The sequence below is a fragment of the Sessilibacter sp. MAH1 genome, assembly GCF_054658315.1.
In genome coordinates, this window is record NZ_BAAGIC010000010.1 from 57,672 (window position 1) to 115,342 (window position 57,671).

General features: G+C 42.4%; 48 protein-coding genes and 1 tRNA gene (1 of these 49 only partly in view). 26 read left to right on the forward strand and 23 right to left on the reverse strand.

What is annotated here, in order from left to right; all coding sequences use genetic code 11:
* Both ACYQ28_RS11330 and ACYQ28_RS11335 read left to right on the forward strand, forming a co-directional pair.
* Positions 1-331, forward strand: partial view of an MFS transporter gene (locus ACYQ28_RS11330; protein WP_460051865.1) — the end only. The gene continues 902 nt to the left of window position 1, outside the view; 331 of the gene's 1,233 nt are visible here — the last part of the coding sequence; its start codon lies beyond the left edge, outside the window; it ends in the stop codon at positions 329-331.
* Between the two features lie 151 nt (positions 332-482).
* Positions 483-2,960, forward strand: coding sequence for a TonB-dependent receptor (locus tag ACYQ28_RS11335; RefSeq protein ID WP_460051863.1), 2,478 nt, complete (start codon positions 483-485; stop codon positions 2,958-2,960).
* Between the two features lie 354 nt (positions 2,961-3,314).
* On the opposite strand, the gene ACYQ28_RS11340 is transcribed toward ACYQ28_RS11335, so the two are convergent.
* Complete coding sequence (locus ACYQ28_RS11340) at positions 3,315-3,974, reverse strand: FMN-binding negative transcriptional regulator (RefSeq protein WP_460051861.1); 660 nt, start codon at positions 3,972-3,974, stop codon at positions 3,315-3,317.
* Positions 3,975-4,023: 49 nt separating this feature from the next.
* Positions 4,024-4,386 (reverse strand): hypothetical protein, encoded by a 363-nt coding sequence (locus tag ACYQ28_RS11345; RefSeq protein ID WP_460051859.1) that lies wholly within the window; start codon positions 4,384-4,386, stop codon positions 4,024-4,026.
* Between the two features lie 353 nt (positions 4,387-4,739).
* On the opposite strand from ACYQ28_RS11345, the gene ACYQ28_RS11350 reads away from it, so the two are divergent.
* Entirely contained in the window at positions 4,740-6,713 is a 1,974-nt protein-coding gene (locus ACYQ28_RS11350; RefSeq protein WP_460051858.1) for a methyl-accepting chemotaxis protein, read from the forward strand.
* Between the two features lie 84 nt (positions 6,714-6,797).
* Here ACYQ28_RS11350 and ACYQ28_RS11355 read toward each other — a convergent pair whose 3' ends face one another.
* From ACYQ28_RS11355 to ACYQ28_RS11385, 7 genes are all read right to left on the reverse strand, one after another.
* Positions 6,798-7,886, reverse strand: coding sequence for a tryptophan 7-halogenase (locus ACYQ28_RS11355; protein WP_460051856.1), 1,089 nt, complete (start codon positions 7,884-7,886; stop codon positions 6,798-6,800).
* Positions 7,879-9,693 carry a LodA/GoxA family CTQ-dependent oxidase gene (locus tag ACYQ28_RS11360; protein ID WP_460051855.1) on the reverse strand — a complete coding sequence of 605 codons (1,815 nt, stop codon included), beginning with the start codon at positions 9,691-9,693 and terminating at the stop codon, positions 7,879-7,881. The genes ACYQ28_RS11355 and ACYQ28_RS11360 overlap by 8 nt, the downstream gene beginning before the upstream one ends.
* Before the next feature lie 25 nt (positions 9,694-9,718).
* On the reverse strand, positions 9,719-10,924 hold the full coding sequence (locus ACYQ28_RS11365) for a ferritin-like domain-containing protein (protein WP_460051854.1): 1,206 nt from the start codon (positions 10,922-10,924) through the stop codon (positions 9,719-9,721).
* A gap of 1,070 nt (positions 10,925-11,994) precedes the next feature.
* Positions 11,995-14,349, reverse strand: a complete 2,355-nt coding sequence (locus ACYQ28_RS11370) for an efflux RND transporter permease subunit (RefSeq protein WP_460051852.1) — start codon at positions 14,347-14,349, stop codon at positions 11,995-11,997.
* Complete coding sequence (locus tag ACYQ28_RS11375) at positions 14,349-15,434, reverse strand: WD40/YVTN/BNR-like repeat-containing protein (RefSeq protein ID WP_460051851.1); 1,086 nt, start codon at positions 15,432-15,434, stop codon at positions 14,349-14,351. The genes ACYQ28_RS11370 and ACYQ28_RS11375 overlap by 1 nt, the downstream gene beginning before the upstream one ends.
* Before the next feature lie 372 nt (positions 15,435-15,806).
* Positions 15,807-16,262, reverse strand: a complete 456-nt coding sequence (locus ACYQ28_RS11380; RefSeq protein WP_460051849.1) for a GNAT family N-acetyltransferase — start codon at positions 16,260-16,262, stop codon at positions 15,807-15,809.
* 233 nt (positions 16,263-16,495) lie between these two features.
* Positions 16,496-18,517, reverse strand: a complete 2,022-nt coding sequence (locus ACYQ28_RS11385; protein WP_460051848.1) for an oxidoreductase — start codon at positions 18,515-18,517, stop codon at positions 16,496-16,498.
* A gap of 143 nt (positions 18,518-18,660) precedes the next feature.
* On the opposite strand from ACYQ28_RS11385, the gene ACYQ28_RS11390 reads away from it, so the two are divergent.
* The 4 genes from ACYQ28_RS11390 (at position 18,661) to ACYQ28_RS11405 (ending at position 22,102) form a co-directional block, all read left to right on the forward strand.
* Positions 18,661-19,263: a TetR/AcrR family transcriptional regulator gene (locus tag ACYQ28_RS11390; RefSeq protein WP_460051846.1), complete on the forward strand. Its 603-nt coding sequence runs from the start codon at positions 18,661-18,663 to the stop codon at positions 19,261-19,263.
* A 616-nt stretch (positions 19,264-19,879) separates the two neighbouring features.
* Complete coding sequence (locus tag ACYQ28_RS11395) at positions 19,880-20,368, forward strand: hypothetical protein (protein WP_460051845.1); 489 nt, start codon at positions 19,880-19,882, stop codon at positions 20,366-20,368.
* A 619-nt stretch (positions 20,369-20,987) separates the two neighbouring features.
* On the forward strand, positions 20,988-21,725 hold the full coding sequence (locus ACYQ28_RS11400; RefSeq protein WP_460051844.1) for a hypothetical protein: 738 nt from the start codon (positions 20,988-20,990) through the stop codon (positions 21,723-21,725).
* Positions 21,726-21,793: 68 nt separating this feature from the next.
* Positions 21,794-22,102, forward strand: coding sequence for a hypothetical protein (locus ACYQ28_RS11405; RefSeq protein WP_460051842.1), 309 nt, complete (start codon positions 21,794-21,796; stop codon positions 22,100-22,102).
* A 246-nt stretch (positions 22,103-22,348) separates the two neighbouring features.
* Here the strand turns inward: ACYQ28_RS11405 and ACYQ28_RS11410 are convergent, their stop codons facing one another.
* Positions 22,349-23,692, reverse strand: coding sequence for a DUF1329 domain-containing protein (locus ACYQ28_RS11410; RefSeq protein WP_460051841.1), 1,344 nt, complete (start codon positions 23,690-23,692; stop codon positions 22,349-22,351).
* Between the two features lie 56 nt (positions 23,693-23,748).
* Positions 23,749-25,656, reverse strand: coding sequence for a DUF1302 domain-containing protein (locus tag ACYQ28_RS11415; protein ID WP_460051840.1), 1,908 nt, complete (start codon positions 25,654-25,656; stop codon positions 23,749-23,751).
* Between the two features lie 330 nt (positions 25,657-25,986).
* On the opposite strand from ACYQ28_RS11415, the gene ACYQ28_RS11420 reads away from it, so the two are divergent.
* The 5 genes from ACYQ28_RS11420 to ACYQ28_RS11440 all read left to right on the forward strand — a co-directional run bounded on the left by ACYQ28_RS11420 (position 25,987) and on the right by ACYQ28_RS11440 (position 32,014).
* Positions 25,987-27,051 carry an AraC family transcriptional regulator gene (locus tag ACYQ28_RS11420; protein WP_460051838.1) on the forward strand — a complete coding sequence of 355 codons (1,065 nt, stop codon included), beginning with the start codon at positions 25,987-25,989 and terminating at the stop codon, positions 27,049-27,051.
* Positions 27,052-27,222: 171 nt separating this feature from the next.
* Positions 27,223-29,001, forward strand: coding sequence for an acyl-CoA dehydrogenase (locus tag ACYQ28_RS11425; RefSeq protein ID WP_460051837.1), 1,779 nt, complete (start codon positions 27,223-27,225; stop codon positions 28,999-29,001).
* A gap of 18 nt (positions 29,002-29,019) precedes the next feature.
* A complete protein-coding gene (locus ACYQ28_RS11430; RefSeq protein WP_460051935.1) occupies positions 29,020-30,672 on the forward strand; it encodes an electron transfer flavoprotein-ubiquinone oxidoreductase in 1,653 nt (550 codons plus the stop codon).
* 88 nt (positions 30,673-30,760) lie between these two features.
* Positions 30,761-31,438, forward strand: coding sequence for an AHH domain-containing protein (locus ACYQ28_RS11435; RefSeq protein ID WP_460051835.1), 678 nt, complete (start codon positions 30,761-30,763; stop codon positions 31,436-31,438).
* Positions 31,439-31,447: 9 nt separating this feature from the next.
* A complete protein-coding gene (locus tag ACYQ28_RS11440) occupies positions 31,448-32,014 on the forward strand; it encodes a hypothetical protein (protein WP_460051834.1) in 567 nt (188 codons plus the stop codon).
* Between the two features lies 1 nt (position 32,015).
* Here ACYQ28_RS11440 and ACYQ28_RS11445 read toward each other — a convergent pair whose 3' ends face one another.
* Both ACYQ28_RS11445 and ACYQ28_RS11450 read right to left on the reverse strand, forming a co-directional pair.
* Complete coding sequence (locus ACYQ28_RS11445; protein WP_460051832.1) at positions 32,016-32,405, reverse strand: hypothetical protein; 390 nt, start codon at positions 32,403-32,405, stop codon at positions 32,016-32,018.
* A 26-nt stretch (positions 32,406-32,431) separates the two neighbouring features.
* Positions 32,432-32,947: a Panacea domain-containing protein gene (locus ACYQ28_RS11450; protein ID WP_460051831.1), complete on the reverse strand. Its 516-nt coding sequence runs from the start codon at positions 32,945-32,947 to the stop codon at positions 32,432-32,434.
* 754 nt (positions 32,948-33,701) lie between these two features.
* Here ACYQ28_RS11450 and ACYQ28_RS11455 point away from each other — a divergent pair.
* Positions 33,702-34,388: a prolyl oligopeptidase family serine peptidase gene (locus ACYQ28_RS11455; RefSeq protein WP_460051829.1), complete on the forward strand. Its 687-nt coding sequence runs from the start codon at positions 33,702-33,704 to the stop codon at positions 34,386-34,388.
* A gap of 70 nt (positions 34,389-34,458) precedes the next feature.
* Here ACYQ28_RS11455 and ACYQ28_RS11460 read toward each other — a convergent pair whose 3' ends face one another.
* Positions 34,459-34,827, reverse strand: a complete 369-nt coding sequence (locus tag ACYQ28_RS11460) for a 2Fe-2S iron-sulfur cluster binding domain-containing protein (RefSeq protein ID WP_460051828.1) — start codon at positions 34,825-34,827, stop codon at positions 34,459-34,461.
* A 417-nt stretch (positions 34,828-35,244) separates the two neighbouring features.
* Between ACYQ28_RS11460 and ACYQ28_RS11465 the strand changes: the two genes are divergently transcribed.
* Entirely contained in the window at positions 35,245-36,393 is a 1,149-nt protein-coding gene (locus ACYQ28_RS11465; RefSeq protein WP_460051826.1) for an FAD-dependent oxidoreductase, read from the forward strand.
* Positions 36,394-36,641: 248 nt separating this feature from the next.
* On the opposite strand, the gene ACYQ28_RS11470 is transcribed toward ACYQ28_RS11465, so the two are convergent.
* Entirely contained in the window at positions 36,642-37,373 is a 732-nt protein-coding gene (locus ACYQ28_RS11470; RefSeq protein ID WP_460051825.1) for an NUDIX hydrolase, read from the reverse strand.
* 398 nt (positions 37,374-37,771) lie between these two features.
* On the opposite strand from ACYQ28_RS11470, the gene ACYQ28_RS11475 reads away from it, so the two are divergent.
* The 5 genes from ACYQ28_RS11475 (at position 37,772) to ACYQ28_RS11495 (ending at position 41,569) form a co-directional block, all read left to right on the forward strand.
* A complete protein-coding gene (locus ACYQ28_RS11475) occupies positions 37,772-38,824 on the forward strand; it encodes a bifunctional nicotinamide-nucleotide adenylyltransferase/Nudix hydroxylase (RefSeq protein ID WP_460052336.1) in 1,053 nt (350 codons plus the stop codon).
* A 75-nt stretch (positions 38,825-38,899) separates the two neighbouring features.
* Positions 38,900-40,285 carry a nicotinate phosphoribosyltransferase gene (locus ACYQ28_RS11480; RefSeq protein WP_460052334.1) on the forward strand — a complete coding sequence of 462 codons (1,386 nt, stop codon included), beginning with the start codon at positions 38,900-38,902 and terminating at the stop codon, positions 40,283-40,285.
* Between the two features lie 385 nt (positions 40,286-40,670).
* Positions 40,671-40,880, forward strand: a complete 210-nt coding sequence (locus ACYQ28_RS11485) for a hypothetical protein (RefSeq protein ID WP_460052333.1) — start codon at positions 40,671-40,673, stop codon at positions 40,878-40,880.
* Complete coding sequence (locus ACYQ28_RS11490; RefSeq protein WP_460052331.1) at positions 40,864-41,019, forward strand: hypothetical protein; 156 nt, start codon at positions 40,864-40,866, stop codon at positions 41,017-41,019. Before ACYQ28_RS11485 ends, ACYQ28_RS11490 begins: the two co-directional genes overlap by 17 nt.
* A gap of 418 nt (positions 41,020-41,437) precedes the next feature.
* On the forward strand, positions 41,438-41,569 hold the full coding sequence (locus ACYQ28_RS11495) for a thermonuclease family protein (protein WP_460164712.1): 132 nt from the start codon (positions 41,438-41,440) through the stop codon (positions 41,567-41,569).
* 91 nt (positions 41,570-41,660) lie between these two features.
* Here ACYQ28_RS11495 and ACYQ28_RS11500 read toward each other — a convergent pair whose 3' ends face one another.
* From ACYQ28_RS11500 to ACYQ28_RS11525, 6 genes are all read right to left on the reverse strand, one after another.
* Positions 41,661-43,658 carry an AAA family ATPase gene (locus ACYQ28_RS11500; RefSeq protein WP_460052328.1) on the reverse strand — a complete coding sequence of 666 codons (1,998 nt, stop codon included), beginning with the start codon at positions 43,656-43,658 and terminating at the stop codon, positions 41,661-41,663.
* On the reverse strand, positions 43,649-44,170 hold the full coding sequence (locus ACYQ28_RS11505) for a hypothetical protein (protein WP_460052327.1): 522 nt from the start codon (positions 44,168-44,170) through the stop codon (positions 43,649-43,651). Before ACYQ28_RS11505 ends, ACYQ28_RS11500 begins: the two co-directional genes overlap by 10 nt.
* Positions 44,163-45,398, reverse strand: a complete 1,236-nt coding sequence (locus ACYQ28_RS11510; RefSeq protein WP_460052325.1) for a hypothetical protein — start codon at positions 45,396-45,398, stop codon at positions 44,163-44,165. Before ACYQ28_RS11510 ends, ACYQ28_RS11505 begins: the two co-directional genes overlap by 8 nt.
* Positions 45,399-45,674: 276 nt before the next feature.
* Positions 45,675-45,866 (reverse strand): hypothetical protein, encoded by a 192-nt coding sequence (locus ACYQ28_RS11515; RefSeq protein ID WP_460052324.1) that lies wholly within the window; start codon positions 45,864-45,866, stop codon positions 45,675-45,677.
* A gap of 514 nt (positions 45,867-46,380) precedes the next feature.
* Positions 46,381-46,456: transfer RNA gene (locus ACYQ28_RS11520), tRNA-Phe, on the reverse strand.
* Between the two features lie 122 nt (positions 46,457-46,578).
* Positions 46,579-46,866: an oxidative damage protection protein gene (locus ACYQ28_RS11525; protein ID WP_460052323.1), complete on the reverse strand. Its 288-nt coding sequence runs from the start codon at positions 46,864-46,866 to the stop codon at positions 46,579-46,581.
* 235 nt (positions 46,867-47,101) lie between these two features.
* Between ACYQ28_RS11525 and ACYQ28_RS11530 the strand changes: the two genes are divergently transcribed.
* The 3 genes from ACYQ28_RS11530 (at position 47,102) to ACYQ28_RS11540 (ending at position 48,289) form a co-directional block, all read left to right on the forward strand.
* Positions 47,102-47,539 carry a hypothetical protein gene (locus tag ACYQ28_RS11530; RefSeq protein WP_460052322.1) on the forward strand — a complete coding sequence of 146 codons (438 nt, stop codon included), beginning with the start codon at positions 47,102-47,104 and terminating at the stop codon, positions 47,537-47,539.
* A gap of 206 nt (positions 47,540-47,745) precedes the next feature.
* Positions 47,746-47,928, forward strand: coding sequence for a hypothetical protein (locus ACYQ28_RS11535; protein WP_460052320.1), 183 nt, complete (start codon positions 47,746-47,748; stop codon positions 47,926-47,928).
* Between the two features lie 100 nt (positions 47,929-48,028).
* Positions 48,029-48,289, forward strand: coding sequence for a hypothetical protein (locus ACYQ28_RS11540; RefSeq protein WP_460052319.1), 261 nt, complete (start codon positions 48,029-48,031; stop codon positions 48,287-48,289).
* A gap of 62 nt (positions 48,290-48,351) precedes the next feature.
* Here the strand turns inward: ACYQ28_RS11540 and mutY are convergent, their stop codons facing one another.
* Both mutY and ACYQ28_RS11550 read right to left on the reverse strand, forming a co-directional pair.
* Positions 48,352-49,608, reverse strand: a complete 1,257-nt coding sequence (gene mutY, locus ACYQ28_RS11545; RefSeq protein ID WP_460052318.1) for an A/G-specific adenine glycosylase — start codon at positions 49,606-49,608, stop codon at positions 48,352-48,354.
* Between the two features lie 68 nt (positions 49,609-49,676).
* The gene (locus ACYQ28_RS11550; protein ID WP_460052316.1) at positions 49,677-52,352 is read right to left on the reverse strand and encodes an AsmA family protein; all 2,676 of its coding nucleotides are present in this window, start codon (positions 52,350-52,352) and stop codon (positions 49,677-49,679) included.
* 259 nt (positions 52,353-52,611) lie between these two features.
* On the opposite strand from ACYQ28_RS11550, the gene ACYQ28_RS11555 reads away from it, so the two are divergent.
* The 4 genes from ACYQ28_RS11555 (at position 52,612) to ACYQ28_RS11570 (ending at position 57,273) form a co-directional block, all read left to right on the forward strand.
* Positions 52,612-53,661: an extracellular solute-binding protein gene (locus ACYQ28_RS11555; protein WP_460052315.1), complete on the forward strand. Its 1,050-nt coding sequence runs from the start codon at positions 52,612-52,614 to the stop codon at positions 53,659-53,661.
* A gap of 54 nt (positions 53,662-53,715) precedes the next feature.
* Entirely contained in the window at positions 53,716-55,365 is a 1,650-nt protein-coding gene (locus ACYQ28_RS11560) for an ABC transporter permease (RefSeq protein ID WP_460052314.1), read from the forward strand.
* 218 nt (positions 55,366-55,583) lie between these two features.
* Entirely contained in the window at positions 55,584-55,976 is a 393-nt protein-coding gene (gcvH, locus tag ACYQ28_RS11565; protein WP_460052338.1) for a glycine cleavage system protein GcvH, read from the forward strand.
* A gap of 106 nt (positions 55,977-56,082) precedes the next feature.
* The gene (locus ACYQ28_RS11570; RefSeq protein ID WP_460052312.1) at positions 56,083-57,273 is read left to right on the forward strand and encodes a class I SAM-dependent rRNA methyltransferase; all 1,191 of its coding nucleotides are present in this window, start codon (positions 56,083-56,085) and stop codon (positions 57,271-57,273) included.
* The last annotated feature ends 398 nt before the right edge of the window (positions 57,274-57,671 follow it).

Here is a 57,671-nt window from a genome sequence, read left to right on the forward strand (position 1 = left end):
GGGTGTTGATTTTGCAATTTTCCTATTACCGTTATCCGGCGTATTTATGTCGATGATGTATCCAACGTTAAATTCCAAAGGCATCAGTTGTTTTCCAAAATCACAACACGGAACGGTTGCCGGTGTGATTTTATTTTTTACCGCATTATCTGCCGCTGTTTCGCCGTTATTAATGGGCGCAGTAAGTGACTGGTTTGGGCATGTTCGCTACGGTTTTTATTTTGCAGCGTTCATGGCTGGTCTATTATTTCTTGGTATGGTTTTAAATTTAATTCGCAACCCTGCTGCGAAACAATTAAACGCTCAAACGCTACAACAATTCAGCAGTTAAATTCGGTCTAAGAATAATAAAAGAAATCTACTCCAAAATTGCAATCGATTGTAATCCTCATTTCGATGCAAAAGTGAATCAACTGTGCCGGTGGTTGTTCGCTATCAAATAACTCAGGTCATTCAATAAACCGGTATGAGAGGAACTAATAATGATAAATAAAATTAACCGATTGAATACCCGAAAAACTCTATTGGCGTGTGCGGTTGCCTCGTTCTCAAGCGGTGCGTTTGCACAAGTTCTTGAAGAGGTTGTGGTTACCGCAGCACCAAAGGGAAAAAGTCAAATTGAGGCCAGTGTTTCGGTAAGTGCTTTAGGCACCGAAGAAATTGGAAAATTTGCGCCGCGTTCTACCGCAGAAATTTTTCGAGCGCTGCCGGGTATTCGTGCGGAATCCTCTGGGGGCGGTGGTAACGCCAATATCACCGTTCGCGGTTTACCCTTAGCAACCGGCGGTTCCAAATTCTTGCAAATTCACGAAGACGGATTACCGGTATTAGAATTTGGTGATATTAATTTTGGTAATGCCGATAATTTCTTGCGCTTTGATCAATCGGTTGCGCGTATTGAATCCGTTCGCGGCGGTTCAGCATCTACCTTCGCCAGTAATTCTCCCGGTGGCGTCATTAACTTAATCAGTAAAACCGGCGACGAAGAAGGCGGCTCTTTTGGTGTTACCTCCGGGCTTGATTACGATGAGTTCCGAACCGATTTTTCCTACGGATCTCCCATCAACGATACTACCTATTTTCATGTTGCCGGATTTTTTCATGATGGCGAAGGTGTGCGTGATACCGGATTCAACGGCGAAAACGGCGGACAAATTAAAATTAACATCACTAAAGAATTAGAGAATGGTTTTTTACGGGTTCATTTCAAAAACCTAGATGACAAGGTAACGACCTATTTACCGGCGCCGGTGCGCGTTAATGGTGGTGGTAGTTATGGCAGTGTTGCTAATTTTGATGCTCGTTCAGAAACCTTGCACTCACCCAGTACCACCAATATTTCTACTTTTGATTCGTTTGGTAATCCGCAAAATCGAGATTTAACCGACGGTATTGAATCGAAGGTAACGTCAATTGGTTTTGAATTCGAACAAGAAATTGATGAAGGCTTAGTCTTAAACAATAAATTCAGAACCTCTGATATTAGTGGTGGATTTATTTCGCCGTTTACCGACACACTCGGAAATCTAGGTCCGCAAGCCGCATCGGGAATAGCGACCAATTTATGTAATTCGGCGTTAGACGGTGACGGTAATCCGTTTGACTGCTCCTCAACATCGGTCACTATCGCCGAAACCGGTGAGAGTTACGATGGTCTAGCATTTACTAATTTATTGTTTGATGCGCGCATTCACGATTTAGGCAATACCATTAATGATCTTAATCTAACAAAAAGCTTCGATAACGGTGTAACCCTAACGTTTGGTTACTATTATTCTAAACAAAATATCGAAACCAGTTGGGCCAGCTGGCAAGCATTTATTCAAACCGTCGATGGCAGTAATTCCCAATATTTAAATATTGAAGACGCCGCCGGTAATGCACTGGTTGATAATGGTTTATTATCGCCAAGCTTTTTATCGTTTGAATGGGATTTACAATACACCACTACCGCACCTTATATTAACGTCGGCTTTGAAGTTGGCGAAAAATGGTTGTTCGATATAAGTGCGCGTTACAATCAAGTACAAGCCAACGGCGAATTAATTTCCAGCTGCTGCGGTGGCAATACCGATTTCGATCTTAACGGTGACGGTATCATCAGTGGCAATACCGAAGATGCTTCTTCAACCAATGCATTTGGCTTTGGTGGCGGTGTTATTAATTTAAATCGTGCGGGAGCAAATATTCAGCGCGTTAATTACGATACCGACGAAGTATCTTTCTCATTGGGTGGTACTTACCTGTTAACGAACTACTCCACCGTTTTTGCGCGTTACAGTGAAGGTGTTCGTGCGGTAGCCGATCGCTTATTGCAAATTCCGGGTGCTTTAAATACCAATGGATCATTGGCAAGCACTACCGATGGATTTGATACCGTTAAGCAATTAGAAATCGGATACAAATATTTGGGTGAATGGTACGACTTAAATGCAACTTTCTTCGATTCAAATACCGAAGATACACAAGCAGAAGTTACCAGCGGCGCGACCTTTATTCGTGAATACGATGCCACCGGTATTGAACTGGAAGGTAATTTAAACTTTGAAGGTGGCTTTAAACTGTCGGGTAACCTAACGTGGACCGATGCCGAAATTGTCTCTGATCGACTCAATCCAGAAATTGAAGGCAACACGCCACGACGACAAGCCGATTTTATTTGGACAATAACGCCTGAATATTCCACCGACTCCTTCGGCGTTGGCGCGACACTTCAAGGTTCAACCGACTATTACGTGCAAGACAACAATGATCTTGAACAAGAAGCCTATACCATTGTTAATTTATTCGCTAATTGGCACATCAACGATTCGTTTACCGCAACCGTGACCATGAACAATGCCTTCAATGAATTCGTAATTACCGAATCCGAAGAAGGCAGCGCAGAAGTTGGCGATATTATCAGAGCACGTGCACTTAACGGCCGCTCCACCGTATTAGCAATTAATTACCGTTTCTAGTCTCTAACTTCACGGTTTTCCAACAGCTCTCAGTGTTATTAGTCTTCACTTGGGGGTTGTTGGCTTTTTTTAGCATCTCTTCTTGATTCTTTTGTTGTTATCTCGTCATTATTGAATTTAAAAATAGGCTTTATTGGAAACTCAACTAGCGTATTTTTGATTTAATCAGTAGAACGTATTGGAATGTTGATTAGGTCATTTTCTCGGTAAAGTTTTTAGGAAACTCTGATTAACCTAGAGTTTCTCGCGACACAAGGATGTGTCGCCAATTTCAAGAACGGTAAGTGATTGAAGTTGTGAAGAAATTGGAAATCACATTTTCAATTTCTGCTCTCTGATTAAATCAAGGATGAGTTAATCAGAGGTTCCTTTAGTTTCTGTCATTGACTGTTGAAGTAACCGGTCGTTGTCGCTCGGTGAATTTCGCAATCCTTCTATAACACCAGCGTAGTCGGTATCCGATTTATTTTGGCTGTGTTTAAAATTTCCAACCATTTCTGAAGCGGTGATTTCAATTCCAACCACGGCTTGCAGCATTTTTTTAATATAATCTTTAGGTGCATCATTGACGGACCAAGGTTGTGTCTGTGAATGTGCCTCGTGAAAATCAGACAGCTGCTGAATATGGTTTAACAGCCATTGTTGATCATGAATAAATCGTATGGTGCCTTTAACGTGTACCGCAGAGTAGTTCCAAGTAGGTACCGCTTTTCCTGTTGCTAATTTTGACGGATAAAAATTCGGGCTGATATAACCATTAGGGCCGTGAAATACCACTAATACAGATTGATTATCTTGGCTGTTGCCGACCAAGCTGTTGTTGTGCGCAACGTGACCTTCGAGTTTTATCGTTAGATTACCGTTTTGATCTTTAATAGTTTGAACCAAAAACGGAATGTGGTTGGCATCTAACCCTGAATCATTATTAACAATGAGTGTTCCCAACGAATATTGTCGAATAAATTCAATTAATAATTGGCTGTCGGTTATTTTAAATTTAGATGGAATGTTCATGTCTTTTAAAATTTATGTGCCTTCAAATCCCGTTGTTTAAAATAAGTAATTAACCGGCAAGGGCAATGCTGGCTAATTTAAAAGTCATTAAGAGGGTCATAATTGACAGAAAAATAAATAAAATACCGTTAATCATAAAAACAGCGCGAATACATTTTATTTTAATTTTCTGCCACAGTGAGTTTTTTACCTCAATTTCTGGCGGCAAGTTTTTAAACTGACCTATTAGCGTCAGTACCAAACAACTCCACAATAATCCCAACAGTGAAAAAGTTAATACCTGGTCATCGGCCAGATTACTTATACCTAATATGCTGGCAATCAATAACACAAAAAAGCCAATGCCCGATATTACAAAGACGGGCTGAAGCTTATTAAGAACTTGCGCAAGTTTAACGAGTTTCTCAATCATTACTGGAGTTGGCCGTTAACAGTGAATGTTTAATAGTTTTTAAAATAGCAGCTTCTTAACTAGAAAAAAATATACAAGTGTTAGCTAACTTATAATTACTAATGATTCTTCTAGACTTAAAGAACTTCTGATTAACTCATCCTTGATTTAATCAGAGCACAGAAATTGAAAACGCGATTTCCAATTTCTGCACAATTTCAATCACTTACAGTTTTTGAAGTTGACGACACATCCTTGTGCCGCTGGAAAATCTGAGTTAATCAGAGTTTCCCTAAGACGAGTTGTAGGCTTGTTCGGGAACTAAGCCGGTTACCACAAGCAGTATTCGAGTTGTCTCAGATGAGAATTTAAGAATGAGTATTCGTAATCAAATATGGTCGATTGGCGCGGTGATGTTGCTGAGTGCGGCTTTTGTTATTTATGGCTTGGCGGTATTTTTGGTCAAACCACAGTTGTATGAAGAAGAGGCGCAGGCGGCTCAGGTTCGAGTTGAGTTGATCGCCACTGACATCAACATTGCGCTCAAAGAAACGGCAACATTAACCAACAGTCTCGCCACTATTACCGAGTCGAACGCAACGAACAGAACATTATTAATTGATCTGCTTAAGGGCGTGATCGACAACTACGGCGCACTTGAAATCGCCGGTGGTGGCGTTTGGCCTGAACCGGGCAAGCTTATTCCGTCTACTCAGCGAGCGTCTCTATTTTGGGCCAGAAATCAAAATGGCAAACTCGATTTATTAAACGACTATAACGATCCAAGTGGTAGTGGTTATCATCAAGAGTCATGGTACACGGTTGGTAAAAGCCTAAAGAGTGGGCAGTGCGCTTGGTCAGAGGCTTATTCAGATCCCGTATCAGGCACGCCCATGGTGACCTGCACGGTTGCGATTAAGCCCAATGGCGAGTTTTGGGGTGTTGCTACCATCGATTTGATGCTCAATGGTTTGCGTGAATTGCTCACTCGTCAGCAAGAGGCTTCTCGTGGTTATCCCTACGTTATCGATCAAAAAGGGTTAATTGTTGCCGCGCCGAAGTTACGCGAGCAAAGTTTAGCGATGCAATCGTTAGAAGAAGTCGCACGAGCAGATGCAAGCTTATTACCTTTGGCAAAAGCTGTGCGTGATGGTCAATCAAAATTAGATTTGCCCAGTAACGTGTTAAAAGAAGGTAAATCGTTATTGGTGCAAACGGATTTATTTAACGGTAAGTGGAAAGTTGGTTTATTAACGCCGCATTCGGTTGCTCTAGCTACATCCAATAAAATTATTACCAATTTATATTTAACGCTAATTCCGTTAATTGCCATTTTTGTGGCGGTACTTATTTTCTCTGGTAAAGGTATTCTTGAGCGATTAGAAGAAACGACTACGCAAATTCGTACGCTTATTAACGGACAAATTAATCGCCGTTTACCGGTAAATTCCGATAACGAAATCGGTCAATTACGAAAAACCGTTAACGATTACGCGGATTATTTTGGCAGTATTTTAAACAGTATCGCTAACGAAGCTGAAGGTGTGCACCGCGGCTCGAATACACTCAATGAATTGAGTGTTGCTTTGAATACACGCGCTACTGCACAACTTAAAGAAAATAATGTCTTGTCCGAATTTATTGATGACATGGCAACGAGTTCACGTAATGTTGCCAGTGATACCACACAAGCCGCAACCACCGCAGAAGAATCCGCAGAAATTGTTCGCCAGGGCCAACAAGTTGTAGCGTCAAGTAACGAGGCGATCAATCGTTTGGCCGACGCCTTGGGCAATACTGCCAAGGTCATTGAGCGCCTTGCTGCAGATTCTCATCAAGTGGGCGAAGTACTGGCGGTCATTAAAGCCATTTCAGAGCAAACCAATCTATTAGCACTTAACGCTGCCATTGAAGCCGCAAGAGCCGGTGAACAGGGCAGGGGATTTGCCGTTGTCGCTGATGAGGTAAGAACGCTGGCGGGGCGAACTCAAACCTCGGCACAAGAAATTGAAAAAATGATTTCACAGCTGCAAGAAGCGGCGCAATCGGGTGTTGCAGTGATTCAAAGCAGTGGTGATTTATCGGCAAAAGCGCTGGAAAGTGCTGAAGAAACCCGAAAAAACTTCGAAAATATCGTGTCGGCTTTCGATAACATTCGCGCTCGTGCTAACAGTATCGCCGATGCCGTTGAAGAGCAAAGTCAGGTAACCGAAGCTATCAATAAAAAAATGGAATTGATTCGATCAATCTCTAACGAAAATGCTCAAGCCGCCAACGATTTAACCGACATGAGTCGAAATTACACCGAGGTTGCCGATCGGTTACGAAATATCAGTCGCCAAACCTAATCTCTATTCGTACTTGAGCTTAATTTATCAAGCGCCTAAAAAGCTTCAATTAGGCGCTTTTTTATTTATCTAACCACAAAGTATTTATTGCGATTGCCTGCGCTGCCAAAATTCATTGTCTTGCCAGCGCTTTTCTAAACCGTAGTACCACCGCGATTCTTGCAAGTACCGCTGTATTCCCGAATCTGCTCTAACAGCGTATTTTTCTGCCGGAGCTAAGTCTTGATTGTTTAACCAGCCGATAATAGCGGGTACCGCTGCAAGAGCATCACCCAGTGCGTTTGAAATACCAGACGATGTTAAAGGATCAAATGACGCCAGCGCATCGCCTATGGCAATCCAACCGGGACCGGCCGCTTGGGTTAAAAACCCTGCCTGCGCTGCGTAGGTTTGCGTGCTTACATTGTTTACTGTATCGACAGAAAAATACTCTTTTATTAACTCGGTTTTTTGTAACTCTTTAAGTAATCGAGCAGGGTCTTGCCATTGATGCTTACGAATTTGATCGGCATCGGTCATTAACGTAATTAATCCCTCGCCGGTGGGCAGTTGACTGGCATACCACCACCCGTCTGAAAAAGATTCCACGAGGGTTCGCCCTTTTAACGACTGCACGTTTTGGGTTTTAAACGCGATAGCCGTAAGGGTATCCAATTGCTTGCGCTGGGCATTTAATTTACGCGCTATAAGTGACCGTCTGCCACTGGCGTCAACCAGGTATTTACCTTTTAGCGTGTATTGATGATCGTTTTGAGTTAGGTTTAAACACCATAAGTTGCCGTCGTGAATAAACCTATTTAATGTTGTTTCTAACAATAAATGTGCGCCGAGCTTTTGAGCGTGATCAGCTAGGTCTTGATCAAAACAGTCGCGATTTAAATGCCAGGCTTGCCCACGCCCGTGCAATAAAAAATCGGTATGATTTTTTTGCTCGGCCCAATAGGAAATATTGCCGTGGTAGGGTGCATGTCCGCGATTTTTTAAATTAATTTCAAAACCCAAGCGTCTTAATTTTGCGGTCACATCGGGCGCGGCCGATTCGCCTATTTTAAAACGTTGTGGCTTGGGTTTATCGATAATCGCAACACGTTCGACCCCCTGGTTAAGCAACGCCAAGGCTGTGGCGCAACCCGCAGGGCCTGCGCCACAAATAATTACGTCGAACTCAGTCATTGGGTGAAAACGGTCTTGGTAGGGTGCGCGCAACTTCTACAAAACGCTGCTCTTGCTCAATTTCTTTTTCCATAATAAATCCCAATTGCGACCAGTATTGAACCATGTAAATGTCGTCAGAAAAGGCGATAAAATCATTGCGCTTTTGATCAAAGTCGGTGCCTACCCAAGCCACCTGATGTTTGGTATCAAGCGAGGGCGTGGGTACGCTGGTTAAGGCAGTATTTTCAAGACTTCGTGAATTCATTAACTGCGCCTGTGCTGGATCTAAATAAATAAATTCCGGTCTTTGCGCGGGCCACCACCACAGTACGCGCTCGCCAACGGGTTGTGATGAGCATTCATTAAAATCGGCTTGCCAAGGAATAGCCATATAGCGAGTTAAATCGCCGGGCTCCATTGCCGAAGGGTTAAAGTTGAGTTGCAGTGGTCCCTGGGTCGCCGGTGCTGCATTAATTCGAAATGGATCATCGGGCCAATAAATTGATCGGTTGCGAGAAATCCAAGTTAATTCAATGCCCGGAGAAAACGCACCGCCTACGCAGTTTTCTAACACGTTACGCGTTAAATCGAGTGGACCTTGATCGGTTACGGGTTCATTCACAAAATAACCCGCGGCCCATTGTTCTAAAAAGAAAAATTGCGTATCGGTTAAGCGTAAATAAGTTGAGGTCAACGTGCCTTCAATTAAGCAATTATCACCGGCTAAATACGGCATCATGGTCGCACCGCGTGGCGAAATTAGGGTGTTTTCCTCGGCTGGTGGTCTTAATATGTCAAAGATCCAATTACGCAAACCGTAAAAAGTATCGTCTTCGGCAGACGCGGGTACCTGACCGAGCTTGGCCATATCAAAGGTATGAGGTTTGGGTGGAATTGCAGCAACCCACGTGTAGGTGGTGCCGCGTTCTAATAGCGGTAGAATTTCTCTTTGGAAACTTGGCAGATAGCCGTTGGGCCCTTTTTGCCACAGACCCTGGTTGTTAATTTCTGGAAATTCACCGGCGCGCACGGCGCTATCGAAAATGGTATCCCATAAGGTTACGAGATTCGCGATTTCTGGCGCATAGGATGGCGGTGCAACCGACACCCAAGCCGAATCAACGGTGGTATCGTTATCGTAGCCATCTTGCCACTCAATCACCGCCGTTACCGGGCCATCGCCGGTATCGTCCCACCAACCGTCGTTGTTCGCGTATTGTTTGATAACAGGATTAGGGTCTTCGCTGCCAGCAATTCCAAGCCCGCCGAGAACCAGTAGCCGACCGTCTGCATCGGTGCGTAATTCGCCCAAGGTATCGATCATTTCTTCGGTAGGATACAACAAACCGTCTGGGAAATTCGCACCTTGATAACCGCTCGGTACAGAATTTCTATCCATCGCGACAGGCCCAATATTACTGCCCGAAATTTGCCGTGGGCCGGGATCGATAATTAATTTAAGACGATCGTCGCCGGTAATGTGCGCATTTCTTAGAGGATGATTGCTGGCGTAACCGTGTTCGCCTTCGTTGGTTGCAAACTCGTACCAGCTGGATTTTTTATTGGCCATGTGTACCGTCCAGGTAATGGATTTTACACCGGGCGTACTTAAGGTAATTTCTTGGCCGTCGTTGGCAAAAATTTTAAAGCGAGCGGCTTGGCGACACATACGACCTTGATCATCGCGAAAGTCATTTTCAGTAAAGGTGCTGCCATCTGGATTTATGGGTAACCCGCGGTAGGTTTCTGGGCCGATATAAAATTTTTCTGTTGCATTTCCAACGCGAGCAATACCGATTGGCGGATAAATTTTGTAGTCAGACATTATAAATTCCTTCTCGCTAAAGCGCTTATAGGTCTAGCTTTTCGGTAATGGATAAGATTTCTTGGCAACCGGCCAAGGCTGATTTAAGGTGCAAACGAATTTGATCTTCTTGTTGACCGTTGGCTAATTGATCCATGGTTTCTTGAAGATTGAGAGCAACTTGTTTTTGTTTAATCGATTCGTCGTTCACATAAATCCAAGCCGGAGCTGCGGTTGGTCCAACGGATGAATTACCGCCATTAAAGGCTGGTGTTTGCATCAATGAGCGCGCTAAATCGGGAAGTACACGATGCATAATGGATAGCACTACACCAAAGTAAGGATCGGCCTCGCTAGCGTTAAAGGATTTTTCGAAAGCTCGCAGCATGATGCTGTATTGTTGATCGAATGTAGTGGCTAGCTGAATTGCGGTTGGGTTGGTGTAATCGCTGGTTACTGGGTTAGAAATAACGGGGTAAGTATCGGGAAATGCCGTCGGTTCTAAAGACACTTTGCGGAATTTAGCAAAATGACTGAGCTCGTAGGGCGTTCCTAAAATTGGGCCATAGGTTCCATCGGTTCGGTGCCCATAATGATTGTAAGTACCTGTAGCTTCAAAGGGCACTAAAGGTGCTTCGGCAGGAACGGTGCCTTCGCCTTGTTTAACAATTTCATTAACCGCCGTCATAAAAGATTCTTTGTCGATAACCGGTTGCACGTCACCGCCAAATTTACCGATGTAAATATCGGTACGTTGTCGCCCAGGACCGGTATTCGTAAAAGGATTTTCAGGATAAGCCGTTACCGCATCCACAAACGCTGCATACAACTGCGCAATACTGTCGTAATTATTACCTTGAGGCGGAGCGCCAAATTCGGCAGGACTTTCTATTCCTGCAAATACATCGCCAAATACAGACGGCGACGCTCTAAATAAACCAATATGTGGTGTGGAATTTGGATTGGCTTGCGGCAGATAACCCGGATAAACAGGCACCGCGGAATCGGTAAATTTAGGCAGTGCGCCCAAAGCAACAATAATATTTGCTGCTTGATTAACATGAAACATTTCCTCAATGGCAACGCTTCGCAACGCTTGATACGCGTAGCTGTCGGTATTTGCGATGGAGTACAGCGCCGATAAATAAACAGGAATCGTAGAAAATTCGACCTGTAAAGCCAGTTGCGCCGTTTGTTGTAAATCCGTAATTGTTGGAGCGTTGGATAATCTTGAAAAGAGTCCTTCAGTCATTTCGTCGCCTCTTGATTCGACATGGATAACCCTCTTTTTTATTGCAATTAAAATCGAGCAATTAACGAAGGAAGAAAATATGCGTATTTAAATAAATGAATTACTAATAAACGTAGAATTTATGGTGATAAAATTAAAATCCCTGAATCAGTTTTTCTTTTGATTAAATTCGGGCGAATTAAGCAAAAGTTTTTAAAATTTAATTGTAGCCAGTAAAGTGGTGTATAAATTACGTGTGTCGATAAATTTTAAAATTTATATTTCTGACCAATAATCTGCTAATAACAAAAAGGCTTTGCAAATAAGTAATGAAAACTCCGGTTAACTCAGAGTTTCTGCGACACAATAATATGTCGCTAATTTCTGTCCTCAGATTAATTATTGGTTTAAATGAATATGTTAACTGAACAGTACATTGGTACGGTTGTGATACAAGGTTAATTTTGTTGATAGTTTAGCCATATTAAACCCCGAAAAATTCTGAGTTAAGCAGAGGTTTCTATCAACAAAAACTCAAATGAATCAAACGTAATCGTGAAAAACTAATGTAATTATTGTTATCAATTTTTAATTGGTTTTATGGCTAGGCTTTTTTAAGCTGCTGTTTCGGGAAACTCTAATGGCTAAGAATTTTATTAAATAGTGTCGAAATTAACAGGTTGCTGAAAAAGGCTTTGTTTGACTTTTAGTAGATATTTCTTTCTGTTTTCAAAAGATTTTCCGATAGAAAAAAAAGAAATTTTATGAAGGGAATAAAAAAGAAAAGATTAATCGGTAAATTGTCGCTACAGAAGCTCTAAAAATCTTGTTAATCTCGTCATGCCTCGCGGTAAATGTCGTTAATCATGGGCATCAAGAAGATTTAATTTATGTGGTTGTGACCTTAAAAATAATTTCTAAGATTATTGTAGGAGTCTCTGACTAACTCATTGCTGAGCTAATCAGAGAACGGAAATCGACAATACGATTACCAATTTTTTGCCAATTTCAATTACTTACCGTTCTTGAAATTGTTGATACATCCCTGTGTCGCGGAAAACTCTAGGTTAACCGGAGTTTCGCATATGTTGTTATGCGTTATTGGTAATTTTTTCTGGGTGTAATAATCGAGCAATTGCCGGTAATAAAATAAGCGCACCAAGCATGTTCCAGATAAACATAAAGGTTAACAAAATGCCCATGTCGGCTTGGAATTTAATGGGCGAGAATACCCACAAGACCACGCCAATTGCCAATGTTAAACCTGTAAAGGCAACGGATTTACCCGTGCTTTGTAGGGTTTCTAAATACGCGTGCGCCAATGAGTGACCTTGTTTTAAATAAGTCTGCATTTTTGAATAGATGTAAATACCGTAATCGACACCAATACCCACACCCAAAGCAATAACTGGCAAGGTCGCAACCTTAACACCAATACCCAGTTGAGCCATTAATGCTTGGCAGAGAATAGAGGTAATTGCCAACGGTGCGATAATACAAATAACCGTGCGAATGGAGCGGAAGGTTAATAAGCATAAAATACTTACTACCGAATATACCCAAATCAGCATTTCGTATTGGGCTTTTTCGATAACCTCATTGGTTGCCGCTTCAAAACCGGCTTTACCGGCGGCCATTAAAATATCAATACCGTCGGTTTTATTGTTGTCGATAAATCCTTCAATGGCAGCGGTAATATCTTTTAGGGTTTCGGCCTTGTGATCATCCAAGAAGATAATCACCGGTAATAACGAGCAGCTGCTGTTCATTAATCCAGACGGCACGTAAGCCAGCGAGGCATTAATAACAAATTGGTTTCGGCTCACCGATTGCCACTTTAAATTTCGCTCATTAAGACCGCTGGTAACCCGCTCAGATACATCGGCTAGCGAAATACTCGATTGCACACCGGGTATGCCTTCTAAATAAAATTGAAAGCGATCCACCAGCGACAGCGTATTAAAGCTTGAGCATTGATCGCTTTGTGTAGCCACCATAACCACAAATACATCGCTTGAGGTCGAATAGTTATCGCCAATAAATGCGTTGTCTTGGTTGTAGCGCGAATGTATTCGCAATTCGGGTGCGCCCTCATCAAGGTCACCAATTTTTATATCTTTGCCTAAATACAAGCCGCCCACTAAAAATACCAACGCGGTAATAACGGCAATGCCAGCACCTTTGGGCGTGGCAAAAACAGACAATAGCTGCCAGCGAGTTTTTTGTTTGGCGATGGCTTTTTGCGCGCGTTTAATAGCAGTATTACCCACACCAAAAAAGCTCAGTAGCAACGGCAACAGCATTAAATTGGTTAAGACAATAACGGCAACACCAATAGATGCCGTTACTGCAAGATCTTTAATGACCTGAATTTCAATCACCATTAGGGTGATAAAACCAATACCGTCGGAAATAAGCGCGGTTAAGCCGGGAATATAAATGGTTTTGAAGGCATGTTTTGCCGCTTCAATTTTGTCGTCGCCATTGGCCGAAGCAAGCGTCACGGTATTTACAATTTGCACACCGTGACTTACGGCAATAGCAAACACCAAAAACGGCACCAGCATAGAGTAGGGATCAAGCCCGTAACCCAAAATGTTCAAAATACCTAACTGCCAAATTACGGCAATCAGCGAGCAAATCAGCGGAAAAATAGTGCCGGCAATACTGCGCGAATAAATAAACAGCAACACCAAGGTGATGACAATGGCGATGGCAAAAAATATCGCAACCTCTACGGCGCCAGCAATTAAATCACCAATGATTTTTGCAAAACCGGTGATGTGAATATCAATAGCATTAGAGCTGTATTTATCGCGCACCAAGGTTTCTAATTGTTCAGAAAATACTTGGTAATCGAGTTTTTCGCCGGTATCAGGATTTTTATCAAACAGGGGTACCTGAATCATGGCCGAGCGAAAATTATTCGCCACCAAAATACCAACCTGACCAGAGCGTAAAATATTGGTGCGGATGTCTTCTAAACTTTGTTCAGAACCGTCGTAGCTGTCGGGAATAACTGGCCCGCCCACAAAGCCCTCTTCGGTAACTTCTGTCCAGCGTACGTTAGGTGTCCAAATGGATTTTAATGACGAGCGATCAACACCGGGAATAAAAAATAATTCATCGGTCACTTGCTTTAAAATTTCTTGGAATTCGGCGGTAAAAATATCGCCATCTTTTGCGGCAACAACAACATTGATGCTGTTGCCCAATCCCGATAAATCATCGCGATAACGTAAATAATTCTCAACATAGGGATGCGACGACGGAATCATTTTTACAAAACTGGCATCTGGGCGAATTTGTGTTGCCTGCCAGCCAAGTACGAGAGTAATAATTGCAAATAAGGCTAAAACAAATTTGCGATAATTAAATAAAAGATATTCTGCGAGCTTTTCGCTGGCTTGAAACGGCCACAACAGCGCTGCCGACAAAGACTTCATTATAATTCCCCAGCAGCAATTTGATTTTTAGTGAGAGCAATACGTTCAACACCGGCCTCGCCGGTGACAATCAAATAATCACCGGCAAGTGATACCGATGAAAACGAGCGCAATTCACGGTTACCCACTTGGTGAAAATCGTCACCGTCTTGTTTTAAAACCACACCGCCTTGGCCGACCAGAATTAATTCATTATTGGCTACCGTCGCATCACTGATGGTTGCTTCTGTGGGTAGGTCGATGGTTTGCCACTCTTGGTTGTTTTCATCAAAACGAAAGGCGTTACCGCGTAAACCAAAAATATACAGAGAATCGGTTTCTGCGGCGGCAAAGAATGAGCCTTGGTAGGGCGAGTCTAGCTCGTACCAGTTTGCTCCGTCGTCGTCGCTTGCCAATAACAAACCGGCTTCACCAAGAAGTACTAAACGCCCGGAAGTTTGTTGATAAATACGATTCAGATGCAAGCCGTCTGGGTTTGGCAGGCTAAAGCCGCGATGTTGCCAGTTTTCACCACCGTTTTGGGTCTCAAGCATCATGCCGTAGGCGCCAATTAAGAAGCCGTGCTGGGGGGTAATGAACAATAAATCCAGCACCGGTGAGCTTGGCCCTTCTTCAAGCGCAAGCTCTGCATCTTCAAGCTTATAACCCAACTCTTCGCGCACAAAGTCGTCGGTTTCGGCTGTGATGGCGTGTTCTAAGGATTCGATATTCAACGCAAGAATGTCTGCTCCCGTGAGCACGGTACGCCAAGAAGTACCGCCATCGACGGATTTTAAGACTACGCCGTCATGCCCGGCTGCCCATGCCGTGCTGTCGTCGGAGAATTTCACCGTGGTGAGTAACACGCTTGAAGGCACAGGTGCTTGTTGCCAGCTGTCTCCAGCGTTGTTTGAGGTAAGAATGACTCCCTGTTCACCCACGGCGATACGCCGCTCATTTTGTGCCGCCTGAGCCAGTAACAGCGCCTGTTCAACCTTGGCGTGTTCTATTGCAGGTTGCTGAATGCGGTCGGCGAGTAATTGTGGTGATTGGATGAGAATAACTGTCGTACAAAAAAGCTGTACGAGTTTGGATTTCGGTAACATTGAATAACCTTTAATTATTGTTATTGGCATCGATTTACCGGTGCTTAAATTGGATCGTAAATTCAAGATAAACCAGAAAAAACATCAATTTAGACAACGGTTTTATGACTCAAAGCTTGCGATATTAGATGTCGTTACGCCAATAACAAAACATACCAGTTTTGCTGACAAAATATTTCAGTCGGTTGAAAAGCCCAACAGTGTAAGGGAAAACAGTTTTGGAGAATTCCTGTAAATTTCCTTCATATCGATGCAAATCAAAAAAACGATTTGGCAATATCGACGAAACAACCTTAAAAACACGTAACCGCGTACTACAGGTTTGAGATTGGTATGTTGGAAATCCGCCGAGTACGGAGTTTTAAAGAATCGCTAGTGATGTGCGGTGCTGTAGGTATAAAAATGCCAAACACGCTGCTGGGCATCAAGGGAGTTATAGAGCGCTTGAGCTAGGCTATTATCCGGCGCCGTTACCCACTGTAATCGTGTCGCGCCGTGTTTGGCCGCGTATTGTCGAGCGTGTTCGATTAGGGCTCGGCCAACGCCCTTGCTGCGAGATTCTGCAAGCGTGTACAAATCATTAAGCACGCCAACCTTTGCCGCAATGGTGGAAGAAAAGGTCAGATAAACCGTGGCAAAACCTAAAACCCGATTGGTTTCGTTATCGCGGTATAAAAACTGGCAGCCCGCCGGATTAGCCTCACCAAACTGAGCAAAAAACTCGGCGTTTTTCGCGTCAGAAATATCCGCAATTTTATAAAACTCTTGGTATTGGCGAATTAAGGGTAAGACTTCGGGTAGGGTTTGGGCAGATACGGCTTCGATCATAACAATAATTTCCATTCAGACTTAAAACGTTGTTAAGAGCAAAGAGTTACGAACAAACTGTTGAGAACAAATTGCCGCCAACAACAATACTGATAGAACCCAATATACCGTTATGAGCCGTATTTTTCGATGCAAAATCAAGACATTACGACAAAGCTCCGGTTTATTCACATCTCGATGGAATGAACCGGAGCATTTAGTGGCTAGATATCTGCGCAAAGGCGGGTGTGAGTTTATAGCTGGCTCGCCAAAACGGTTCCTTGATGAATAGCGCGCTTGGCATCGAGCTCAGAGGCAACATCAGCGCCGCCAATGAGGTGAACATTGGTACCGTTGAGCTGTTCGACCAAATCTCGATTCGGCTCTTGTCCAGCGCATATCACCACGTTATCCACAGGTAATAACTGCGCTTCGCCATTCACAGTAATGTGTAAACCCTGATCATCGATTTTTAAATAATCGCAATTGCTCAGCATGACCACACCTTTTTGTGCGAGATCGGCGCGATGCACCCAGCCGGTGGTTTTGCCAAGATTTGCGCCCACCTTGCTGCGTTTGCGTTGCAGCAAATAAACCTGCCGAGCAGCGGCGCTGGCTTCGGGTTGCATGCCTTCAATACCGCCGCGCGCGGTTAATGACATATCCACACCCCAGCGCTTCATAAACACGTTTACGTCGGTACTGGGTGATTTGCCGGAGTGAATCAGGTATTCGCTGATATCAAAACCAATACCGCCAGCGCCAATAACCGCAACGGTTTTGCCCACCTCGGCGCCGTTCATAACGTCTAAATAACTCAGCACTTTTACGTTATTGATGCCTTCGATGTCGGGCATTCTTGGGTGAATTCCTGTGGCTAACACAATCTCATCAAAGTCTTGGTGTTGCAAAAATTCGGCATCCACCCGAGTGTTTAGCTGCACATTAACGCCGGTCAGCTCTAGCTGCTTATTAAAATAGCGCAGGGTTTCGTAGAACTCCTCTTTACCGGGAATACGCTTGGCAATATTAAACTGGCCGCCGATTTCGCTGCCTGCATCAAATAAGGTGACCTTGTGACCGCGTTTGGCGGCGGTGGTCGAAAACGCCAAACCCGCGGGGCCTGCGCCAACAACCGCAATATTCTTGATGGCTGTGGCGGGTGTGATCAGAAGTTCGGTTTCGTGACCGGCTCTTGGGTTAACCAAACAGCTGGTGAGCTTGCCCGCGAAAATATGATCCAAACAAGCTTGGTTACAGCCAATGCAGGTATTGATTTCGTCGCGACGATTTTGCTGAGCCTTAATCACAAACTCTGGGTCTGCCAAGAAGGGTCGCGCCATTGACACCATATCGGCATCGCCGCGCGCCAAAATGTCTTCGGCTACTTCCGGCATATTAATGCGATTACAGGTAATCACCGGCACCGATAAATGCTCGCGAACCTTAGCCGTAACCCACGTAAATGCCGCGCGTGGTACCTTTGTTGAAATGGTTGGAATCCGCGCCTCGTGCCAGCCGATTCCGGTATTGATAAGCGTTGCTCCGGCGGCCTCAATGGCTTTGGCAAGGGCGATAATTTCGTCGAGATTGCTGCCGCCATCGACCAAATCGAGCATAGACAGGCGGTAAATAATAATAAATTGCTCGCCGACCTGTTCGCGAACCCGTCGCACAGACTCAACGGCAAAACGAATGCGATTTTCAAAGCTGCCGCCCCATTGGTCATCGCGTTGGTTGGTGCGTGCAGCAATAAACTGGTTGATCAAATAACCTTCCGAGCCCATCACCTCTACGCCGTCGTAACCCGCCTCTTTGGCCAAAGCTGCACAGCGAACAAAGTCACTCAGTTGCTGCTCAATCTCATCGTGAGTTAAGGCTTTAGGCGTGAATGGGTTGATTGGCGCTTGCAGAGCAGAAGGTGCAACCTGTTTAGGGTTATAGGCGTAGCGACCGGTGTGCAGAATCTGCATACAGATTTTGCCGCCTTCGCCGTGAACGGCTTGGGTAATAATCTTGTGGTTAGCAACGTCTTGATCACTTGCCATCAGTGCCGCGTGAGCATGCACGGCGCCCTCGGCATTGGGACCAATGCCACCGGTAACAATCAGTGCAACACCGCCTTGAGCGCGTAAACGATAAAACTCCGCCAGCCGCTGAAAGCCGTCTTTAGCTTCTTCTAAGCCCAAGTGCATCGAGCCCATCAGCACGCGATTTTTTAATGTGGTGAAGCCTAAATCTAAGGGCTCAAATAAATGCGGATATCGCTCAGACATGGTGGCAGGTTCCTCTTTGCAGGGCAGAACGGTGAATAAATTGTTTTATTGTTATGTGTGCGAGTCGAAGATGAATCTATCTAGACGGTGTCAAGATAGATTTCAATTTTGACGCTGTCAAGATGTGCTGATAAATTCCCGCCATGACCACTAAACCCTACCATCACGGCGATCTACGCCAAACGCTGCTACTCACCGCTACGGACATCATTGCCGAAGGCGGCATAGAGAGCCTATCGATTCGTAAACTGGCCGAACGCGCCGAGGTTTCACGAACCGCACCCTATCATCACTTTAAAGACAAAAATGCACTTTTGTGCGCGATTGCCGAGCAAGGATTTTTAAATCAAAACCAATTGGTAGAACAAGCCGTTCTAGAAACCCAAGCACTATCGCCGCAACAAGCGTTTGAGCATTACGTGCTGGTGTACATCAACTTCGCCGAACAGAACCAGCAAACCTACGATTTAATGTACGGCCGCGACATATGGAAAACCGGCAACGCCAGCGAATCGCTACAAAAAATTGCCTACAACAGTTTTCAAGTATGGTTAAAGTGGATTGAACAACTGCAAAACCAAAAACTGTTCGACCAAAAACTACCAACCCTAAGAATCGCCCAAGCCACCTGGGCATCACTACACGGCTTATGCCGATTATTTATCGACGGCATATACGTTAACCGTGAAGACTTCGAAGCCATCGCCAAAACCACCGTGCAACTATTAATAAATCAACATCGTTAAAAACTATTTTCAATTGTTATAAATTTAAAAGCTTCAGATTAACTCTTAAGTGATTTAATTTGAGGAATAAATTGAAAATACAACGCCTCATAATTTTCATAAAAATCTGATTTGAAATTAACAGAAAATTTCTTGTATCGCTAAAGGTTTAGAGTTAACAAAAATTGTTTTTGAGTTTTTCTGATAAAATTTTTACAACCATAAATTATTAAAAATAAAAGCTTTTTATAAAAGCAAAAAATGTTTGAAAAGTCGGATGTTTTATAAAAATAAAAACGTTAAATAACTAACTACTCGTTTAGTGCAAAACGACACAAAAATCTATAAAAATGAATAATGCGCCAAGTTGCAGCAAACATTGACCTTGTAGGATTTTCGGGATAGCGTTCAGAAAAATTATCTGAGATAGATATCGCCATGACGGAAAATTCAGGAAAAACGTCGTTAAGATATCTATTAGGTTGTTACATTTTCCCTAAGTCCCGCAGTGGGCCAGCAATGCATTCTGAATTAATAAATTCGGGTAGCATGCTTTTTTTGAATTTATGGGTATATTAGAATTAAGACTTGGAAAGACTTTGAATATGAGGGCGAAACATACAAGCTCGATCATCTTGTGTCATTTGAGCATATATTTGTTCAGCCTGCGAGAAATAGCACCGAATCTGAGATTGAGTATAAATTCATAGTCGAATTCAGTTTGCATTGTTTCACTAGAGGGCTTGATAAGCGTCATGGGGAAACTTTGGCTGGTGTGGATGTATCATTACACTACTCTGATTCAAGAGAGACAAGGATATTTGACTTTCAGAGGCATGAACTGTCTGAAAAGCTGCCTGATATAGCGAAATCAATTAACAAGCAGGCCTGTTTTCATACTGGAAAGGGGAATTTCTTCACCTTTGAGCTTTTAGATGCTGATGACAAAGTTCAGCATTATGAGGTGTATTTTAGAGTCTCACGAGCAAGAAAGAAGGGATGGTTGCGGCTATTCGTTGAAAGCGCTTACATTCAAGATAAGCCCAAAAAGAAGCCTCAAAGGATTCACTTCTTTGTAATTGCAAACAATACTCTTAAAAATAAGCCTATTAAGACTCTAAAATGAAAAACCCGGCCAAGGGCCGGGCTTTCTTAACTGGGCTCGCTTTATAACCGCTCTTTGGCTGGTACCAACGGTGTTGGTGGAGGGGCGCATGGTCGAAACCATCCCGTTCATACGCTCATTTATCGTTAGAGTTTACCAAGTCCCAGCTCATGCCGCAAGCCCCCTGTTGCGTATATAACTTGTTATGGTGAGTGATATCGCTATAAGTTGATTCTATAAGATAAGTATAATGTTAGAAGTTTATGACTAATGCATCTGTAGTTTAATCAAATAGTAGATGTTAACTATCTGGTTTCCAGTTTTTTAAAATTCTCATCACTAACCGCTATTGAAATTGAAGTTGGCGGCACAAATTTGTGGTGCTAAAAATTTAGAATTAATTTGTGTCGGTTGTAGAGTTTTTCTAAATAAATTGATTTGAAAAATTTAAAAAATACCTGAAAATTTCGAGTAAAAACTAGCGATTTATTTGTGTGTTTCAAGGAGAAATAAATCATGTGTCAAATTTTCGTAGATATTAATGTTGTGAAGCTTTAGGGATGATTTCCTGAAGTGTTTTATCAAGATATATGTCTTGGAGAGTTGATTAAAATCTCTTAATTTTCCACTGAGCAGAGTTATGAAAAATATAATAGAAAAAATTATTGACGATTTGGTCCCGAAAAATATTAATCGAACTTGGTTTGTTGAGTACTTATTTAAATACAAATTTGGCAATAAACTGCCGAGAGGAAAGAGTTTTAGTAAGTTAAGAGCAGTTGAGAGTCTTCATGAGTGGGGAATTTTTTTAGAGCAAGTAAATTGGGATGTTGAAACGCTTAACTTCAAACACAGAATATCCCCATTTCTTCTGAATCAAAAAGCACTGTTAACTCTTGCCAACATAAATAACCAATGTACATTTAGTGTTGGATCAATATTGGACGTAATAAAAATGCTAGAAGGAGGTAATCGTAATAGTTCTGTTGGCCTAGTTAAGCATAATATTAATTTCTCGAATAAAGGTTTGTTTAAAGGCTACAAACATCATCACATACCCTTATTACCGAATGCCTATTTTTCAATGCTTGCAAAACGAGATAGTAATGGAAAAATGATTAATCTAGAAAGTGTAATTTCCAATTTCGACCGGACTATGGGGGCTTTAGATATTTCCTTAGTGAATGCAGAAATTAAATCCCGTGGTGCAAGTAAAGGTGGTCGTATGACAGGGCATTGGTTGATTACTAAAACATTTGATGGTGAGAAATGCTATTTAGGAGTATTTCCACATAGTAATGGCACAAGTGATGATAAGTGGATAAAAAGTCAACTTGCTGAGTCTGAACGGGTATTTTTACTAATGAAAAAACCATGAATATCAAAAAAATTAAATTGATCGATTTTGTTGTAAATCAGGCTAAGCTAACGCTAGTTATTTAACTTATGAAGCAGTTGTTCTTCTTTATTGGCAAAGTATTATTAGGTCTCTTTTTAGTTGTGGTTATAACTGCGGGCATCGGTTTGTGGCATGTATATCCTATTCGGTCGTTTTGTAATAATCTAAGTTCGGGTACTGAACTAACTCAAGCATACAAAACTGCCTTTAATAAAAAGTTCTTTTTTACACGAAACGAAGAAAATACCGGCAGTGTATTCATCGTCAATCATGCCTCACCATTTTTTAGAGTTGGTTGTGAAATTGAATTTAAAGATGGCGTTATAGAGCGTAGGCAATTTTTGGCTTATGACTGATTTTAGAGAAAATACTTTAAATAAATAGTGCTAGTACAGATCTGCAATTTAATTATTTTTGAAAATAGTTCTTTTGGTCGGAATTAATTCTGGTCGATTTTTTAATTTAGTGAAATGAGTTTGATGGGCAGCGAGTATTAGCGCCAATATTTTACTAGTGCGCTTACTCAAGAGCGATCTTCCTAAATAAAAAAGCCATTCTATTAAGAATGGCTTTTTTTGTTACTGAATTTAGATAAGTTTAGCTTATCGACCCTGACGGCGAATGGCTTGTGGGGTGAAGTCGCTAAATTTGAAGGTTTGGGTAAAGTCGTAGCCGGGGCCTTCTTCGTTGGTTAGGCTGCCCGCTAGGTATCGGCCAGATTGAAGGTCGTAAAGCATTTCGCCGGTGAGTAACGGCACATCGACATCGCGGAATTGGAAGTGATGGGCTTCACCCACACGCCATAGTTCGCCGCGGCCATCGTAGTGATCGACAATGGCAACCTGCCAGCTGTCTTCATCAATAAAGAATACGCGTTTGGCGTAAATGTGGCGCTCGCCTTCTTTTAGGGTTGCTTCAACTTTCCACACGCGGTGTAACTCGTAGCGTGTGTGGTCTGGGTTGATATGGCCCGGCTTTAATACGTCGTCGTACTTAAGCTCGCGGCTGGCAAGTTTGTAGCTGTTGTAGGGAATGTACAGCTCTTGTTTACCGACCAGTTTCCAGTCGTAGCGATCGGGTGCGCCGTTGTAAAGGTCGGAGTTATCCGAGGTACGCTGGCCGTCACTGGCGGTTCCCGGTGCGTCGTAGGCAACTTGCGGTGCGCGACGAACACGGCGTTGGCCAGAGTTGTAGGTCCAAGCTTGGCGCGGTTGAATGATCTGATTTAGGGTCTCGTGTACTAACAAGATGTTACCGGTTAGGCGGGCCGGAGCGGTTACTTCCTGAACAAAATACAGCAAGATATTATCTTTATCTTCGGCACCTTCGGTGTCATTAAGGTACTGCGGGCGACTCAGTTTTTCGGTGATTTTTACCGCCGTGTAAGCGCCGTTCGATTTAACCGGTACCTGTGCAAACGAACGTTCTAGCGCGCCGCCACGGTAGCGAGTTAAGTGGTTCCAAATAACTTCTAGGCCGTTTTCTGGAATGGGAAATGGTACCGCTTCTACGTAATTAACAACGCCGTTACCGTCTTCGCTGAGCGTTGTGTTGGTCGCGTTAGCTTTGGCGGCGTCATAGACTTTTTGCGGCAGTTTTGAGGTGCGATGACTTGGGTATACCGGCAGCTTGTAGGTGTCGGGATATTTTTTAAACATCGCTAATTGGCCGGGCGATAAATTATCTTTGTATTGCTCGGCATTATTCGCGTCAATGATAAACAGTGGTTTCTCACTGGCAAATGGATCGGTATAGCGATCGGCAGAGGTCTCTAAACCACCGGTCCACGCGGGAATGGTTCCGGCGGCGTTACCGGCTTTCTCGGCGCCCACGGGTGTTAATGTGGTGCCAAGTTTTGCGGCGTTTTCTGCGGTTGTTGCGGCTTGCACAAGCGTGGATGCTAAAAATAAAGCAGCACCCAAGGCTATTTTTTTCGTTGTTATCATAAATTTTTCTCCATCTCTAAATGCTCGATTTTGAAATTTCTTAAACCAAAAATGGTTTAGAAAGAAACCGACGCACTCAGAGAAATAAAGTCGCGATCTTCCAGTGCGTTGAAATCGCCGCCGGAATAATTGGTGTACGACATTTGAACCAAATATTTATTCAAATATTCTGCGCTTAAACTCAAGCCCAGTACTTTTTCGTCTTCATTAAACGAAGCACCCGGTTGAACCCCGTAACCTTCAAGACCATGACTGAAACTGATTTGCGGTGTTAGCGTTGCACCAAACAAGGCATTTGGATATTCCAAGTTAGCGCGTACTACATAGCCGTAAGTATCTTCGGTGACAAAACCATCGGTTTCGCCAGCGGCGTAACCAAACACACCGTTGCGACCGTATTTAAGTGCATCGGCGCTTTCATCTAGATCGTTGATGTGTGTCCACGCAACTTCACCCACCAAGGTTAAACGGCTGGCGCCGAGTACCTGATCAAAGAATTTTACGAAGCTGGTTTGTACCTGAGTGACATCGAACAAGTTATAACCTTGTACAACATTGCCAGCGCCACTTTGCGCAACTAGGCTATCGGCTGCAGCATTACCCGAACCGCCAGCGTATTGTTGCAAAATGGCCGCAACCAAAAGCGGGCCGTTGATTTGCAGTGGTACGTCGCGCTTGTAACTGATCTCACCCGACCAAGCCAAATCACCCACGTTGGTGTTAAAGCTCAAACCGTACAGTTCGATGTCTTCGGTGTAACTGGTGAAGTAGGTGGTATCAACCAGAGTACCAATAGAGTTGATGGTTGCGGCGCGAGCTTGTTCTGGTGTTGGTGCAAATGGGTTGCCACCCAAAGCGATAATGGTACCGGCGAACGTATTCAAAAACGTAGCCGCATCGGTATTGGTATTCACCGCACTAATTACCGGTACGCGAGAATGATAGTTGGCGTAATAGAAACCGAATTCGGTGTCGTTTAAATTCTCGGCAAAATACCGGAACGAAACACCAAATTGACCACTGTCGCCGGGTTCACGACGGCCATTGCCGGTGCTGCGTCGAATCACCGGATCGTAACCCAACGCAAATGCGGTAAAGCCTTGATTGAAATATTGCTGATCGGTTAGCGGTAGGGTAATACGAATACCATCACAGCCTTCGGCAACGAAATCGTTATTCGAGAAGTAGGTACCGCAACCGTCAATGGCGGTTTCTTCCCACTGGATTTGGTAAAAACCTTCAACGCTTAAATTGTCGGTTAAACCAAACGACGCAAATGCCATATTTAAAGGCAATAAGCCTTCTTTAATTTCCGCACCGGGTCGGCGGAAGGCATTTACATCAACAGGGTTAATTGAGTTAAGACCGCCTTGAATAAAGGTGCTTTCACCCCAGTTGATAACTTGGCGACCTACTCTTAAATCGAGCGGGCGGTTGCTAACTTCGTAAGAACCATACCAGTAGGCGTCGAGTAATTCAAAACCCGAAAAACGCGAGAAACGATTGAAGTGGCCGTCGTTAAGTTCTTCATTGGGTGTGTAGCCATTTGCCGCATGGCCGTGCTCGCGAGAGCCGTTTTCAAGCTCGTTGTCGTACCAATATTTGGCGCGAACAAAAACGCCGACATTTTGGTAACTGAACTCTAGGTCGTGAACACCTTTGACAATTTCGGAGAAAGTTTCGCCTTTTTCGAAATTTTGAGTGCCGTCGTCATAGCTGCCGGAGCCAACTCCGGTGCCGCCATTTACCGCAGAAATCAATTGCGAATCAGGATCATCCAGTCGCCAGCTTGCACCGACCGAAATTTGTGAATCGAAGCGAGCTTCGATATTTCCGATATTAAATTCAAGCGCATTGGACTGCTGTGCATATAAAGCGCTGCCAATTAATACTGGTAGAAGTCGGCGGGCAAGTGCCGGAGTGCGGATTTTGCTGCATTGCAAAAGTCCATTTTTTATTGCCATATCGTTCACCTAAATTTTTATTGTTTTTGAAGGTGTTGACCGACCGGAACAGAAAGTAAGTCAATTTATCAAAAAACGCTGATTTTATAGACTTTTAAGGCGTATACTCAGGTCTTTCAATAACATCTATGATGTTTAGCCTGTGTACAAGTCTCAATGACATATGTCGCCAAGGTTACTAACAAAATAGCTCTTATATGTATTCAAAACCAGCATTGCAAGAAAAAAATAAAAAACGCGAGCTATCACAATAAAAAAGTCTAGAAATTAATTTAATTATGCCGTACTTCTATATAGCAGCAAATCTGTTGATTAAAAGGTGAAAAATTCATGGAACGCAAAATTACTGTGCCCGCGGGTTATGTTCGCCAATTACTGCAGCAAGTCCGGGATCAGGGGTTTAATGTTGATGAATTATTAAATTATGTTGGCATCGATTTAAAAGAAATTGACAGTAAAAAGGAATTTCCCGCTGAAAAATTAGGGCGTTTATATCAAAGTATTTATTACATTGCCCAAGATGAATTTTTTGGTATGGCAAACGTCGGTAAAGTGCCTAATGGCACATTTCGTATGATGTGTCATTGCATTATTCACTGCGAAACATTAGCAAAAGCCATTTATCGAGCCAGTGATTTTCACGAAATTTGTCGTGGTGCAAAGGTAAAACCGTTGCTAACGCGTAAAGGTCGATACGCAAAAGTCAGTTTTACCACCACCGAAGGGTCTGAATACCCCATCGAAGAAATTTTTCACAACGAAAATCCCATAAAAATACGCACATCGTTATCTATGTGGCATCACTTTCTGTGTTGGCTCATTGGTAAACGCTTAGAATTAAAAGCGGCTTATTTTTCGTTTTCAGAACCCGAAGACGTCAGCCAATATAAAACCTTATTTCAGTCGGAAGTAAAGTTCGATCAACACGACAATGCCTTTGTATTTCCGGCCAGTTATCTAGATTATCCCGTGGTGCAAACGCCCGAGAGTTTGCGCTCGTTCCTAAAAACCGCGCCTTATCAATTGATTGTAATGGTTGATGACGATGCCAGCTTAAAATCTCAAGTTATAGCGCTCATTGGTAAGGATTTTAGTCAAACGCTGCCCAGCGCCGAAGGGGTTGCCAAACGTTTGCACATGTCGGTATCGACTTTACGCAGACGTTTGCTCGAAGAAGGTGAGTCTTACCAGCAAATTAAAGACGAATGTCGTAAGGTTGCGGCGCTGAATTATATGAACTCACCGCAGCTTTCCATCAACGATGTGGCTAGCCTAATGGGTTTCGATGAGTCGTCGGCGTTTTTTCGGTCTTTCAAAAAATGGACGGGTATGACACCCGGTGAATACCGTCGCAGTGAAAACTATTGCCAGCATTTACCAGAGCGTAAACATTAACTAGACGCCTTATAAAATAAGGGTTAGAGTTTTTTGTGATGCTTTTTGTTAGCTAAACCGATGACTTTTGTTATTGTGTCTATTGCTAGGCTCTACCAATATTAAAAGCCTATAACTCTAATATCCAAAATAATAACCATCGTGCATGCCTGCCGTTTATGGAGCTGAACCATGAGTGATTACCGTTACCCGTATCAAGACGGAATCTTTGTACTGAATGAATTAATTGGTCTTGAAGACATTTGTAAGCAAGCAGGCCTTGAAGACGTGGCCGAAGGTTTGGCCGAAGCGATTCTAGATGAAGCTGCAAAGATGGGCAGCGAAGTACTTGCGCCATTAAATGGCTTTGGTGATAAAAATCCGCCGCAATTAAAAGATCAAAAAGTGATTGAGACCGAAGGTTTCTCACAAGCTTACCAGCAATTTTGCGAGGCTGGCTGGCCATCGGTGGGCGCCGAAGAAGAGTTTGGCGGCCAAGGTTTACCCGCAACAATCGCCGTTGCCGCCAATGAAATTTGGCAGTCGGCTAACCTCTCTTGGGCGCTGTGCCCTTTATTAACCCAAGGCTCTATTGAGGCAATCTCTGCTCACGGCAGTGCGCAATTAAAAACAACCTATTTGCCAAGACTGATCAGCGGTGAATGGACTGGCACCATGAATCTTACCGAGCCAGATGCAGGTACCGATTTAGCGGCATTAAAAACTCGTGCCGTGCGTGAGGGCGATCATTACCGAATTACCGGCCAAAAAATATTCATTACCTGGGGTGATCATCAAATGACCGAGAACATCGTGCATTTGGTGCTGGCGCGCTTGCCCGATGCACCGGCGGGTGTAAAAGGCATTTCGCTGTTTGTGGTGCCCAAATTCTTGCTCGATGAAAACGGCAATACTACCGATCAACGCAACGATGTGTTTGCGGTCTCGTTGGAACACAAACTGGGTATTCACGCCAGCCCAACCTGCGTGATGAGCTTTGGTGACAACGGCGGCGCCATTGGCTATTTGGTTGGTGAAGAAAACCAAGGTCTAGCCTGCATGTTCACCATGATGAACGATGCTCGCCAAGGTGTTGGTTTGCAAGGTTTGGCGATTTCTGAACGCGCTTATCAGCACGCGCTTACCTACGCGAAAGAACGTGTGCAGGGCACTCAGCGTGATGGTTCGCGGGTAACCATTATCAATCATCCCGATGTGCGTCGCATGTTGCTGCAAATGAAATCGGCCACCGAAGCCATGCGTGCACTTGCTTATGTGGCGAAAGCCGAAGCTGACAAAGACAATTTTACCGACGATGCCGAAGCCAAGCGTCGTCATCGTGGCAGAACCGATTTGTACACGCCTATTGTTAAGGGTTGGATCACCGAATTGGCTCAAGAGGTTACTTATCTTGCCGTGCAAATTCACGGTGGAATGGGTTTTATCGAAGAAACCGGTGTTGCACAGCATTACCGTGACGCGCGAATTTTAACCATTTACGAAGGCACCACCGGGATTCAAGCGTTAGATTTGGTGGGTCGTAAAACTCTGGCCGACGATGGTAAAGCTCTTAACGATCTATTGATCGAAATGGATGCGGATTTTATGGAAATCACTGATCCAGAATTGTTCGATATCGTGTCTGCAAATCGCAATGCGCTTACTTGTGCGATGACCGCGAAAAACTGGGTGACCGATCAAGGCTCACAAAATATGGCCGACGCCGGTGCCGCAAGCGTTAGTTTTATGATGCTAATGGGTTACATGTGCGGTGGTTGGCTGATGGCAAAATCCGCGAACATCGCCCTAAAACAATTGGCTGATAATCCTGAGAACGCTGATTTCTTAAAAACCAAAATCCAAACGGCACGTGGCTTCTGTGAGCAACTCTTGCCGCGTGTAGATGGCTTGGTGAAGTCGGTTTGCGCCGGTGGTGATACCGCTATGTCATTGTCGGAAGACCAGTTTTAGGAGAGTGTCATGAGCGAAATCGAACGCGAATCCATGGAGTTTGATGTTGTTATTGTTGGCGCAGGGCCCAGTGGTTTAGCGGCAGCGTGTCGACTTATGCAGCAAGCGCAAGATAACGACCAAGAAATAACCGTTTGCGTGGTAGAAAAAGGTTCTGAAGTTGGTGCGCATATTTTATCGGGTGCGGTGGTTGAGCCACGCGCTCTGGATGAGTTGTTTCCTAATTGGAAAGAGCTGGGCGCGCCCTTAAATGTACCCGTTAAAGAAGATCAAATTTATCTACTGAAAAACGAACAAAGCGCTAAATTACTGCCCAATGCATTAGTGCCGAAAACCATGCACAACCACGGCAATTATATTGTAAGCCTTGGTAATTTGTGCCGCTGGTTGGCCGAGCAAGCAGAAAGCTTAGGCGTAGAAATATTCCCAGGGTTTAGTGCCGCCAGTGTTCTTTACAGCGATGACGGTAGTGTTGCCGGTATTGTTACCGGCGATATGGGTATCGACAGTGAAGGCAATCAGAAAGATGGCTACATGCCGGGCATGGAATTGCGCGCGAAATACACGATATTTTCAGAAGGTTGTCGCGGTCATCTGGGTAAAGAATTAATTCAAAAATTCAACCTAGATGAAAAAGCCGATGCTCAACACTATGGTATTGGTATCAAAGAATTGTGGGATATTGATCCAGCAAAACATCAGCTCGGTTTGGTTGTGCACGGATCGGGTTGGCCATTAAGCCAGGGCACCAGCGGTGGTTTCTTTTTGTATCACGGCGAAGACAACCAAGTGGTTGTAGGCTTAATTATCGACTTAAATTATGAAAATCCGTATCTAAGTCCGTTTGATGAATTCCAACGTTTAAAACATCATCCCGTACTTAAGCAATATTTAGACGGTGGCAAACGTGTTTCTTATGGCGCGCGAGCCATTACCAAAGGCGGATTTAATTCCTTGCCGAAAATGACCTTTCCGGGTGGAATTATTTCGGGCTGTAATGCGGGCACCTTAAATTTCGCAAAAATTAAAGGTACGCACACGGCCATGAAATCGGGAATGCTTGCGGCAGAGGCAATTTTTGATGCCTTGCAAAACCCAGAATCAGCCGAAAAAGAATTAACGAGCTTTCACGATAAATTCAAAAACTCTTGGTTGTACGACGAGTTATTCAGTGCGCGCAATTTTGGCCCAGCAATGCATAAGTTTGGTCCAATTGTGGGTGGCGCCTTTAATTTTATCGACCAAAATTTATTTGGTGGCAAAATTCCGGTAACCTTGCGCGATACTAAAGAAGATTACGAGCAACTAAAACCTGCGAACGAAAGTGTAAAAATTCATTATCCAAAACCCGATGGCGTAATTAGTTTTGATAAATTAACGTCGGTATTTTTATCGAATACCAACCACGAAGAAAATCAGCCCTGTCATTTACAACTACAAAATGACCACATTCCGATAAATGTGAATTTACCCAAATATGCAGAACCCGCGCAGCGCTATTGCCCGGCAGGTGTATACGAAGTGGTTGACGACGAATCGGGTAATCCGCGTTTGCAAATTAATGCGCAAAACTGCCTACACTGCAAAACCTGCGATATTAAAGATCCGTCACAAAATATTCGCTGGGTTGTACCAGAAGGCTCTGGTGGGCCTAATTATCCGAATATGTAAAATATCTAGTTGGTATTTTGACAGAGTAACTTTAGTAATATATGTTCAAGCTGAACCGTTAATTTGAACTTTTCTAAGGTGATTAATAATGAAAAAGGAAGTTAATTACTATATAGATCAAAGTGTTGCAGATAGAGAGTTGGATAAGGTCATAGCGGAACTGAATTCAATTCGTGCGAATGTCGCAGAAAGTGTTGATGTAAGAGCCGAAAAGGAACGAGAATTTATCGCCAAACAAACCACTCGGCTAACAGCTATGTTTGATTTGGAAGAAAAGCTATTAAAATATAGACTTGATAACTCCGGATCTGATCAAGACATAGTTAAACTTAAAAGACAGGAGGCATTGAAAAAAAATAACTCCACTATGTTGGCTAAGTTTATGTATTCTATTGGTAAGGTTCGTCCTCCGTCTGGCGAGTGGGAAGCTCATCATATCATTTGCAGCAAGCATGCCTCTCATCTACGATCAAAATTAAGGTTGTTTAAGAACGGGATGGGTATTAATGATCCAAGTAACGGATGTTGGCTTCCTGTGGATCATAAATCTGCGAAGTGTTCCTTATATCCTTCAGCAGTTGGCCATAAATATTTGCATACAAAAAAGTATGCGGAGCATGTATTGGAGACTGTTGGTCCTGCAAGGAATAAAAGCGCGATGTCACAGTCTCTTAAAAAGTTAGAGAAGCAATTGTTATCAGCGAGAGATAACGAAATTATAGCTAATTTACTGACTAAAAAAGGAAAAAAGGATTTGCTGTCTTGAGATATAAAAATGACATCTATTTATAAAATAAAAATCGATTTAGATAATTTCATGTATTTTATATTTGATGAAGAGTCTTTATTTTCCGAAATGGAAGATTTCGATCCGGATAATATAGGACTTCCTCTCGAATTCGAATGGGTGGCTCCAAATTCAAATTTTTTGAAGAGTGACTCCGGTTCTACTGTATTGCCTCAAGTTTGTTGTTGGGGATTGAATGATCTTGTGATTGAATCAGATGCCTTTGCTATTCTGAGTGATGTGTTGTCAAAAGATATATGTGAAACATATCCTCTAAAAGGTGAAGCAAAAGATTATTTGTATATTAATCCGATAAAACGCTACGGAAATGAAGCTATAAATTTAGATAAAACTACTTACGAATATTTTGATGATGGCTCTGTTGATTGCATAAAAAACTTAGTTTTTAAAACAGATCATGGGATCACATCGCCTATATTTACTCTCGAAATTGATGGTGGCATCTATCTATATTGCATAGAAAATTTTAAAGAAAAAGTCGAAAAAAATGGAATTTCTGGATTGTTATTTGATGCTATAGACGTTTCAGATTAAATTATTTTTTTCGATAAAACAAATAATTTAATACCGAAATAAACAAACCTAAAACAGTGGCAGTGGTGGTAGTTAATAGGGTAATGACTACGGAGTTATCCAACGAGAACGGAATAATATCTATGCCGTTTGCGATCACCATTAAAATAACCACGGCAAGCCAAATAACGCTTAGGCGATAAATTTTATTGGCGTATTTAATTCGCTCTTGATGCTCGTCGCGCTCGTGCTTAATTTTCTGCGCGTGGTGTTGGTGTTCTAGATCTTCTTTGTGCTGGCGAGTGTACGGATCTGGCTCCGCTGAGCTCGCCAGCGGAGGAATGTCTTTAAGATTGTTAAAACTGACAGGCAATCGAGAACCGGGTTTTGAGTCGTCGTTAAACAGAGACATTCTGCGCCTTAGGCTAAGTAGCCGATCTAAATGCCTGCAGGCAGAACATCCTTAAGTTGATTAGCAAAGTACCGCTTAATCATGTTTTCTTCTATATCAATACCCTTAGGCATACGGCTAACATCGCCGTAACGTTCCATGGTTTCTGTCCATGGTGTGCCGGGTTCGTGGGTTTGATTCGATAACTGTACACCGGTGTAGCGGCTGTATTGTTTCCATATCCAGTGCACAAGATCGTTAAGATCGGAATTGCGCATGCTGGTTAAGTCAACGCGCTGTATATTGCCGTCTTCGTCACTTAAATCACCAATAATATTGGTGTTACCAAAGTGCTTAGACGCGTGGTAAATGCTTGGTACCACAGGGCCGTAACGCCATGCCTCAACGGTTTCGTCGATTAATGGCTCGCCTCGTAATGCTAAGTACCAACCGTGAGCAAAATACACCAGCTTTAACAGCTTCATGGGTGTTAGGTGAGGAGCACCTTCTTTGCGGCCGACCTCAAGGAAGGCATTAGCAATTGCTATCGAAGGATAACTCAAGATAGACCTCCTATTGATTAGAGAACGGTTAACAAGATTGGAAAATGGCTTTGATTCTAGCATAACAATTTTTTGAATCACATAGGTACAAACTAGGTATTAACGTGCAAATATCAGGCATTCAAAAAATAAAAAAGTATGCTTAGGTTTTTAATAAAAAACCTGTCAAGTATTACGTCATCTTGGCAAAACTTCGTTATTTAAAGGGTAAAACCGTTAACTTAACAACAAAACTTAATGCCTTTTTTAAGCTTTAGATCTCAGTTTTTATTAACCAGTTCACACCACTCTAATTTTTAATGCTGGCTTACAATTTCTTAACACGTTTTAAACGTTGAGTCATATATTTATGCGCTTTTTATACAGGAAGTGTATTGCGCAGCCATGGTGCAAATTCAAAGACAATGCGCTCTAAATAAACTGAAAAACAAAAAAACAGTTAAAAAATGAATAAAAATACTGGCAAACAATTCGCTTGGTCAACTGAAGAGCCCCATGAGTTAATCAGAGGTTCCTAAAAGAGATTCCTAAATAAAATAAATTTAGCGTTTTGGGTAAATAACTAATCATTGTGAAAATCCGAAATAGACGAAAAAACCTGAAAAGAAAGAACGTAAAAGGTGAATAGAACTTGATAACACTTTATAAGTTAACAAAAAAAATTAAACGAGCTTTTTCACAAATAATATTGCTAACCGTCAATGTGTTGTTTTTATGCAATCTGGCGTATGCCCAAGATGCTAGTGAGCTTACCGTGGAAGAAAGTAATCAAGGTAAAAGCTTACACATTGTACTGACAACCAATGAGTTGCTGGGAGTTGAGACCGCTAAGCGCTACGAAAATATTTTGAATCTAGACGAGCCTATATCTTGGGAGGTTTATGTACCTAAAAACTACTCCACAGAGAATCCACCGGGATTACTGGTTTATATCAGCCCAAGAAACAGCGGCGAATTACCCACAGAATGGCAAGAGTTAATGGATAATAATAATTTAATTTGGGTGGGTGCTAACGAATCAGGTAATAAAATTGATACTTTTAAGCGAATGACCTACGCTTTGTTCGCCACTAATGTGATTGATAAGCAATATTCTATCAATGCCGCACGTATTTATTTGTCGGGTTTCTCAGGTGGTGGCCGTGTAGCGAGTTTATTGGCCGCGGATTATCCACAAATATTTAAGGGCGCTATCTATAATAGCGGTGTGAATAAGTGGGGTAATATGACCAACGAGAAACTTGCGTTAATGCAATCAAATCGCTATGTATTTATTGCTGGTCGTGAAGATTTTAATTTAAACGATACTAAAAAGATTTATCGTGTGTACAAAAAAGAAGGCATTAAAAATATCGATTTAAAAATTATCAGCCGCATGGGCCATGAAATACCGAGTGCTAAAAATTATGGCGAGGCAATTAGTTTTCTGGATGGAAATTAATACTTACAATTTAATAGGTAGAACGGGTCGCCAACCAAAAAATACCCGGCAAAATCCGGGCACAGTCATATTATGCGCCGCCAGGTTCGCCGGTGAAGTCAATCAAAAGATCTTCGTCGGTAACAATGGTTTGGCAAGCAAGACGATAAGTTGGCGGAATATCACGCACTGCGGCGCGTTCTTCTTCGTTGACAGGTAATTTACCAATAGACTTAAGAACATTACGCTCCTTGTCTGTAAGAGCCATGCCTTTAACGCGAAAACCGTCTAAATGGGTAACTTTTACTAGGCAAGAGCCACATTTGCCATCACCGCACTCAAAGGGAATTTTAACGTTGTTTTCTTTGGCAACACCTAAAAGCGTGGTGCGTTTACCTGCAACCGCTTCAACTTTCATGTTGCGCGACATTATTGGGGAAGAAAAATATAAAATAGCCACGATCTAATCTCCAAAGTAGTTTTATGATCAAGCAAAAGCTTTGGAGCAACGAGTCAGCCAAATCTAAAAATCAGTAACCGTTTGTTATCTAACGCGAAAGACAAAACTAAAAAAGAGATAAATACAACAATGTAAGAAATACATCGTGATTTTGTCGGAAGCGTTAAAACCCTGTTTATTTATTCGGTGCAGTTGCCACAAAAAATACAAAAACAATTTTTTGAAATGAGAATAAGTTTTTATTTTTGCCTTCGAATAGATCAAATTTAAGAGAGAAAAATTAAAAAAACTGGTAGTAGTGCTGAAGTTTTATGAAAGAATAAATCTTCAATAAATATGGTATAGGAATCTCTGACTAACTTAGAGGTTCCAAGAGTTTCTTATCAAAAAACCGATTTAATCATTAGAGGCAAGGTTATGCAACGGCGTCAGTTTATTCGTCAATCCACAAAAATCGGTTTGGCGGTGGCAGGAGCAAACGCAGGTTTAGTTGGCTGTGCGGGCAGCATTCAAGAAAAACCCAACACTAATATCAGCAAAAATAATCCCTACGGATATTTTCCGGTAAAGGCGTCAATGGACCGAGTGATAAATACCGTAGTAGGTTTGCGTCCATTCAGAACAACAGGTTATCGTCTTGAAGCGGAACAGTTGGGTGATACGTTTATCGTACACAACTATGGTCACGGTGGTGGTGGTATTAGCTTATCGTGGGGTACATCTCGACAAGCTGCCGATATGGTACTGCAACAAAAGCCAAAATCCGTAGCAGTGCTAGGTGCCGGTGTGATGGGGTTAACCACCGCGTTAATTTTGGCGAGAAAAGGTATGTCGGTAACCGTGTATTCCGATAAATTTCTGCCCAATACCACCTCAAACATCGCCGCTGCACTTTGGTTGCCCACGAGTTATTACGACAAATCTGAGGTTAGCGATGCATTTTTAGCAGCAGATAAAAATATATCGCGTGAGGCCTTTAAAGGGTTTTTACCCTATACAAACCGACCTGATTACGGCGTTTATTGGAATCGATACCATTTGGTATTGCAAAACAAGCCCGAACAACCCGTGCAATTACCCGGTGGCAATGATCTATACCCGGAGCTTAAAGAAACCACAACAGATACTTTATTTGGAATGCCCTTTGACCGTAGCTGCCAAGGTTTAATTATCGACCCCAATTTTTATTTAGAAGAAATTAAAAACGACGCCTTAATTGCAGGTGTAAAATTTGTACCCAAAAAATTCGATAGTCAAACCGATATCTTAGCGTTGGCAGAAAAAACCGTGGTAAATTGTACCGGATTAGGTGCAAAAACCTTATTTAATGACGAAAAGTTGATGCCTCTGCAAGGGCAGTTAACGCACTTGTTGCCGCAACCAGAAATTAATTACTCTTACGTAGTACCAACAGACACGGGCTTTTTGTACATGTTTCCACGTAAGGGCGCCATAGTGTTAGGCGGAACCACAATTCGCGGTGCATACAGCACCGTACCCGATATGGAATTAGCAAAGCAAATGATTGCAGGCCATAAAAACCTAGCGGAACGTCTTGTCTCTTAAGGGAAATTTTTAAAAGAAGCTCTGATTAGCCTAGAGTTTCCAACGGCACAAGGATGTGTCGTCAATTTCAAGAGCTATTTCAATAACAGTTTCAAGAGCTGTACGTAATTGAAATAGAGAAAAACTTGGAAATCACATTGTCGATTTCTGTCGTCTAAATAAATCAGAGATTCCTAAACAAATAATTCACCGTTATATTTTTTTAAAATGCATGAGTGATTTGCACACAAAAAAGAAGGCTTAATTATTTATCGAGCGCCTTCAATATTACGGTTAAAAAAATGATTGTTTTTATTGCCGTTATATCGATACAGTTTTGCCGGGCGATTATTACCGGTTTTCATTTCTCCAGTCTCTTTCAGAATTCCTGCGTCTAATATTCTGCGCCGAAAGGATTTTTTCTCTAACGTTGTTCCCAGAATAATTTCAAAGGCTTGCTGTAATTCTGTGAGCGTGAAAGATTCTGCCAATAGATGCACCGGCAGAGAGGTATATTCAACCTTACTGCGCAGGCGATCTTTACAGGCATTAATAATATCTAAATGATCAAAAGCGAGTTCGTCTGTTTGAGTTAACTCATCAATGCCAAACCATTGAATCTGCTCAGACGCATTTTGTGTATGAAGATTTAATAAATCCGCCGACACCAACGCCATATACACCACCGTAATCGACCAGCTGCGCGGGTCTCGGCTGTTGTTACCAACCGTATAAATCTGCTCCAAATAGGGTGTTTTAACGCCGGTCTTTTCAAACAGCTTTCTATGTGCAGTATTTTCAAGAGTTGCGTCTTGCTTAACATCCACAAAGCCACCGGGTAACGCCCAAGCGCCTTTAAAAGGGTGTTTATCACGCTTCGCCAACATCACCTTTAATTGCTGCTCGTGCAGCGTAACTATCGCGATATCAACGGTGGTGATGGGAGTTTGGTACTTACTTGAATCGTACTTGTTTAAATAATCTATTTCGTCTTGATTCATCAAAGGTAGTCACTCACGCGCGAAGTCTGAGTATAGTTTATAGGAAACTCTGATTAACCTAGAGTTTCTCGCGACACAAGGATGTGTCGCCAATTTCAAGAACGGTAAGTGATTGAAATTGTGAAGAAATTGGAAATCGCATTTTCAATTTCTGTCCTCTGATTAAATCATGGATGAGTTAATCAGAGGTTCCTATAGAAAACTCCGAGTTAATCAGAGTTTCTTATATTAGATATTGTTTTTTGAGGCTTCAAAACAAAGTATTGACAGGTTAGTGTCTTTAAGCCACTATGTATTCATCGAAACGATGTTGGGATTCAACATTACGGTTTTGATAAGGTTTAACGAACTTGGAGAGACCGAGTTCTGTACACATCAATAGCAAGGAGTTTGCTGTTATGAGCGATCAATCGTTCGATTTCCTCGTATTTATAGGGCGCTTTCAGCCTTTTCATTTAGGTCACCTAGCCGTTATTCAGGCGGGCATGGCACAAGCCAAACAAATGATCATTCTTTGCGGTTCGGCACATCAACCGCCATCGGTACGCAATCCTTGGACAATTACCGAGCGTGAAGCAATGATTCGTTCGTCTTTCAATAAACTCGATAACGAACGCCTACATATTGTGCCGCTAATGGATAATGTTTATAACGACGAATCATGGGTAAGAAATGTTCAAGCTACCGTAAACGGCTTGGTCACTGCGCATCACAGCGTTCCCCATAAACAACCCAGCATTGGTTTAATTGGTCACAGCAAAGATCAAAGTTCGTATTACCTTAATCTGTTCCCACAGTGGCGTGCGGTACAGGTTGAAAACTTTAATAGCATTAGCGCGACGCCCATTCGCGCACGAATATTTTCAGACTCTGGCGAAGACTACATTGCAGCAAATACAGCACAAGAGTTACCTAAACCAGTTAAAGAGCAATTAAAAGCATTTTGTGCAACCGATACTTATCGCGAATTAAAAGAAGAACAACACTTTGTGAATAAATACAAAAGTGCTTGGGCTAACGCACCTTATCAACCAACCTTTGTGACGGTTGATGCGGTAGTTGTACAAAGTGGTCATGTATTATTGGTAAAACGCAAAGCGCGCCCTGGTAAAGGTTTATTTGCCTTACCCGGTGGTTTTGTGGGCGCTAACGAAAAACTAGTCGATGCCTGTTTGCGGGAACTAAAAGAAGAAACTCGTCTTAAGGTGCCGGCACCGGTATTAAAAGGCTCCATCAAGCGTCAACAGGTTTTTGATGATCCGCATCGATCAGAAAGAGGCAGAACTATTACCCACAGTTATTACATCGAGCTAGAACCCAGCCAGCAATTACCTAAAGTAAAAGGTGGCGACGATGCCAAACATGCTCTGTGGGTGCCACTTGCAGATATTAATCCCGGTAATTTATTTGAAGACCATTATTTTATCATTCGCGAAATGATAGGCATGTAACAAATCAATAGACCAACACGATTTAACAAGTTGGGAAAGACCCAGCTTATAGATAATGACAGGAGGATTTCCGTCATGGACAGTCAAAACATTATTTTAAACGTAGATTCTTACAAAACCTCACACTATCTTCAGTACCCACCGCAAACCACATTTGTTTCTAGTTATATCGAAGCGCGCGGTGGTCAGTTTGAAAACGTATTGTTTTTTGGTTTGCAAATGTTCATTAAACAATATCTAACAAAACCCATTACACAAACAAATATTGATGAAGCCGAAGAAATATGCGCGGCACACGGCGTACCTTTTAACAAAGATGGTTGGCAATATATTTTAAAAACCTACAACGGATTTTTACCCATAGAAATAGAAGCCTTACCAGAAGGCAGCGTTGTACCAGTAAAAACCGCGTTAGCACAGGTTAAAAATACCGACCCAAATTGCGCATGGTTAACCAGCTACATAGAAACCGCACTTTTGCGCGCCGTTTGGTACCCAACCACCGTTGCCACCCAAAGCTGGTATTGCAAACAAGTTATTTTGGCCAACATGCTAGAAACCTGCGATACCACAGACGGTATTAATTTTAAATTACACGATTTTGGCGCTCGCGGCACCAGCAGTGAAGAATCTGCAGCCATTGGTGGCGCAGCACACTTGGTAAACTTTATGGGTACCGATACCGTGAGTGCATTGGTGGCTGCAAAAAGATACTACGGCGCCGATATGGCCGGGTTTTCAATTCCAGCAGCAGAACACAGCACCATTACTGCTTGGGGTAGAGAAAACGAAACACAAGCCTACGCCAACATGCTGGAACAATTTGCTGGCGACGGCAAACTAGTCGCCGTGGTTAGTGATTCTTACGACCTTTGGAATGCCGTTGGTAATATTTGGGGTGGTGAATTAAAAGAAAAGGTAAAAAATAACGGCGGTACCCTAGTTATAAGACCTGACAGTGGCAACCCAGTACAAATAGTTTATGAAACCATCGAACTATTAATGGATAAATTTGGCTTTACCGTTAACAAAAAAGGTTACCGCGTACTACCCAATTACATTCGGGTCATACAGGGCGATGGCATTTCATTAAAAAGCATTGGCGAAATTTTAGAAAACCTAAAGAACTATAAAATAAGTGCCGACAACATCGCCTTTGGAATGGGTGGCGAACTTTTGCAAAAAATAAATCGCGACACATTAAAATTTGCCATGAAAGCCTCAGCCGTTTGTGTCAACAACGAATGGCGAGACATATACAAAGACCCAGTCACCGACAAAGGCAAACAATCTAAAAAAGGCCGCCTAGCCGTTATTAAAAACGAGACCGGAACAATACAAACCGTTCAATTAGATGAATTAAACGAACGCGAAAATTTATTAAAACCAGTATTTAAAAATGGTGAATTGTTAAAAGATTGGCGGTTTGATGAAGTTAGAGAACGTGCGCTAATAAAATAGCTAATAAAAATTCATATTTAAAAACATTTTTATTTGGTTGTTTGCTAAAAACCCCGGAATTTTATTCCGGGGTTTTCTTTTATTACACCCACAAAAAATAAATTTCCAATTTGTAAAAAATCGTTGTCGTCAGAAATTTCTTGGTGTCGCGTAATAACCCAGGGTTAGTTACTTATTTACAATTCATTGAGAAATAATACGCATAATTATCTCGATCCGTGTGCTAGTTTTTTCTCTATGTAAATAACGAAGAATTACAACTTTTAGCGTTAAGTTGTTATTTTTATTTTTTAAGATTTTTTGTGGTTACTCATGTTTTCGTATTTTTAAATTTTGTTGCCAAAAAATTCTAATGCAATCGGTGGGTCGGATTTAGGATGTCGTAATGAGTAAAAAAGTTTCGGACTTAGCCAAAGCGCGCGAAGATAAGCGTGAGAAAACCGGCTGGTCTCTTGAAGAAGTCAAAAACAAGGCCGCTTGCGACTTTAAAAAATATAGAAAAATTTCGCAAGAGAGCCATGAGCCAGATGGTTTTCATTCTGGTGATATGAAAAAGTTTTTGGATGGGAGTGACGACGATGACCAAGAAAAATAACCCAGCTCTAACAGAAAAAGAGAAACAAACTAAACCTATGCCCGGAGAGACTGATCCTAAAGATGCTTTTATCAAAGCACGGCTCTTTGCCAATGATGTTAAAAGCAAGATGAAGGTTAATGGCGCAAAGTTTAAATAATCTATGTACAAGTAGTGGGTTGGCGTAATGTTGGAAGGTTTGTGCGAGGGTTTAGAATTTAGTGGTGCCTATATTACGGAGACATCCGAATAGCCTTTGGGCTATTCGTCCCTTTCGGATTGCATGTGATGTGCTTGTGGCTTAATGCTTGGTCGCTTTAGGCTGAATCTGAAATATCGAACCACGGTCGGTGTTTTTCAACCGTTTCTGTTTTGGTTTTCTTTCAGGCATAAAAAAGCCCCGCATTTGCGAGGCTTTAGAATTTGATGGTGCCCAGAGGCAGACTAGGACCGCTTTTCTCTAACCCGTTGAAATAAAAAGGCTTAAAGTGGGTGGAATTGGTATTGTATCTCACCTTGTACTCAGGAGAATGTACTTGAATTGGTCGTATTTTAATCAGGATTTTAGTGGGTTACAAATGGGCATTGACCGCTACGGGCGAACTGTTGGACTTCATTATATAAAGGAAATGAACATCAACCGCCACATAGTGGAATCTGGCAACTGTTGGGTGTATCCCCGATACGCCAAGGACAGCCATACAGGATGAATTCAAGGCGGCGCAGCGTGGATTGTGACGACTGCCCGAAGGTGAACGTGTGCCGCCGTGGAAATGGCAGCGAAAAGAAAAAATTAAATTTTTACGCAGAAACGATTTTTTCCTTCAAGAGCATGTGCTCTTTCTGCTTATCGGGCATAAAGAGTACACGATTGTCCCTTAATGACTTCGGATACTTATTCAAGCCTGTTGAAATGATAACTTGAAAATCAACTCCATAATTTTGTAACTCTTCCAACTGACGAATACAGTTAGTCAGGTGCTCTAATTCGATTCCGGCAGTTTCAGGTGTATCAATAAGTAAAAAGCGCGGGAATGTCACTGACTCATCAGACAAAGCTAAATGCATGAGAGTGATAAAATACATCAGTCGAATTGAAACAAGTGAACTTGTTTCCCGATAGAGGCCATCATTAATTGAAGGCAAATAGTTATCAAGCGCAATCTTTGCCGATCTGCAATCAGGCAAGGTATTTTTCATCAACTCATCATACTTTTTACTAAACGCATTTACTTTTGAAGTTACGTCCTGCTGAGCTTTAATTTCAAGCCCCTTCCTCTTTAACTCAGCTTCTTTTGCTTTGGAGCTGACCAAATCAAAATCCTTTTGGAAACGTTCCAACTTTGATTCAATCTCCAACAATCGATTCAAATTCGCAACATCTTCTCTAAGCTGCAATATTTTATCATCAATATCATTTAGGCTTTCAATATCAACAATCTCATCGACCCGCCCAAGCATTTCCTGTAGCTTTTCACGCAAAATCACCGACTTTTTCTCTATAAACTCAATTTCTTTTTTTGTCTCCTGAACTTCAGAGTCACAATCATCATATGCGGTTTTAATCGTTGATAGTGCCTTAAGTTTCGTTTTTAGAATATCCTTATACTCTTTTGATGTGTAGAAAAACCTCTCATATTGCTCTTCTTCTATCGAAGCGCCACAAACACAATGCCCTTCCACGCGATCCACGTGACTTAAGCAGTATGGACAAGTATCAGATGTAAAAAGATTTAGTTGGTCATGAGAAAAAATGACTTTTTCAATACGCCTAATTTCTGAAGCCGATTCGATTCTAACTACATTCAATTTGTACCGTTCATCGAGAGCAGATACCAAACTTTCTTTCAATCGACTTAACTTGAGTTCACAATCAATTAATTCAGACTTGCACGACTCTATATCTTGATTGATCGTGTTCGAGTCAGACCGATTGCGTTTGAATGCAAGTCTGGCGTCATGCAATTTATCAATCTGCTCCTCTTTATCAGAGATTTCTTTCTGCAAAAAGCTGACATTTTTAGCCTCACCATTTTTTCGCATTTTGTCGGCTAAAAGTGTGTACTCATTCACAACCTCTTTAGCCAAGCTTTTCTCTTTCGACAGCTTCTTTTCCTCGACAATAGAGTCGTAGTAATCAGAATAAGCCTTACCAACTAAGAGTTCAAAAATAGCTTTCCTAACTAACTCAGAATCAGAAACATACGTTGAATTAGTATCTGGCTTTTTATAAATACCCTCTGGGTTCGGCTGTTGATCGTGATAAATCAGCCGCATCAAGTCTGAAATATTAATCTTAAATGTATTATATCCATGAAAAAGCTCGACCACAGATATTTCCAACTTCCCGAGAATCCAGTCAGAAAAAACGTAAGCATCTTTGCTTCTATTTAGGGGATATATTTCAGTTTTATCTTCCGAAAGAGAAAATCTTACCTCCTCTTCAAGCAAAGTCTTTTTATCTTCTGAATATATTTTCTCAACCACCCGCTCGTAGGGAATTACTGTTACTTCATTATCTCCAAAGTAGCGCCTGAGCAAATAGCTGCCATCATTGATTGAGACATAAAGATCAACATAGTTATCGCTATCAGAAGTTATTTCATCGTGACGCTTATCATTATTTCTTCGAAATATTGGAACCTCACCACCTAATGCAAAATAAATCAAATTACAAAAGGTACTTTTCCCTGTTCCATTATCACCTTCAACTAGGATGATATTTTCGTCGAACTCTTTAGACTCGAAATAATACTTGTTCCCTTCATAAACAAGCTTATTAACTCGCATCAGACCCATGTTCGAACTCCATTTTCAACATAAATTTTACTTAACATGGTGCCCAGAGTTAGCGATGCCAACCGTCCCACTTTCTTTGCTACATTTTTTATATTCTTAGATTCCGACTCGAAAACATTGCTGTTCAAAAAATCACTGGGAAGATTATCCTTGGTCAAAGTCACATTAATTTCTTGTGCTTTGCCTCGATTCAAACTCACATAGCCTCTCTTCTCAAGAACAAACAACAACTTAAGAATTTCACTTCTTCGGGTTAATCCGTTCGAATAGCTATCAAGCAAACACTCATAATCTTTAGGGTTCAGTTTTTCTCCTGAAGAATGAGAAACCACATAGACTGTTTTATCATCACTAATAATATCAGTTAAAAAAGCCAACTTCCTATAGTCTCTAAAATATTTTCCATCATGGCAGCCTAAAGAATCCAAAATAACAAAAACGGAATAGCAATAAAGATAAAAATCCTCACCGCTTAGGTACATTAGCCTTTTCTTTGTACTTACATCACTCATCACTATACTCATCAAAAGCTAAAAAACACCCATCAAACAAATTCCAAATAATTCCTTCTATTGTTTTATCATTAGAAATCGTATATTTATAATCAGTCTTTAACTTAGAAATATCTTCTAATGCTTTTGATACAAGAGTTTGAAGAACAGCATCCAAGTCGCCGCCGTTTTCAGGGACTACATACCCGTCACCTGAAAAATATTCCTCACAAGCTTCAAAAACACGATATTTCAAAGACAAAAAAGACTTGTCCGCTTCACGTTCTTCATACTTAGAGCTACTTGCTTTTCTTGCTAACTGTTTAATTCGACGATCTGAAATATCCTCTATTACTGAGAGCACTTTTTCTTTCAGATTTCGCTTATCGGTCACATCCTTTTCAAGCTCAGCGATATAGCGCCATGTAGGATCTATATTTTCGTCAGGAATTTGAGACTCTGCTTCTTTAAAAATTAACTTTACATCTGAACTATGAACCAATTTATCTACTAAGTTTTTACTATTTTGTCTTTCACTCAGCTTGTCCATTAGCAAACAAAATATAATATTTTCTTTGCCTATGTGCGCATTGTTGTGAAGTGGTGAATTCTCAATATCCTTTAAAACAGTCTTCTTGAGTGCATCCTCATCTTCCTGACCAAAATGCCATGATATTTTCTTCAAAAACTCTTTAAACCTATCAACAGTTAGAGCCTGAAGCGTTTCTAAGTTTCCTGATGTAGACTTTTCTTTATATTGGGAAGCGTACTCTTCAACAAGAATTTCTTTTACCAAATTAATAGTTTCATTTGAAACTTCATCCAACGATTGAAGAATTTCTAAAATTGGTTTTTTTGGTAGAGTTATTTTTTTACCACTATTGAACTTGTATTTTCTCTCCTTACCTACATCCCGCGTTGTATAAAAGCCCAAATAAACGTTGTTGCTGGTGCGAAATTGACCTACATAGATGTCATAAAAACTGACCAACGTATTTATAACTTGAGGGCTAAAAATTGTGAAATTCCCATTCAGGTCATAATTCTTGTCTTCTTCGAAGTAATTACTGACCTCTCCATCTACAATAGTCTGATGCGAAACATCTTCGAGATTTTCCACCGCAGTAAAAAATACAGTGCTTTGATCCTGCTGAATCGTTTGCAGCATGAGCTTTATCGCCCGTATGAGCTGTAATCTAAAGCCTTTGCCAGAGTCCCCAGCTTCCCTATCGATAGTCTCTGCTGTCATACAAAAATGTCGCCGTAATTAAAATAAGGTTTTTATCTTTAACTAAAACAAAATCTGAAAGTCATACTACCTTCTGATTATTTGTGTGCTTCGTGAGCAATGTCGGAACATCATCATCTAGAGTGTTCGCCAATACCTCCACAACCCCCAATGTGACATTCCTATTCCTACGCTTAATCAAGCTAATGAATGTGCGATGCATAATCAGCCCTTTCAGCAAGTACCTCTTGAGACCAGAGCGTTCAGCCCTCAATTTCAGATAGTGCAAGAATGAGATTATACAGCTCTGGGCGCAATTTCGTGACGGTTAAGTTTTTTATGCTTGGGTTCAGTGGCGGCACCAGATTTGCCATATCGGAAATTTAATAGTCTATTACGACCTGTTAGGTCAAGAAGTCTATTGCGAATTGTTTGAAGGGAGTCGAAAGCAAAATTTTTATTTAAGTCATTATCTGGTGAACGATCCATGCATTAACTCCCTTCGAGGTTCTTGTATTGTTTAATTATTAATAGCAATGAGCGGAACATGAGCTTGATTAATAGTAATTCTATTTTGCTTTGAGACTAGTATTCTCACCAGTCTTTAAATTATCGAACTGGTAGATTTATCAAACTAGAGGTTTATTGCGGTTGTAAAGCAAGTACTGTTAGGTCATAAACATCCTAGAATTAAGTTTTCTTGTAAAGTGAATTAGCATTAGTTCTCTTAATCTAGTCAATGTGGCGGAGCAAAGTAGTTTTTAACCAGAACATATTTATCGAGGGCGCAATTTGTAAAGGGCTTGTGGTGGTCCTGAGTTGTAATCTATTCGATTCAGTTGAGCGGGGTAGGTAAGTTTACAGATTCATTTTTGACTGGATGCAGAGTTGCATTAAGTTGAATACGAAATATCAAGCTATGGTCGGTATTTCTTAACCACTTCTGTTTTGAGGTTCTTTCAGGCATAAAAAAGCCCCGCATTTGCGAGGCTTTAGAATTTGATGGTGCCCAGAGGCGGAATCGAACCACCGACACGGGGATTTTCAATCCCCTGCTCTACCGACTGAGCTATCTGGGCAATTCTTCTTAGGCGCTAAGGTGCGCTGGAAGAGGCGCGTATTAAACCGATTGCGAGCGATCTAGTCAAGGCCTTGCGAAAGAATTTTTCACGAAAAATCAGTTGCTTGACTCTCTTGCGGTCTATTCGCTGGTTTTATCGCCAGTTTGCGGTACAAAGCCTTCAATTTGATCGGTTTCACTGCCAGAAAAGAACTTTTCCATCTGTTCGTTTAGGTAGGTGCGGGCGGTTAGGTCCATCATGTTGAGTTTGCGTTCGTTAATGAGCATGGTTTGGTATTTCATCCATTCTTCCCACGCTTGTTTCGATACATTGTTAAAAAGGTCTTCGCCTTTGGCGCCGGGGTAGGGTGGGCGTTCTAGCCCTTCAAGCTCTTTTTGATAGCGACGGCAGAATACGGTGCGTGACATGGGTTGATCTCTTGGTTGTCAAACTTGGCGGTCATTATAGATAGAAAGCGCGGCGCGATGCACCCGCATAGGCGTCTGAACGGCTTGCATTTATCCCCAGAGACTTATCAGTGGTGAATACAGGTGACTGTGTTAGGGTGCAGGCCTTGAAAGTTGCAGTGCAAGCCCGAGGGTTAGTGTGCAAACTTAGCGCTCGTTATGCGGGCATAATCCATATCAAAATAAGCGGGGGCTTATGAATCGCTTACTGTTTTTGTGTACGGGTAATTACTATCGTAGCCGTTTTGCCGAGCAATATTTTAATCATCATTGCCAGCGCTTGGCCTTGCCTTGGTGGGCTTATTCCAAGGGTTTGCTGCGCGATATGGCGCTAAGCCCAAATCTTGGGCCTTTGTCGGCGCATACTAAAACGTATTTAAGTGAGCTTGGTATAACGCCGGACGATTCTCGCTGGCCAGAAAGCGTAGAGCTTGAAGATTTTGATCAATATCATCGCGTAATTGCCGCCAGCCGCAACGAACACTACGCGATGATGCAAGAGCACTTTGGTGATCTTGCAGATAGTATCGATTACTTTGAGGTTGAAGACCTGCACATTGAGTCTTCTGAGGCGGCCTTACCCAAGTTGGTTATCGCCCTAGACCGGCTTATCGAAGAGATTCAGGGTGCCTAATTTCTCTTTTCTATGGGCTTTATTACTGCTATTACCAAGTTGTTTTAAGCGTTTAGTGAGGGAGTTGTAGGATACAAGTTTATTTGGAGACACTAACCTCTGTGACTCTGTATATAGATTCAGTTTCGGTCGATTCTGAACTTGAGTTTACTAGTGATTTTTACCATAATTTGTCGAAAATATATTCGTCCAATCAGAGGTCGGTTATGAATACGGTAAAAAAAATTGAATACACATTAAAATCAAGTGTCGCTGGTGCTGCTGTAGGTCTTGCAGTTTGTGGCCTGGTTTCATTTCTTCCAGCAGTTACAGTGTCTCTTGGTGTAGCTGAACTGGCAGCTGTTGTTGGTTCTGCGTCTTTATCTTTATATGCTTTAGTTACAGCATAGAACGGTAACTACATAAACAAGGACTGTTTTGAGCTTTTTATTTAACCCAACCACAACTGACGAACTAACAAGATATTACCTTGTGTGGGTAATTCTACTGATGTTAGTTCATGTCATCTACGATCATTTTCACCCGAATACGCCAAGTCTTACCGTTTCTCGCGTAATGAATAAGATAAATGAAGTCTATGCCGCTGCTAGTGCTGCGAATGCGTTATTGCTCTGTTTTGTAATGCTAAACGGCTTTAAAGATCACCCTTTATTTAGTTCCGACGCTATACAGCTACCATTGATCTTATCGGGTTTGGTTGGATTTATTGTCGGTCTAAAGGGATTAATTCCAACCGAAACCACGAGTTAGCATGAGGGTAAGGCTTTTTCCTCACAGTTATGATTTAAGCGCTGCCCAAGTTGGTTAACGCCCTAGATCGGCTTATCGAAGAGATTCAGGGTGCCTAGATGCTCATTTTCTTTGTTATTGCCGTCAGCAAGTTGTTTTAAGAGTTTGGTGACCGGCGCTGCCAGTCCCAAACCGGATTCGGGATTGGTTTGATTGTCCAGCGCAAGCCATTGGCCCGATTGCTCGGCTATGTGTGCTGAATTGTTGGCCAGCGTGATCAATACTGGTTGTATGTGTAGGTGATAGTGGCTAAAGGTGTGTATAAAACTTGGCCAAAGTTGTTGGTTTTTAATGCGTGCGTTTAATGTTGAGCAGTGCTTGTGAATCGCTGCGTTGAGATCGTTACCGTTGTTGTTGGCGTTATTTTTTGAGTTGTTTATATCGGAATTATTCTCGGTAATTGCTTGCTCAAAAACAGTTTGGTCGTCACTTTGCAAAACTTCCGGAAAACTCCAAAGCCCGCCCCAAATGCCGTGTGAGGGTCGTTGTTGTAAATAAACTTCGCCGTTTTGATTAATGAACATCAGCATGGCGGTGTATTTGGTGGGTTTTTGTGTTTTCGGTTTTTTACCAGGAAATTCCAATTGGCGATTTTCTTTAAAGGCAACGCAGGTTTTAACAAGCGGACATGCTTGGCAGTTGGGTTTGGTACGTGTGCACAGTGTCGCGCCTAAATCCATCATAGCTTGTGTGTAGTGGTTACAGTTATCTGCTGGAGTATGCGCTTCTGCTACCTGCCAAAGCTGATTAAGTACATCGTTTTTACCGGGCCAGCCATCAATGGCGAAGTGTCTTGCCAGCACGCGTTTTACGTTGCCATCTAATATGGGTGCATTTAAGCCCATGCTGATACTGGCAATGGCGCCCGCGGTAGAGCGGCCAATGCCGGGTAACTCTGCTAGTTCGTCTACCGTGTGTGGAAATTTACCTTTGTGTTCCGTAAAAACGGTGATTGCGCATTTGTGTAGATTACGCGCGCGGGCGTAATAGCCTAATCCGCTCCAGTGGCTTAGTACGTCGTCTACCGGTGCTTGTGCTAGCGCTTTTAAGGTAGGAAAGCGCTTCATAAAACGCTCAAAATAAGGAATCACTGTGGCAACTTGGGTTTGTTGCAACATAATTTCCGATATCCAAACGCGATACGGATTTATATTTTTTTGCCAAGGTAAATCTTTACGGCCGTATTGATAAAACCACTCCAGCACGCGCTCACTAAAATTAACGCTAATTAATGCCGAGGTGTTGGTATTTTTATCAGATTTTTTAAGGTATTTGCTCATACATAAAAAAGCCAGTGGCTTAGCACTGGCTAAAATCTCTTTAAATTTTTATTGGTTAAAATGAATACTTATTTATCTTTGTCGCGCTTAAACAAGCCGTCTAATAATTTACTGGCGCCATCGCCCAATTTGTCGTCAATTTTATCACGAAGATCATCGCGTTTTTCATCGATTTTTAATTTGTCTTTAGCTTTTTGTTTGGCTTTGTCTTCAAGATAATCTTTCGCCCATTCACGAATTGCTCGTTCATCCAAACCGCATGCAGAGGTTGGATTTGATAAATCGCCCTTACAGCGAATTAACGACATAGCTCGGCCCACCAAGTAAGAACTGGTTACCGGGCAACCTTGCCTTTCTAAATTGGCGTGTGTTACCGAGAAAGGCAATTGAACATCCAGAGATTGCTTACCTAAATCTACCTTACCGTTGGCGCCAATTTTAAATTGCTGTACACCAGCGGATAGATTTTCGATTGTTGCTATTTGGTTTGCGAAATTAATTTTGGCGTTAAATTGCTGCATTTGCGTAAAGTCTGGCCATTCTAATTGCGAATTAAAACTCTCGCCCTGAACTAACGCGATTGCTTGGCAAACCATTTTTTCGATATTAACCGGCACTAATTGCAACGATTGAGTATCGGCGCTGAGTTGCGCATTTAAATTTTCAAACAATTGCGTGCTGGTTAAACCGTTTGTGGTAGAGGTAAATTGAGTATTGGCTTTACCTTTAAATAAAAACGATTGCGCAGAACCCGGCTCGATAAAGCTGGTAAGTAATGGTTCTAACGATACACCGTTGCCGCTGCCATTAATGGCAATTTTAGGCGTGGCTGGACGAGCATCAATAGTGCCGTTGGCTTTTAACGTACCTTCGTAAAAGTTCGCGCTAAAGTTTTTTAAATTCGCTAAACCGTTTTGGTTATTGAGCGCGAGGTTTAGGTTATCGAATACCATGTCGGTAACTTTAATGCGATCAAAATCAACGGTAATGTTCGCGTTGAATTCTTTTAATAATTCAAACGGAATGGGTTCTTCCGGTGCTGTGGCTGTGTTAGTCGATGCATTCGCGGTTGCTGGTTCTTCTGTGGGTGGCGGCAAGTAGCGATCAAGATCAATACTGTTGCCTTTAAGCGCTAAATCTAGCGAATTAAAATTATTGATTTTGCCGGTTGCGTTTAAGGTGGTTTCGTCGAGTTTCGCCTGCAATTTAGAAATTTGAATCGCATCAAGCTTACCACCGGCAATTAATTCAAAGCTTGCGCTGGTTAATGCTTTGGCATCGGCCATTTCTGGCTTGTCAATTTTTGCTTGCGCTAATATTTTGCTGGGATTAATAGTTGGTACGGTAAGGTGTGCATTAAATTGCTGTTGCTTGTTAACATCACCGGTAATCACAATTTTTGAGCCGTCTAATACCAGCGATAATTCGTTGAGTTTAGCAATGCCATTACCGCTATTTAATTTTACGGTAGGCTTGTTAAAGGTAATGCCACTGGCGGTAATCTCTTCAAACGCGATGTCGGCATTTAACAAGTACTGGTCTAAAAATGCTAAATCTAATGGCTCATCGGAATCTGTAGTTGTTGATGGTGAACCGGCTGCTGCTGTTGAGGTGGTAGCAGTCGCAGATGTAGCAGCAGATTCTGGTGGTAAATAATCGTCTAAATTAATTTTGGTGCCGCGCAGCTGTAAATTTAGATCATTAAGATTATTAACCTGCGCAGTGCCGGTGATATTGGTTTTATCCAATTCTAAATTTAATTGGCTAAGACTTAATTGTTTTTCGTTGCCGCTTATAGAAAGGCTTGCCGCAACCTTGGTGAGTGCTTGCGGATTTTGAGTGGCCAGCTCGTCTAAACCCAAAGTTTTCATTAACGTTTTGGGGTTAAACGAATCAATTTTAAATTGCGCATTAAGATTGGGTTGCGCTTTTAAATCGGTGGCAGCGACGGTAAAGGTAGAAACAATCGACTCGCTAATCGATTTAGCGGTGTTTTCAAGTAACAGTGCTAATTTACCGGAATTCATTTCGACGCTAGTAAAGTCTTCGCCGAGTTTTATTTTTGAGCTAAAACTACCAGCAACATTGAGCTGGTCGGGAAGGTCTTTGCTGAGCAGGCTCACTTGCCATTGTGCCTCTACGGGAAAGCTTTTACCGGTAAGACTTAAATCGTCGACAGTAAGGTCAAAATCCAAGAGGCTGGCATTGATGTCGTTTTGGCGGTCTATAAAGGTCACCGCAGCGTTTTGTATGCGAATACTGTCGGCAGTAATGGATAACGCCGAGCTTTCACCATTATTATCGCCGGAAGTTTGGTTTTGCGTTGCTGCTTGAGTTTCGGAGGATTTATCAAGCAAAACTTCCCAGTTGCCTTTGCCTTGTTCGTCAATTTCTAAATGAGTTTTTAATCCGGTTACCGAAATTGTTTGGATAACAATTTCTTTGCGCAGTAATGGTAATAGGCTTACTGATACTGCGGCGTCTTCAATGGCAGCAAAGCTTTGTCCATCAACGTTATTGGGCAGTAATTCGGTGCGGCCAATACTGATACCAATAGACGGAAACCACTGCCAGGACAGTTCACCTTGGATGGCAATGGGATAGCCTGCATCTGAGGCGGCTTTTTCGATATCACTCTTGTAGTCGTTGGGATCAATAACGGAGGTAACTACTACAATGACGATGGCAATTAATAAAATTAATGCTGAAACGGCGGAAAGTAAAATTTTTAGCAGTTTTTTCATTGTTTACTTCCAAATAAATTGGGCGCGAAAGTGGTGGTTCTGCAAAATAAGTTTTTTGATATATATGGGGTTTTAATGTGCGAGATATGAACAAAATGAGCCTATAGGGTTTTATTTTGATTAATCTCAAGGGATTTTTCTAAATAAAAGTACTTGTTATTTGCAATTCATTCTTAAATTTGATACCTAGTTTATCTCAGTTATCGTCAATTGCTGACCGCAGTTTGATGCCAAACATTATCTATTAGATCAAGTGTATATGAATCAGCTAAGACGCTCCGTAATTATTAACAGACTCGCTAAAGCCGCAAAAGTTACCGGTATTTCTATGTTGAGCGTTGGGCTGTTTGCCTGCGCAGACGATTCTGCCAATAAAAATGTTCTAACAGTGTACACCGCCCGTAATGAGCAATTAATCAGACCTCTGTTTGATTTGTACCAGCAAGAAACCGGAACCGAAATTCGCTACATCACCGACAGTGCCGGGCCTTTGCTAGCACGACTGAAGGCCGAGGGTGCAAATACTCCGGCGGATTTATTTGTTACCGTTGATGCCGGTTTTTTGTGGCAAGCTTCTAACGAAGGCGTGTTACAACCCTTTGATTCTGAAATTCTAAAAACCAATATTCCAAAGAGCTTACGTTCAACCCAAGACGACTGGGTTGGCTTATCGCTGCGTGCGCGCACGATTATTTATTCGACCGACAGAGTAAATCCCGAAGATTTAAGTACCTACGAAGCATTGGCTGGGCCGGATTGGAATGGTCGCCTGTGTTTACGCACCGCGAAAAAGGTCTACAACCAATCGTTGGTTGCCACCATGATCAAAACGTTGGGCGAGCCTGAGACAGAATCCATTGTGGGCGGCTGGGTAAAAAATCTCGCTGCCGCGCCCTTCTCAAACGATAACCAAGCCATGGAAGCAGTTGTAGCTGGCTTGTGCGATGCGACAATAGTAAACACTTACTATTATGGCCGTATGAAAGAAGATAATCCCGATTTGCCGTTAGCGGTGTTTTGGCCAAATCAAGATGATCGCGGTGTGCACGTGAATGTCTCGGGTGCGGGCATTACCAAGTACGCAAAAAATCCGGTTGCCGCTAAAGATTTCTTAGAATGGTTGAGCAAGCCCGAGGCGCAATACATTTTCGCGGAAGCTAACCAGGAATATCCGGTAAATTCCGAGGTTGAGCCTTCTGAATTGGTAAAATCTTGGGGTGAATTTAAAGCCGATTCGGTCAACGTAGAAGCGGCAGGTCGTTTGCAGGCAGAAGCCATAAAGCTAATGGATCGTGTCGGTTATCACTAATCGTTTATAATCCTGGCAGCTTTTACGACAAAATTCTTTTGGAAGTGAGCAAAATTGTCTGCCCAAGATCTCGTATTACCAGCGCCTAAAACCAAAATCGCTCGCGTTAACACGGGATTTTGGTGGCGCTTTCCCACCTACCTTGTCGCGGCAATGGTGTTGTTGCCGCTGTGCGTTATTGTCTTTTCGTGGCTACAGCCTGCTCCCGATATTTGGGCGCATTTGATAGAAACCCAACTGGCGCGTTTGTTAGAAAACACCTTTGTGTTGCTCGTTGGTGTTGCGGTCTCGGTGTGTGTATTGGGTGTGAGCTTGGCGTGGTTGGTTGCAGCCTGCGAATTCCCCGGCAGACGTTGGCTTGATTGGGGCCTGATGCTGCCTTTGGCAATTCCACCTTATGTCTTGGCATTTGTGTTTTTGGGGCTGCTTGATTACGCCGGGCCGGTAAACACGTGGTTGCGCAACTCTTTAGGCATCGCTGGCGGTATTGGCGAAGTCCGAACGGCTCCCGGTGTTATTATTGTGATGTCGCTGGTGCTGTATCCGTACGTGTACATGCTGGCGCGCTCGGCGTTTGTGAACCAAGGTCGCGAGTTGATGGATGCGGCTCGAAGCTTGGGTGTATCGCCGCTAAGAGCGTTTTTTAAAGTATCTCTTCCCATGGCGCGCCCCGCAATCGCAGCGGGAATGGCGTTGGCTATGATGGAAACTCTGGCCGACTTCGGCGCCGTTTCGGTGTTCAACTTTGATACTTTCACCACTGCCATTTATAAATCGTGGTTTGGCTTTTATAACCTCGCCGCCGCCGCGCAACTTGCATCACTGCTGCTGTTGTTTGTATTGCTTGGGCTCTGGGCAGAGCAGAGTGCTCGCAGTAAAGGTCGATTGCAAACGCGACGTGCGTCCTCCAATAACGATCGCTATCAATTGCGTGGCCTTCACGCTGGCTTGGCGTGTGTCTATTGCGCCTTAGTGTTCGCTGTGGCGTTTTTGGTACCCATTGGCCAATTGTTGATTTGGACTTTCTCTCATCTTAATGAATTCGATAATCGCTACTGGGGGTTTGTTAAGAACTCATTAGTGTTGGCGTTCTTAGCTGCGCTGGTTTCTGTATGTTTAGCACTGTTAGTCTCTTTTGGACGACGCCAAAGCCCGGTTAAAGGCTTAAGCTTTTGGGCGCGCGTCGCTGGATTAGGTTACGCCTTGCCGGGTTCTGTTTTGGCGGTAGGCATCTTGTTAGTTTTCACACTAATCGAAAATCAACTTTTGGCACCACTGCGTACTTGGTTAGGATTTGGACAGGTGTTGATCGGCAGTTTAGCGGCCTTGATTTTGGCTTACGTGATTCGATTCTTCTCGGTAGCGATAGGCCCGGTGCAATCCGGTCTTGATGGTATTCGGCCTAGCTTTCAAGAAGTTGCCCAAACCCTAGGCTCAACACGATTGCAAATACTGCGACGCGTGTACCTGCCTTTACTGCGCCCTGGACTATTAACCGCAGCACTTTTGGTATTAGTTGATACACTAAAAGAAATGCCCGCAACGCTAATTTTAAGACCGTTTGGTTGGGATACTTTAGCCGTGCGTGTATTCGAGCGAACCGCCGAAGGCCAATGGGAACAGGCGGCATTACCGGCGGTAACCTTGGTTGCAGTCAGCATGGTACCGGTCGTGCTCATGATTCGGCGCAGTAACCGAGACTGATCTCTAAACTCGGAAAATAAGTAATTGACCATAAAATTGTAATCCGGTGATTTCAGGGCTTTACGTTACAGGCGTTTATACTTTTTAATAGCGCCCAATGGCGTCTACAAGTGAGTGAATATCGAGCAGTAGTGCTTGGTGGCGAAGCAAAATGGGTAAATTCCCACATCGCTCACCCGCTTAACACGCTAACCCAACACCGGTTTAGAGGAAAAAAAATGAGTGAATTTCGCAAAGAATTAAAATACTTGCCTTCCCACGAGTGGGCGCGTGTTGAAGAAGACGGCACTGTTACCATTGGTATTACCGATCACGCACAAGAAAGCTTAGGTGATGTGGTTTACGTTGAAACCCCAGAAGTGGGCGCCGATGTGAACGCAGGTGAAGAGGCCGGTGTTGTTGAATCCGTAAAAGCGGCTTCAGATATTTTCTCACCGGTAAGCGGTGTTGTTATCGCTGTTAACGAAGCACTGGGCGATGCGCCAGAAACCGTTAACGAATCCCCATACGATGACGGCTGGTTCTTTAAAGTTAAACCAACCGATCTATCCGAATTAGACGACGCTCTTGATGTTGATGGCTACAAAGCCGCTTTAGAAGAAGACGAGTAATTTCAAACTCGTTGTTATCTAATCTCTGATGCTATAACCCGGCTACTGGCCGGGTTATTTTTTTGTTACTTCCAAAATCAGCACACACCACTACAGTAGGTTCGTCATGTCTCTTGCACGCTTGCAACTTAAACCCAAAGCCGATCGTCGATTAAAACAAGGCCATCTGTGGATTTATTCCAACGAAATCGATATTGCTAAAACACCGCTTAAAAATCTGCAAATTGGCGAGCAAGCAGAGATCGTGAGCGACACAGATAAAGTTTTAGGCGTCGCCGTGGTTAATCCCAACGGATTAATTTGCGCACGGTTAATCAGTCGTGATAACAAGCACCTATTGAATAAATCGCTGCTAGTGCAGCGCATTAATCAAGCCAAATCTCTACGTGAATTAAATTTTGCTGATCCTTATTACCGATTAGTTTATGGTGATTCCGATTTACTGCCGGGTTTAATCGTCGATCGCTTTGGTGACACATTGGTGGTGCAAATTGCCAGCGCGGGCATGGAAGTGGTTAAACAAGAAATTGTTGATGCCCTTGACCAGTGTTTACGTCCAAAAGGTATTTTGATTAAAAACGATCACTCGGCTCGTGAATTAGAAAACCTACCCTTGTATACCGAAAGTTTGGGTGAAGTAACCAACACCGTTGAGCTTGTTGAAAACTCGGTTAAATTTATTGCGCCCATTGTTGAAGGCCAAAAAACCGGTTGGTTTTACGATCACCGCTGTAATCGCGAATACCTACAAAAAATATGTAAGGGCAAACGCGTATTAGATATCTTCTCTTACGTGGGTGGTTGGGGCGTACAAGCTGCCGTTGCGGGCGCTACCGATGTCACCTGTATTGATGCTTCCGAATTTGCACTAGACATCGCCTTTGAAAATGCAAAATTAAATGGCGTAGAAGACAAGTTACGAATGCTCGAAGGCAAAGCCGTTCCAGCCTTAAAAGCATTAATTGAAGAGGGCGAAAAATTCGATGTGGTTGTCTTAGACCCGCCTGCATTTATTAAACGCAAAAAAGATCAAAAATCTGGCGAAGCCGCTTATTACCACGTCAACGAACTTGCCATACGTTTATTAAATCGCGACGGCGTTTTAGTATCGGCATCCTGCTCCATGCACATGGCAGAAGAAAAACTTATCGATACCATTCGCTCCGCGAGCCGCCACCTCGACCGACAATCACAAATCTTTTATCGCGGCTGCCAAGGCCCAGATCATCCCGTTCATCCCGCAATTCCAGAGACCAATTATTTAAAAGCATTGTTTGCAAGGGTTTATAGGGTTTAGAAAATTCCCACTGATGTTGAAATATCAACGACACAAGGAAGTGTCGCCAATTTCAATCACTTACGATTTTTGAAATTGTGAAGAAGTTAGAAGTTTCTGCCCTCTTATTAAATCACGGATGAGTTAATCAAAGATTCCTATAGTTTAATTTCTCTACATTATCTACAACTACTCTAAATGTGTTCTGCAGATCACTGACCAAAGAATTATTATCAGGACATGCTTTTCGTAGACCCTATGTAAATTTTCACTTATTAATACAATTCTTTGTAGAAAACTAGGTGGCTAGTCGGTATTCCATTAGAGTCATATTATTTAAAGAATGATGAGTGCAATTACAAACGCACTCCGCAGAGTGAAGTTTTGAATATATCAAGGAATACAATTCCATCGTGAGA

Coding starts and splice junctions, on each gene's coding strand:
- ACYQ28_RS11540 (WP_460052319.1), top strand. CDS start 48,029: ATGTTAGTTCATGTCATCTACGATCATTTTCACCCGAATACGCCAAGT.
- ACYQ28_RS11410 (WP_460051841.1), bottom strand. CDS start 23,692: ATGATAACAACGAAAAAAATAGCCTTGGGTGCTGCTTTATTTTTAGCA.
- ACYQ28_RS11510 (WP_460052325.1), bottom strand. CDS start 45,398: ATGACAGCAGAGACTATCGATAGGGAAGCTGGGGACTCTGGCAAAGGC.
- ACYQ28_RS11400 (WP_460051844.1), top strand. CDS start 20,988: ATGAAAAATATAATAGAAAAAATTATTGACGATTTGGTCCCGAAAAAT.
- ACYQ28_RS11350 (WP_460051858.1), top strand. CDS start 4,740: ATGAGTATTCGTAATCAAATATGGTCGATTGGCGCGGTGATGTTGCTG.
- ACYQ28_RS11375 (WP_460051851.1), bottom strand. CDS start 15,434: ATGTTACCGAAATCCAAACTCGTACAGCTTTTTTGTACGACAGTTATT.
- ACYQ28_RS11390 (WP_460051846.1), top strand. CDS start 18,661: ATGACCACTAAACCCTACCATCACGGCGATCTACGCCAAACGCTGCTA.
- ACYQ28_RS11355 (WP_460051856.1), bottom strand. CDS start 7,886: ATGACTGAGTTCGACGTAATTATTTGTGGCGCAGGCCCTGCGGGTTGC.
- ACYQ28_RS11555 (WP_460052315.1), top strand. CDS start 52,612: ATGAATCAGCTAAGACGCTCCGTAATTATTAACAGACTCGCTAAAGCC.
- ACYQ28_RS11465 (WP_460051826.1), top strand. CDS start 35,245: ATGCAACGGCGTCAGTTTATTCGTCAATCCACAAAAATCGGTTTGGCG.
- ACYQ28_RS11470 (WP_460051825.1), bottom strand. CDS start 37,373: ATGAATCAAGACGAAATAGATTATTTAAACAAGTACGATTCAAGTAAG.
- ACYQ28_RS11385 (WP_460051848.1), bottom strand. CDS start 18,517: ATGTCTGAGCGATATCCGCATTTATTTGAGCCCTTAGATTTAGGCTTC.
- ACYQ28_RS11500 (WP_460052328.1), bottom strand. CDS start 43,658: ATGGGTCTGATGCGAGTTAATAAGCTTGTTTATGAAGGGAACAAGTAT.
- ACYQ28_RS11480 (WP_460052334.1), top strand. CDS start 38,900: ATGGACAGTCAAAACATTATTTTAAACGTAGATTCTTACAAAACCTCA.
- ACYQ28_RS11415 (WP_460051840.1), bottom strand. CDS start 25,656: ATGGCAATAAAAAATGGACTTTTGCAATGCAGCAAAATCCGCACTCCG.
- ACYQ28_RS11340 (WP_460051861.1), bottom strand. CDS start 3,974: ATGAACATTCCATCTAAATTTAAAATAACCGACAGCCAATTATTAATT.
- ACYQ28_RS11515 (WP_460052324.1), bottom strand. CDS start 45,866: ATGGATCGTTCACCAGATAATGACTTAAATAAAAATTTTGCTTTCGAC.
- ACYQ28_RS11435 (WP_460051835.1), top strand. CDS start 30,761: ATGAAAAAGGAAGTTAATTACTATATAGATCAAAGTGTTGCAGATAGA.
- ACYQ28_RS11360 (WP_460051855.1), bottom strand. CDS start 9,693: ATGTCTGACTACAAAATTTATCCGCCAATCGGTATTGCTCGCGTTGGA.
- ACYQ28_RS11425 (WP_460051837.1), top strand. CDS start 27,223: ATGAGTGATTACCGTTACCCGTATCAAGACGGAATCTTTGTACTGAAT.
- ACYQ28_RS11525 (WP_460052323.1), bottom strand. CDS start 46,866: ATGTCACGCACCGTATTCTGCCGTCGCTATCAAAAAGAGCTTGAAGGG.
- ACYQ28_RS11490 (WP_460052331.1), top strand. CDS start 40,864: ATGACCAAGAAAAATAACCCAGCTCTAACAGAAAAAGAGAAACAAACT.
- ACYQ28_RS11505 (WP_460052327.1), bottom strand. CDS start 44,170: ATGAGTGATGTAAGTACAAAGAAAAGGCTAATGTACCTAAGCGGTGAG.
- mutY (WP_460052318.1), bottom strand. CDS start 49,608: ATGAGCAAATACCTTAAAAAATCTGATAAAAATACCAACACCTCGGCA.
- ACYQ28_RS11365 (WP_460051854.1), bottom strand. CDS start 10,924: ATGACTGAAGGACTCTTTTCAAGATTATCCAACGCTCCAACAATTACG.
- ACYQ28_RS11445 (WP_460051832.1), bottom strand. CDS start 32,405: ATGTCTCTGTTTAACGACGACTCAAAACCCGGTTCTCGATTGCCTGTC.
- ACYQ28_RS11570 (WP_460052312.1), top strand. CDS start 56,083: ATGTCTCTTGCACGCTTGCAACTTAAACCCAAAGCCGATCGTCGATTA.
- ACYQ28_RS11370 (WP_460051852.1), bottom strand. CDS start 14,349: ATGAAGTCTTTGTCGGCAGCGCTGTTGTGGCCGTTTCAAGCCAGCGAA.
- ACYQ28_RS11485 (WP_460052333.1), top strand. CDS start 40,671: ATGAGTAAAAAAGTTTCGGACTTAGCCAAAGCGCGCGAAGATAAGCGT.
- ACYQ28_RS11440 (WP_460051834.1), top strand. CDS start 31,448: ATGACATCTATTTATAAAATAAAAATCGATTTAGATAATTTCATGTAT.
- ACYQ28_RS11380 (WP_460051849.1), bottom strand. CDS start 16,262: ATGATCGAAGCCGTATCTGCCCAAACCCTACCCGAAGTCTTACCCTTA.
- ACYQ28_RS11535 (WP_460052320.1), top strand. CDS start 47,746: ATGAATACGGTAAAAAAAATTGAATACACATTAAAATCAAGTGTCGCT.
- ACYQ28_RS11345 (WP_460051859.1), bottom strand. CDS start 4,386: ATGATTGAGAAACTCGTTAAACTTGCGCAAGTTCTTAATAAGCTTCAG.
- ACYQ28_RS11550 (WP_460052316.1), bottom strand. CDS start 52,352: ATGAAAAAACTGCTAAAAATTTTACTTTCCGCCGTTTCAGCATTAATT.
- ACYQ28_RS11475 (WP_460052336.1), top strand. CDS start 37,772: ATGAGCGATCAATCGTTCGATTTCCTCGTATTTATAGGGCGCTTTCAG.
- gcvH (WP_460052338.1), top strand. CDS start 55,584: ATGAGTGAATTTCGCAAAGAATTAAAATACTTGCCTTCCCACGAGTGG.
- ACYQ28_RS11335 (WP_460051863.1), top strand. CDS start 483: ATGATAAATAAAATTAACCGATTGAATACCCGAAAAACTCTATTGGCG.
- ACYQ28_RS11530 (WP_460052322.1), top strand. CDS start 47,102: ATGAATCGCTTACTGTTTTTGTGTACGGGTAATTACTATCGTAGCCGT.
- ACYQ28_RS11405 (WP_460051842.1), top strand. CDS start 21,794: ATGAAGCAGTTGTTCTTCTTTATTGGCAAAGTATTATTAGGTCTCTTT.
- ACYQ28_RS11495 (WP_460164712.1), top strand. CDS start 41,438: ATGGGCATTGACCGCTACGGGCGAACTGTTGGACTTCATTATATAAAG.
- ACYQ28_RS11420 (WP_460051838.1), top strand. CDS start 25,987: ATGGAACGCAAAATTACTGTGCCCGCGGGTTATGTTCGCCAATTACTG.